General features: G+C 45.2%; 34 protein-coding genes, 1 tRNA gene and 1 CRISPR repeat array. Of the genes, 13 read left to right on the forward strand and 22 right to left on the reverse strand.

All coding sequences use genetic code 11. The annotated features are described in order from the left end of the window. The 9 genes from SLS51_RS18445 to tssB form a co-directional block, all read right to left on the reverse strand. The coding region (locus SLS51_RS18445) for a type VI secretion system Vgr family protein (protein WP_323840083.1) at positions 1-1,017 on the reverse strand (1,017 nt) is incomplete at its 3' end. Continuing rightward, the gene (gene tssH / locus SLS51_RS18450) at positions 1,014-3,668 is read right to left on the reverse strand and encodes a type VI secretion system ATPase TssH (RefSeq protein ID WP_323840084.1); all 2,655 of its coding nucleotides are present in this window, start codon (positions 3,666-3,668) and stop codon (positions 1,014-1,016) included. The genes SLS51_RS18445 and tssH, both read right to left, overlap by 4 nt. Positions 3,669-3,840: 172 nt before the next feature. Continuing rightward, positions 3,841-4,332 carry an Hcp family type VI secretion system effector gene (locus SLS51_RS18455; RefSeq protein WP_323840085.1) on the reverse strand — a complete coding sequence of 164 codons (492 nt, stop codon included), beginning with the start codon at positions 4,330-4,332 and terminating at the stop codon, positions 3,841-3,843. A gap of 4 nt (positions 4,333-4,336) precedes the next feature. Further along, complete coding sequence (locus SLS51_RS18460; protein ID WP_323840086.1) at positions 4,337-5,854, reverse strand: OmpA family protein; 1,518 nt, start codon at positions 5,852-5,854, stop codon at positions 4,337-4,339. Positions 5,855-5,900: 46 nt separating this feature from the next. Next, a complete protein-coding gene (locus SLS51_RS18465) occupies positions 5,901-6,068 on the reverse strand; it encodes a hypothetical protein (protein WP_323840087.1) in 168 nt (55 codons plus the stop codon). A gap of 7 nt (positions 6,069-6,075) precedes the next feature. Further along, the gene (gene tssL, locus SLS51_RS18470; RefSeq protein WP_323840088.1) at positions 6,076-6,738 is read right to left on the reverse strand and encodes a type VI secretion system protein TssL, short form; all 663 of its coding nucleotides are present in this window, start codon (positions 6,736-6,738) and stop codon (positions 6,076-6,078) included. Further along, the gene (gene tssK, locus SLS51_RS18475) at positions 6,735-8,081 is read right to left on the reverse strand and encodes a type VI secretion system baseplate subunit TssK (protein ID WP_323840089.1); all 1,347 of its coding nucleotides are present in this window, start codon (positions 8,079-8,081) and stop codon (positions 6,735-6,737) included. Before tssK ends, tssL begins: the two co-directional genes overlap by 4 nt. Positions 8,082-8,085: 4 nt before the next feature. Next, complete coding sequence (gene tssC, locus SLS51_RS18480; RefSeq protein WP_323840090.1) at positions 8,086-9,618, reverse strand: type VI secretion system contractile sheath large subunit; 1,533 nt, start codon at positions 9,616-9,618, stop codon at positions 8,086-8,088. 31 nt (positions 9,619-9,649) lie between these two features. Continuing rightward, a complete protein-coding gene (tssB, locus tag SLS51_RS18485) occupies positions 9,650-10,147 on the reverse strand; it encodes a type VI secretion system contractile sheath small subunit (RefSeq protein ID WP_323840112.1) in 498 nt (165 codons plus the stop codon). Positions 10,148-11,101: 954 nt separating this feature from the next. On the opposite strand from tssB, the gene SLS51_RS18490 reads away from it, so the two are divergent. Then, a complete protein-coding gene (locus SLS51_RS18490) occupies positions 11,102-11,224 on the forward strand; it encodes a hypothetical protein (RefSeq protein WP_323840091.1) in 123 nt (40 codons plus the stop codon). A 337-nt stretch (positions 11,225-11,561) separates the two neighbouring features. Here SLS51_RS18490 and SLS51_RS24170 read toward each other — a convergent pair whose 3' ends face one another. Then, positions 11,562-11,903 (reverse strand): DUF6538 domain-containing protein, encoded by a 342-nt coding sequence (locus SLS51_RS24170; protein WP_369293950.1) that lies wholly within the window; start codon positions 11,901-11,903, stop codon positions 11,562-11,564. Next, positions 11,862-11,949, reverse strand: a tRNA-Ser gene (locus SLS51_RS18495). The genes SLS51_RS24170 and SLS51_RS18495 overlap by 42 nt, the downstream gene beginning before the upstream one ends. A 184-nt stretch (positions 11,950-12,133) precedes the next feature. Here SLS51_RS18495 and tusE point away from each other — a divergent pair. After that, a complete protein-coding gene (gene tusE, locus SLS51_RS18500; RefSeq protein WP_323840092.1) occupies positions 12,134-12,463 on the forward strand; it encodes a sulfurtransferase TusE in 330 nt (109 codons plus the stop codon). A 13-nt stretch (positions 12,464-12,476) separates the two neighbouring features. On the opposite strand, the gene yccX is transcribed toward tusE, so the two are convergent. Beyond that, positions 12,477-12,755, reverse strand: coding sequence for an acylphosphatase (yccX, locus tag SLS51_RS18505; RefSeq protein WP_323840093.1), 279 nt, complete (start codon positions 12,753-12,755; stop codon positions 12,477-12,479). Between the two features lie 222 nt (positions 12,756-12,977). On the opposite strand from yccX, the gene hspQ reads away from it, so the two are divergent. After that, a complete protein-coding gene (hspQ, locus tag SLS51_RS18510) occupies positions 12,978-13,298 on the forward strand; it encodes a heat shock protein HspQ (protein ID WP_323840094.1) in 321 nt (106 codons plus the stop codon). Between the two features lie 40 nt (positions 13,299-13,338). Beyond that, a CRISPR array of direct repeats spans positions 13,339-14,025; the repeat unit is 28 nt; unit sequence TTTCTAAGCTGCCTGTACGGCAGTGCAC. 423 nt (positions 14,026-14,448) lie between these two features. On the opposite strand, the gene SLS51_RS18515 is transcribed toward hspQ, so the two are convergent. Next, the gene (locus tag SLS51_RS18515; protein ID WP_323840095.1) at positions 14,449-14,862 is read right to left on the reverse strand and encodes a CoA-binding protein; all 414 of its coding nucleotides are present in this window, start codon (positions 14,860-14,862) and stop codon (positions 14,449-14,451) included. Between the two features lie 123 nt (positions 14,863-14,985). On the opposite strand from SLS51_RS18515, the gene mgsA reads away from it, so the two are divergent. Next, complete coding sequence (mgsA, locus tag SLS51_RS18520; RefSeq protein ID WP_323840096.1) at positions 14,986-15,444, forward strand: methylglyoxal synthase; 459 nt, start codon at positions 14,986-14,988, stop codon at positions 15,442-15,444. A gap of 248 nt (positions 15,445-15,692) precedes the next feature. Here the strand turns inward: mgsA and helD are convergent, their stop codons facing one another. Further along, positions 15,693-17,747, reverse strand: coding sequence for a DNA helicase IV (helD, locus tag SLS51_RS18525; protein WP_323840097.1), 2,055 nt, complete (start codon positions 17,745-17,747; stop codon positions 15,693-15,695). 244 nt (positions 17,748-17,991) lie between these two features. Between helD and yccS the strand changes: the two genes are divergently transcribed. Continuing rightward, complete coding sequence (gene yccS, locus SLS51_RS18530; RefSeq protein ID WP_323840098.1) at positions 17,992-20,133, forward strand: YccS family putative transporter; 2,142 nt, start codon at positions 17,992-17,994, stop codon at positions 20,131-20,133. A 59-nt stretch (positions 20,134-20,192) separates the two neighbouring features. Here the strand turns inward: yccS and SLS51_RS18535 are convergent, their stop codons facing one another. Continuing rightward, positions 20,193-20,795, reverse strand: a complete 603-nt coding sequence (locus SLS51_RS18535; protein WP_323840099.1) for a TfoX/Sxy family DNA transformation protein — start codon at positions 20,793-20,795, stop codon at positions 20,193-20,195. Positions 20,796-21,042: 247 nt separating this feature from the next. Here SLS51_RS18535 and SLS51_RS18540 point away from each other — a divergent pair, with 247 nt between their 5' ends. The 3 genes from SLS51_RS18540 (at position 21,043) to ompA (ending at position 23,515) form a co-directional block, all read left to right on the forward strand. After that, a complete protein-coding gene (locus tag SLS51_RS18540; protein WP_323840100.1) occupies positions 21,043-21,237 on the forward strand; it encodes a hypothetical protein in 195 nt (64 codons plus the stop codon). A gap of 50 nt (positions 21,238-21,287) precedes the next feature. Further along, entirely contained in the window at positions 21,288-21,731 is a 444-nt protein-coding gene (gene sulA, locus SLS51_RS18545; protein WP_439126891.1) for an SOS-induced cell division inhibitor SulA, read from the forward strand. A gap of 683 nt (positions 21,732-22,414) precedes the next feature. Next, entirely contained in the window at positions 22,415-23,515 is a 1,101-nt protein-coding gene (gene ompA / locus SLS51_RS18550; RefSeq protein WP_323840101.1) for a porin OmpA, read from the forward strand. A gap of 138 nt (positions 23,516-23,653) precedes the next feature. On the opposite strand, the gene matP is transcribed toward ompA, so the two are convergent. Further along, positions 23,654-24,109, reverse strand: a complete 456-nt coding sequence (matP, locus tag SLS51_RS18555) for a macrodomain Ter protein MatP (RefSeq protein WP_323840102.1) — start codon at positions 24,107-24,109, stop codon at positions 23,654-23,656. Positions 24,110-24,315: 206 nt separating this feature from the next. Here matP and SLS51_RS18560 point away from each other — a divergent pair, with 206 nt between their 5' ends. Continuing rightward, positions 24,316-26,046: an AAA family ATPase gene (locus SLS51_RS18560; RefSeq protein ID WP_323840114.1), complete on the forward strand. Its 1,731-nt coding sequence runs from the start codon at positions 24,316-24,318 to the stop codon at positions 26,044-26,046. A gap of 84 nt (positions 26,047-26,130) precedes the next feature. Next, positions 26,131-26,649 carry a bifunctional 3-hydroxydecanoyl-ACP dehydratase/trans-2-decenoyl-ACP isomerase gene (gene fabA / locus SLS51_RS18565; RefSeq protein WP_323840103.1) on the forward strand — a complete coding sequence of 173 codons (519 nt, stop codon included), beginning with the start codon at positions 26,131-26,133 and terminating at the stop codon, positions 26,647-26,649. A gap of 1,591 nt (positions 26,650-28,240) precedes the next feature. Here fabA and rmf read toward each other — a convergent pair. The 6 genes from rmf to rlmKL form a co-directional block, all read right to left on the reverse strand. Beyond that, entirely contained in the window at positions 28,241-28,408 is a 168-nt protein-coding gene (gene rmf / locus SLS51_RS18570; RefSeq protein WP_011146047.1) for a ribosome modulation factor, read from the reverse strand. Positions 28,409-28,654: 246 nt separating this feature from the next. Then, positions 28,655-29,218, reverse strand: coding sequence for a membrane integrity-associated transporter subunit PqiC (gene pqiC, locus SLS51_RS18575; RefSeq protein WP_323840104.1), 564 nt, complete (start codon positions 29,216-29,218; stop codon positions 28,655-28,657). Then, positions 29,215-30,864: an intermembrane transport protein PqiB gene (gene pqiB, locus SLS51_RS18580; RefSeq protein WP_323840105.1), complete on the reverse strand. Its 1,650-nt coding sequence runs from the start codon at positions 30,862-30,864 to the stop codon at positions 29,215-29,217. Before pqiB ends, pqiC begins: the two co-directional genes overlap by 4 nt. A 20-nt stretch (positions 30,865-30,884) precedes the next feature. After that, positions 30,885-32,132, reverse strand: coding sequence for a membrane integrity-associated transporter subunit PqiA (gene pqiA / locus SLS51_RS18585; RefSeq protein WP_323840106.1), 1,248 nt, complete (start codon positions 32,130-32,132; stop codon positions 30,885-30,887). A gap of 89 nt (positions 32,133-32,221) precedes the next feature. Next, positions 32,222-34,132 carry an ABC transporter ATP-binding protein gene (locus SLS51_RS18590; protein ID WP_323840107.1) on the reverse strand — a complete coding sequence of 637 codons (1,911 nt, stop codon included), beginning with the start codon at positions 34,130-34,132 and terminating at the stop codon, positions 32,222-32,224. Positions 34,133-34,137: 5 nt separating this feature from the next. Further along, positions 34,138-36,255, reverse strand: coding sequence for a bifunctional 23S rRNA (guanine(2069)-N(7))-methyltransferase RlmK/23S rRNA (guanine(2445)-N(2))-methyltransferase RlmL (gene rlmKL / locus SLS51_RS18595; RefSeq protein ID WP_323840108.1), 2,118 nt, complete (start codon positions 36,253-36,255; stop codon positions 34,138-34,140). Positions 36,256-36,357: 102 nt separating this feature from the next. Between rlmKL and SLS51_RS18600 the strand changes: the two genes are divergently transcribed. The 3 genes from SLS51_RS18600 (at position 36,358) to SLS51_RS18610 (ending at position 40,697) form a co-directional block, all read left to right on the forward strand. Continuing rightward, the gene (locus SLS51_RS18600; RefSeq protein WP_323840109.1) at positions 36,358-37,473 is read left to right on the forward strand and encodes a YcbX family protein; all 1,116 of its coding nucleotides are present in this window, start codon (positions 36,358-36,360) and stop codon (positions 37,471-37,473) included. A gap of 402 nt (positions 37,474-37,875) precedes the next feature. Further along, complete coding sequence (locus tag SLS51_RS18605; protein ID WP_323840110.1) at positions 37,876-39,174, forward strand: glycosyltransferase; 1,299 nt, start codon at positions 37,876-37,878, stop codon at positions 39,172-39,174. A gap of 227 nt (positions 39,175-39,401) precedes the next feature. Continuing rightward, positions 39,402-40,697 carry a glycosyltransferase gene (locus tag SLS51_RS18610; protein ID WP_323840111.1) on the forward strand — a complete coding sequence of 432 codons (1,296 nt, stop codon included), beginning with the start codon at positions 39,402-39,404 and terminating at the stop codon, positions 40,695-40,697. Positions 40,698-41,127 lie beyond the last annotated feature (430 nt).

Below are 41,127 nucleotides of genomic sequence, written 5' to 3' on the forward strand. Positions count from 1 at the left end.
TTTCAACTCCTGGCCCGGCAACAGCGTGGCGGATGTCGTCAACCCCCGCAGTTGGGTCTGCCGATTCAGGTAACGCTCATGTTGCAGCCGGGAGTAGAACACCCCGCTTTCCACTGCCGGATCCAGGTCGTAACGGTTGCCCAGTACCCGGTAGTTGTTATCCAGGTAATGGTACGCTTCGCCATACAGGGTCTCATCGCCCCGCGTCACATCCACTTCGGCATCCATACCGTACTGCGGCAGCGCGTCACGGTAATCATAATCGCGGGTCACCACTTTGCCTGCCACCACCTGATGCGCGGTTTCCATGCCCCACACCGCGTCTTCCTCCCCGCCGTGCATGCCTGACGGATTCCGAGCCGGCATATAGACATTAAACTGGTAGTAACGCTGATCGTCGTAAAACTCCACCACATCGATTTTCAGCCGGTCATCCGCCGTCAGTTTGTACCAGATCCCCACTTCCGCCAGCAGGCGTTGCACAAAACGCAAGTCGTCTTCGCCGTATTGCATCACCTGATCCCGCTTCGGGCAGGGGTACGCCAGGGTGAATAAGAAATCCTGCCCCCGAAAGCCGTGACGTTCACGCAGGATTTTTTCCACGATTTCCGGTACCGACATCTTCTGATAAATAGCGAATTGGCGGCTTCTCGACAGCAACGCCAGCCGCGGCTCCAGAGTCACTTCATAACGGCTTTCATCCCGCGAGGTGGATAACAGTTTAAATTCGCTGATCACGCCGTAGATCGTGCGCAGCGGTGCCGGCGGTATCACCGGCATGCCCCGCATCCCCGGATTGAACGCCGGTGATGTCAGGGTAAACGCCGCGTCCCGCATCAGCATCTGCGCCGGTTTGATCTCTTTCACCGGGCTGGTGAATTCAATCGCGTAACGAAAAGGCTGGCTTAAGCCTTCCTGCCCGCTAAACGCCACCACATCCAGCGGCGCGGTATTTTTCCACACTTTCAGTTTGTAACGGCTGTGATCAAAGATGATCGCCGGGGTAGCGTTGCTCATGGCGGGCTCTCCGTTTTCTCTGTTTCAGTGAATGTCAGGGTGATCTCACCGGTTTCATCGGCGCCCAATATCACCCCAGCCGGTTTAGCGTGATGGGCCAGACGTTCCAGCAGCGCCTGTGATAACACCGGCAAGATTTGCTGGTTGAGCAAGCTGTCGATATTGCGGGCACCGCTGTCCGGCAGCAGGCAGGCGCTGACCAGCGTGTCACCGAGGGCGCTTTCCACCTGACAGGTCAGGCCATAATGGGTATTGAGTCGCCGGGTCACCTGCCCCAGTTTGATGTCCACAATACGTCTGAGTGCCTCAGCCGATAACGGGCGGTAAATCACCGTCTGAAAGCGGGCCAGCAGGGCGGGCTGGAAGTGATCCCGCAGCACAGGATGCAGCAGTTCATGCAACGCAGCATTCGATGCGTCAGGCTGTTGCGCCAATAGCGCCATCAAGTGATCACTGCCCAGATTCGACGTCATCACCATCACGGTATGGCGAAAATCGATCTCACGCCCTTCACCATCACGCATAAAACCGCGATCAAATACCTGATAGAACAGGTTAAGCACGTCACGATGGGCTTTTTCCACTTCATCCAGCAGCACTACGCTGTAAGGACGTTGACGGACCGCTTCTGTCAGTATCCCGCCCTGACCATATCCCACATAACCCGGTGGTGAACCTTTCAGTTGGGAAACCGTGTGCGGTTCCTGATATTCCGACAGGTTGATCGTGATCAGTGAACGCGCCCCGCCAAACAAGCTATCCGCTAATGCCAGCGCCGTTTCGGTTTTCCCTACCCCACTTGGCCCAACCAGCAGGAAGACACCCAATGGCCCCTGTTCCGGTGTCAGACCCGTTTTAGCGGCCCGTAAACGTTGAGCAATGTCCCACAGCGCCGCCGTCTGACCGATAACGCGTTCGCCCAAATGCTGTTCTAAGTGGAGCAGGCCGGTTTGTTCGTCTTTTAATACGCTGCTTAACGGGATGCCCGTCCAGTCAGCAATCACGGTTGCCACGGTACGCACATCCACATCCGGCGAGAGCAACGGCTTCCCCTGTTGCAGGGTGTCCAGTCGTTGTTGTAACGCGGCCAGTTCATCCTGCCGGTTGCTGTCCTGACGGATCGCCAGTAACTGCTGCGTGAGCTGTTTTTCCTGCTGATACTGTTCATCCCGCTGTTGCTGTTGCCGACACAGTGCATTGCGCAGTACCTCAATCTGCGCCAGACGGTCAGCGTGATGAGCATGCCCCAGTGCCCTGTCTTCCCGGATCGCCTGTTGCTCTATCTCCAGTGCCGTTAATTGAGACTGGAGTTGCGTCAACGCCTCCGGTACGGTGTCCAGACTCATCCGCACCCGCGCACCGGCGGTATCGAGCAGATCCACCGCTTTATCCGGCAGCTGGTGCCCGGTCAGGTAACGGCGGGATAAGGTGACAGCGGCTTTGACCGCCGCCTCCTGAATGTGGATGCCATGATGACGGGCATAACGGGTTTTCAGTCCGCGCAGCATCAGGCAAGCCGTCTCATCGTCCGGTTCATCCACTTTCACCGGCTGGAAACGGCGCGCCAGTGCCGCATCCCGTTCAAAATATTGCGTGTATTCCGACCAGGTGGTGGCGGCAATTGTGCGTAATTCTCCCCGTGCCAGCGCCGGCTTTAACAAGTTAGCCGCATCGGCGGCGCCCGCCTGATTACCCGTGCCAATCAGCGTGTGTGCTTCATCAATAAACAACACGATGGGGAGGGGGGATTGTTGTACCGCCTCAATCACGTTTTTCAGGCGTTGCTCAAATTCGCCTTTCACCCCGGCACCCGCCTGCAATAAGCCCAGATCCAGCCCCCGGATACTGACGGTTTTCAGGCTATCGGGGACATTGCCTTCAGCCATGCGCAATGCTAACCCTTCCACCAACGCCGTTTTCCCCACGCCCGGCTCACCCACCAGGATTGGGTTGTTTTTACGCCGTCGCGATAAGATGTCGATCATCTGGCGAATTTCATTATCACGGCCAAAGACCGGATCAATGTCGCCTTCAGCGGCGCAGGCAGTGATATCCCGCGTGAATTTATCCAACACGCTTTGCAAAGCCGGAGATAACGCGTGAGGATTGAGTCCGGGGTTATCTGCGTCGGTCTCCGCCAAGTCAACAGCTGATTCTGCCTCAGTCAAATTCTCCGGGCACTCGTCTGAGTGGCGATCCAACAACGGGCGCAGACGTTGCAGTTGTGTCACGCTCACGCTCAGTAACGGCCAGACATTATGAGCCTGCACCCCGTCCGGCTGACCGCGCAGTGCCTGCAACAGATGCACCGAACGAATACATTCATTGCCCTCCTCCTGAGCAGCCACTTCCCAGGCAACCTGTAATAAACGCCACAGGCGATCTGACAACCGCGGGCGTTGATGATTAATGTTGTGTGGCAGGCGATCCAGCGCCGCCAGGAGTGCCTGCCACAGCGTGTTCATATCCCACTGATAATGCCGGGCAATCACGGTAATATCGCCTTCCCCAATTTCAAGCAGCTTGAGCAACCAGTGCTCCACCGTAATTTCACCCTGTGCCCGTGTCCGGCAAAGTACCGCCGCCGCATCCAGCGCCTGCGCACAATAGGGATTTAACCGACGAAGTAAAATAGCTGACGGATTTTCCATGACAGTTTGCTCCATCCTGTACCTCTGTTATGACACCGGATACGCTACCGCCCATAGCCGTATACCGAAGCCCATAAGGTCATGATTTTTCATTATTTCGGGTGTTTTTGTCCCAGGCGGGGCCAATAGCCCCACCTGCCTCTAAACGATAAAAAATAAAAAACAGTGGACGTTACGCCGTCGAACGTTCACTCCAGGAATCAGAGTGAATGACGTTGCCGTCTTTGTAAGTCCAGGTGATTTTTTCGTAGCGGAACTCAACGCGTTCCAGATGGTTGTGCTTCTCTTTGGCCGGATCTTTGATGTCATGCATCAACGGCGCCACTTTCACCACCTTCACGTTGTCCAGTTGGGTGATGAAATAGACTTTCTCCTGACCGGCATCATCAATTTGGTACCACTTGATTTCCGCCGATTTCAGGGTCTGACCGGAGGTGACCGCTTTATACAAATACGGGGTCGAGGCATCGACTTCTTTGGTGAACACCAAGGGGGCATGCACACGGGTCCCGGTCAGCTTACCGGTGTTGTTGTCCGTCGGGATATACAATGCATGTTCCAACGCCACAATTTCGATACTGCCTTCCCGGCCCTGAACATCGACAGAGCCTTTGATGTCGGCACCGCCGTCATCTTTCAACCATAAATAAGCGGGTATCGCCATAAGTTTATTCCTGTTGTTGTGTCAAGGGTGTCGCCGGTATCGGCGACGTTGTTGCTGAAACGCCCGGCACCGTTTGCGGTCGCGGACAGGCGACCGCGTTCGGTATCAGACGGATTTCAACTCTGCGGTTAGCGGCACGCCCTGCCGCTGTGGTATTCGTCGCGATCGGTCGCGTCGCCCCGTCGCCTTGTACGGCGAAGCAGGCGGGTGACAACGCGCCAGTCTGTAATAGCCAGTCACGGACGGCTTCGGCCCGCGCCAGTGACAGCGCCTGGTTTTTCGCGGCATGGCCAGTCACATCGGTATGGCCGGTGATTAAAATCATCCAGCCCGGTTTGGCGCGGATATTGATCAACGCATTGATTAATACTGGGGTCGAACCGGGTTTCAGTGTCGCCTGTCCCACATCAAACAGCGCCAGACTGTTCAAACTGAGCGTCTGCGGTAACACGGTCGTCACCGGTTTTTTTTCCTGATGTTCAAGGTGATAACCGGCAATCGCCGCCTGTAACGGCAGACGTAATCGCGCCCCCTGATACAACCCCAATCCCAGACGCCACGGCACCCCGTTACGGTAATACTCCTCAAGACGATCGGCATCGTTCCTCAATACCGCCATCGCCTGCGCTTTGCCGCGCTCATCCGTCATGGCGACAGCGTGATAGTGCTGCCAGTCATCGTCCACCTGACGCAGCCCTTGCCGGTTATGCCAAGCCGAACAGCCCAGCGCGGTCATCCCCGCCAGCATAAACAGCCCCAACGCCATCCCCAGAGCCCGCTGCCCGGCGGTCTGCCATGATCTCATGGGTAACAGAGGCAATACCGGGTTCGGAAAGGGCAATACCGGCACCCCGGTATCCGGTGAGCTTATCGGGTCACCGGCGCTGTTGAGCGCCGTTTTGGTTTGCAACCACTGTTGCCAGAGATGACCGGTTAACCTCTGCGGTAATGCCGGGACAAAGATCAGCGCCATCGCCTGAGGCGGACAAGGCGGCAGGTCGTATTCTGGGGTCAGGCAAGCGGGTAATACGCATGCCTGCATCCAGTCAGCCCAGCTGGTCAGTTCAACCCCACACTGAAAACGGGCGGCCTGCTCCGCCACGCTGCCCTCACCCAACCAATCCGCCAGCGGTTGACCCGAGACGCCTTTGCGCCAGACCGTGACGGTGTTCTGGCCTACCTGCCACACAAACCACGGTGAATCAGGACGTTGGGACGCCCCGGCTAAGTAACCGGTCAGCACTAAAGGTAACGGGATACCCTGGCAGCGACACACCTGAGCAAGCTGCCAGCGCAGTTCCCGCACCCAACCCGCCAGAGCCATCTCATCCCGGTACTGTTGCGGGTTGATGACAGCCATCACGCTCAATTGGCCGCCCCAGGCGGGCCGGGCAGCCAGCAGGCTTGCCACCCCATCAGACAGGGAAGTGCCCGGCGATAAGCACAGCCAGTAGCCCTGTGGCGTCTGACGCAGCCGTTCTTCACCAAACAGACTGTCCTGAACGTGACTGCATACCAGCACGACCGGGCGACGATCGCTTTCCGGCGGCAGCACGGCCGACAGGCTGTCAAGGTGTTCCCGTCGCCGGGATCGCGCGGTATAAAACAGTCCAACCAGCGTGAAGAGCAGGATAATGACCACTCCCACCCATCGGCCCACCGGCGATAAGGGGAGCCAGACCAGACAGAGCAACAGCCCTAACCCGGCTGCCCATCCCCATAGCGCCCGTCGCCACATCGCACTCATTGCGCCCACCCCGGCAGCCGCGTGAGCAGATACTGCCCCAACCCCCACCAGACACCGGTCAGCACGATTATCGTCATGATTAGCGGACCACCAATGGAACGCAACCCGGCACAGGACGGTAAAGTCCCGACCAGCACAGGCGAGGGCTGAAAACTGTCGAACGGTAAGACGTGTTGACTTAAGCGAGTTATCAGTTGTTCACGTATCAATGACGTGTCCTCCCGGTAATCCCCCTGGAATCCCAGCAGCAACACCCGGTGAAAACAGGTCAGGACCGCCCGATCCGGGGTCGGTTCATTCAGCACCGCGTTCATCCGCGCAAACAACTGGTCACCCGCCGCCGCAGAATCAAAGAAATGGGCCTGCAACGAGGCCACGCGCCAGGCCGCATAGCCCTCGTCCGGTGCCCGTTTTAAGACGGTTTCATCCAACAGCGCACACAAAGCATACCGGATGTGTCCCCTTGCAGCGTCACTGACGCCGGCAGCAGACAGCGCCCCCTGCGTCTGTTCTATCTCGTCGATACAGTGTTGCCATACCACGCTCCCCTGCTCCACCGGCACGCCCTGGCACAGCTCGGTAACCAGCAAGTAGCTGTTTTGCAACAGAGCATCAATATCCAGTGGCGATTTTTTAGTGAGTAAGTGTGATCGATTCATGTTCTCAGCACCGCAAACAGTTCAAGTTGAATATCGTCCAGCACACTGGGCACGTAGAAGGCACAAGTCCCTGCCGCCAGCATGGCTTTCGCGGATGGATGGGTCAGATCAAGAGCAAAATATTGGTTCTCCAACCGCAACGGGACCGCCGCCGGGACCTGGCTCAGCGCCACCAACGGGATACCCGTCAACGCCCGGTTAATCATCTGGTTAACTTCATCTGGCGCCCCGGCTTTACACAACAACGGGAACCGGGTCTGCAATTGGTGCGCCGGGATTGAAGCGCGAACCGAAAGATAAAAATCCGCCGCTTCACGCAAGCGGGCATCGTGGAGCGTCCCGGTCCATTGCTGTGCCGATTTTTTCAGCTCAATGGCGACCATCCGCGACGGCAGGCTGATTTCCAGTAATTGACTGAGCAAGTCAAACAGCGGCGGCAACACCGCCGTCAGGTTATCGTGCTGATAACACGGAATACCCCCGGCGTCATGATCGAGCGAAAATGTCAGCAAACTGCCCGCCAGCCTGACCGCTTCACGGTAAAACAACGCCGGGTGCACCTCCCCGTGCGCCCGAAAATCACGCAGTACCGGTTCATAGCTGTTCAGCGCATTGAGCAGCCAAAACAATGAGACGTCCGCCACGGCAAAATCCGCCATCCGCTCGTTACTCTCACGGCGCATGCCCATCAACCGGGCCTGTTTAGCCCGCAACTGCGTCAGCAATCGATCGAGCCGGTCCATCAGCCCAGCATTCGCACTCAGCCGCAGTAACGGCGGCACAAACTGTTTGTCAAAGGCCCAGTTTCCCTGAGCGTCACGTAACAAGCGGGCAACGGGACAGGTGAGATACTGGCCGTTTTCCATCCCGTCAACGCGCAGCGACACGGCATAACGGGCCACCGCCATCGATTCATTGCGGTCACTGAATTCATCCTGTACCGGCACCCACTCCTGCCGGTAACGCACCGGACGGTCAGCCTGTTCATCGGGTTTAAGGCAATTCCCCCCGTTCGCGTAAGTGTGCGGCAACGCCAGTAAGACGGTGGCCTGTTGCGTCTCCGCCGACAACACTGTCGCCAGTTCCAGCACCGGGGGTAAGCGATCCGCCTGATCGGTGTCAATCAGCGATCCATCAGCAAAACGCACACACAAGTGATTGGCTTTTAATTGCCCCAGGGCCAGGGTGTCTGTATCAAACACGGCAGTCAGCACCCCCCAGGGAGGCAGCCCCCCCAGTCGGGCAACACATTCACGGGCATACGCCTCCCAGCGGGCCTGTTGCTGAAACTGTTGGGGCGACAGGATAGTGCCCGTCACCCATAACGGACGATCAATTTTCATGTTGTTACCCCTTGGCTTTCGGCATCTGAGAAACCAGAGACAGATTGACGTCCAGTCCTTCCACCTGAAAATGGGGCACTGCGTACAACCGGACCCGGAAGAAACCGGGGTTGTCGTCAATATCTTCAACAATGACGCGCGCTTCGCGTAGCGGGTGAGATGCCTGCACATCGTCTGAAGGATCGGTCATCTCAGTGACCAGCGTGTTGATCCAGTTGTTCAACTCAATTTCGAGCAGACGCCTGTCCTTGGTGGTGCCGATGTTCTCTCGCTGGATTAACTTCAAATAGTGAGAAATCCGTGACAGCAGAAAGATATAGGGCAGACGCGCATTGATACGGCTGTTGGCCGTGGCTTCATTGGTGTCGTACAACGCTGGTTTTTGCGCCGAGTTGGCCGAAAAGAAGCAGGCATAATCGCGGTTTTTGTAGTACGAAAGCGGCATAAACCCCAGATTCGCGAATTCAAACTCGCGGGTTTCCGGGATCATCACTTCTGATGGAATTTTGACCTGATTACCGGTCCCCAGATCGTAGAGATGGATCGGTAAATCCGTGACCGCGCCCCCCGCCTTCGGCCCGCGGATCTGCACACACCAGCCATTGCTGACAAAGCTCCTGACCAGATTGGCGGCAAACGCAAATGCGGCATTGGTCCACAAATATTTATTGTGATCCGGCCCGGTGACCTCTTCGACATAGTTGAAGGTGCGTACCGGCACGGTATCCGGGCCATAGGGCAAGCGCCCGAGTACACGGGGCATCGTCAGGCCAATATAACGGGCATCGTCGCTGTCGCGGAACGCCTGCCACTTGATGTATTCAGCACGGTCAAAGTAGCTGGCGATGTCTTTAATCGCCGCCACTTCTTCCATGGTTTTTTTACCAAAAAAGGCGGGCCCGACTGCGCTAATGAAGGGCATATGCGCCGCGGCTGATACTTTGGCGATATGACGCAACAGGGCAATATCCTGTGAGCCAGCATCAAATTCGTAATTGGCAATCACCGAGCCGACAGGTTCACCACCCGGCGTATCGTATTCCTGAATGTAAGTGTGGAGATAGAAGCCGCTTTGCACAATTTCCGGCGCATCGTCAAAATCCTGCCGTAAGTCGTCTTTGGTCACATCCAATAGGTCAATGCTGACGTTTTGACGAAAATCCGTCCGGTCAACCAAAAATTTCAGACCACGCCAGGCGGATTCAACTTGCTGGAAGGCCGGATGATGCATCACCACATCCAACTGACGGCTGATTTGCTGGTCCAGCTCGCCGATGTGGTTATCCAACAAGGCCTTATCCAGCCGCTCGACTTTTCGTGCCGAGGCTTTCAACAGCGTGAGAAAAACGCTGACCGCCGCGGTCACCCGTTCATCCGCCGAGACATCCGCCAGCGCATCACTGCACTGAAAGCGGTCGATATCACTCAGTCGTTCGACCGGCTGTAAATGGATTTTTTCAAACAAGGATTGATAAACACTGCCTTCGGCATAGGGTGTGGTTGCCGCGGCAGAAGCGGTTTGTTCTTGTACAGTCATCACTTCTCTCCTGACTAAAATACGGTCATCATCAGCGGGTTTTCGGTGCCAGCGCCGCCAGTTCAGCCCGCAATTGATCGTTCAACGTGTCATCCTGGAGAATGTGCTCCAACTCCCGGCGAAAGGTAGCGTTGTCAAGCAGGTTGGATCTCAGATCGCGCAATAAATTACGCATAGAAAGTAACGCCCGCAGTGGGGGAATTTGGCGGGCCACTTGCTCAGGATCAAAATCCTTTATTTGCTGGAAAATGAGGGCGATATTTTCTTCGCCGCCATTTTCAGCCAGGGTATTTTGAACCGTCAGGTTAAGCGCGGGGCTGAATTCCGCCATCACGCTGTCAAAATTGTTTTTGTTAATAGACACTTTTTCTCTTTCCGAGAGGGGACGATTATCCCGGCCATAACTGTAATCGCCCATCACCAATAATTTCAGCGGAAGTTCAACCTTTTTCCGTGCACCACCGGTATGCAAATCCAATTTAATATTCACCCGTGCTTTGGGGATTTCGTTTTGAAAACTCTGGGCCATCATCGGCTCCTCAGCAATAAAAAATAACGCCAGGCATGGGGGTCATGCCCGATAAATTTCAGGAACAAAGAACGGATTCAGATATTTCAGAGCAGGCAGTTAACCGGGCAGTAAATAAGAGAACACCGAGAAGATCCGCCGCCATAAATAAACACATTAACCGGACAGATCATTTCCTAACCAGGGCGATTTTGTAAACTGATTTATCTAAAATCAAGACATTTTTTATCAAATAGCACTTTTTGTTCAAGACTATTTAGTCATAAAACCTGACATATGATGGCAAAAACAGATAATATATAAACCAAACCTAAACAGCCTTAACGATTTTTTCACAATAAAGTTGTGTTTGTTTTTATAAAATGATAGCGACTTAATTTATTTTGTTATCATTAAGACCATTCAGCACGATAAAGCTCGGTTATATTTTTAAATTTATATTATTTTTCAATTCACTAAATCATAAATAAACCGTGCCTGATTGGATGGGTAAAAAAGAGAATGGTTATCAGTCAGATTATGCAAATGAGAATACATTCAATTAAGCCACGTCATATTCATGATATTGCGGAATAACACGCGGGTTAATTATAGATTTTGCAGGATAATAAGTATGAAAATGAAAAGGCCTTATCCTACGTGATAAAGCTGGCATGTTTTTTTGCTCTTTTTGATGGTATGAAAGTTATTGAAGAGGTTGTTTCTGAAATAGGGAGCCTAAGTACGGGAAAATGCGATTATTGATAATGGAGAGGATGATTCATTTTCGGGTATGCCATTTTATATTTATGTCCCGGAGACGCCGGTCCATTTAAGTCAACTCCAGATAGTTCAGGATGACCATGTAAACTTATCCCGAGTAATAAAGGGGAAGATAGCCCACACCCCAACCCTATCGTAAAACGCTAAATCATGATGAAGCCAATTGATAATATCTGAGTGAAGTGAATAAAAATGAGCGCTATCACCGTGAATGACCGTAATAATGGCAAAGATATTTTAAGAATGTATTCAGGTGTAGCCGGTGATAATCCTTTTTTTGTTAACAAGGAACCTATTACAATTCCAGCAGAATAGAGTATATACCCGTCATCTTTCAAGTTGCTTCTTTGTTGGCTGCACTCGCTCACCCCGGTCACATCGTTTGCTATGCTCCCGGGGATTCACTCCCTTGCCGCCGCGATGCATCTTGAAATCCATAGGGTATATAAATAATTTCATATTTCTTTAAATAATCCATTGGACATTTTGTCGTCCAATATTCTTCACGGTCAATTATTCAATCTATTTATAACTAAATTTACCTACCAGTCAAAAAATTTATTAAAGTGGCGGATTCGACTAATAAAGATTATATAAAAACTCTGGTAAAACTTTTGAAACTTACAATGATAGTGAATTTGACATCCCTACCTTACCCAAGTCGTGCTTCTGCAAACTTTAGATCTAAATTCACATCAAGTTGGCGAAGGCATATTAGTGCTTCAGCTCTGTTGGTTGTTTTAAGAGATTGAACTATTGCAGATTTTCCACAAGCTTGTACCAAATCAGCAGGTATTCTCCGGCGGAAATAATACATTAGCCCACGACGATAAAGATGAGTACACATATGAATGAATTCTCCAGCACCGTTGGAACGATGTGGTACACCCATGTGTAACAGTAAGGAGTGAATCTTAGGAAAATCATTTAGAAAAATAAGGTTAGAAAGAAGTGGCGGAGGAGGAGAGATTCGAACTCTCGGATGGTTTCCCATCGGCGGTTTTCAAGACCGCTGCCTTAAGCCGCTCGGCCACCCCTCCGCAATGGCGTGCACTATAAACAGCACCGAGACAGATGTAAAGTATCCTTCTGTTCGATTGCCTTAAATTTACCCTTTTTTATGGTTGTTGGCTTATTTTATCCTCACATGTGCATACCATCCTTGGGTATGGAAGTGATTTTTGCTAAATTACAGCTACTTTTCTTTAATGGTTATTAATGGTTATGCTGGTATTCGAAGGCCAAGAAATCGAAACCGATGCGCAAGGTTATCTGAAAAACAATAGGGACTGGCAAGAAGCAATAGCTTTACTCCTCGCCGAACAAGAAGAAATCACTTTGACTGAACAGCATTGGGAAGTCATTCGTTTTATCCGGGAATTTTATAAGGAGTTTAATACATCCCCGGCTATCCGTATGTTAGTGAAAGCAATCGCACAAAAGTATGGCGAAGAAAAAGGCAACAGCCGCTATCTTTACCGTCTGTTTCCCAAAGGGCCGGCAAAGCAGGCAACTAAAATTGCCGGGCTGCCGAAACCGGTAAAATGTATCTAATCAATAAATTAGCTCAGTGGCGGACGCTAAAATCTACAACATCCTCCACTGCGCAGGATTGAGATGAAAAGTTATCTATTCGTGCTCCCGGAGGACCACCCTGCTCCAACCAATGGATTAATTTATTTAGTTGTTCACTATCACCATAAGCTACGATGTTGACACTACCGTCATGCAAATTACAGACATAACCTGTCAGCCTATTAAGTTTCGCCCAACGAAAAGTTTGATAGCGAAATCCAACTCCCTGAACCCGGCCATAAACATAAATTGTTACCCCATATTTAATCATAATTACCCCCTAATCAACCAGTCACCTTGCGGTATCGCTCACATATATAGTTAAGCACGCGACTCTTGGTTGTGTTTTATATTTACTACAGCTAACCTGAAATAGATGAAGTCACGTTTGCAATTTAAAGCAAAAAATGACTTTAACTACCGGGTACGGCTCTTGTAATTCACTTTACTGCCCTTATATCAATGTCAATACAAGACTTCTTTGGAGGTGACTATGATTATCGCCAGCAAATTCGGTATCGGCCAACAAGTACGTCACAAACTTCTGGGTTATTTGGGAGTCATCGTGGATATTGATGTGGAATACTCGCTGGAACAACCCCAAGAGGATGACATTGCATCCAATACTACCCTACGTTCCGCTCCCTGGTATCACGTTGTGATGGAAGATGACAATGGTCAACCTGTACATACTTATCTGGCCGAAGCACAATTAGCCTATGAAACATCCGATGAACATCCAGAGCAACCTTCTCTCGATGAACTAGCAGAATCCATCCGCCATCAACTACTGGCCCCAAGACTGCGCAATTAACCATCCATATTAGACCTAACAACCTAAGGCAGTTATCCCGCTTTTAAGCTGCCTGTACGGCAGTGCACAAACCGATCGCGGCCAGTAACTTAGCGGCCTTTTTCTAAGCTGCCTGTACGGCAGTGCACAACTGATTTGCGACGATGGATGAAAATGATTTTTTCTAAGCTGCCTGTACGGCAGTGCACCTTCCGGGCTATTTTCGTCTTTGATTTTATCATTTCTAAGCTGCCTGTACGGCAGTGCACCCGATAACTCAGTTCTTGCAATGTGGTATACGTTTCTAAGCTGCCTGTACGGCAGTGCACAAATGATAATGATGGAATGATTCGAGTAAATGTTTCTAAGCTGCCTGTACGGCAGTGCACACATAGACAGTTCCGGTTTTACCGTGCCGATTTTTCTAAGCTGCCTGTACGGCAGTGCACCCAAGCGGGAGGAGGAACTGGCTTCACTCTTTTTTCTAAGCTGCCTGTACGGCAGTGCACGAGGGCAAAAGGCCATTCTCGTTCTGATACGATTTCTAAGCTGCCTGTACGGCAGTGCACAAACCGGGGATGTGCAAACCGTTCTGTAGTGTTTTCTAAGCTGCCTGTACGGCAGTGCACAACGTTAATTAAACGTGATGGCTTCCGTTTTTTTTCTAAGCTGCCTGTACGGCAGTGCACTCTTGTTCAATTGTTGGGTTAGATCGTGGGGTTTCTAAGCTGCCTGTACGGCAGTGCACTGTTACATATTAACCTTAAGTTGCTGACTGTTAAAGAATATAGTGATAAAAAATGAAAAAACCCTTTTTTCAGGAGACATTTTATTTTTCTTTTAAATCAATAGATTATTTTTTGATGATAAAAAAGGGTCAAAACTGGGGCACAACAAAAGCATCATATCTTATAGCAATAAAAGTGTAGATTCTGGCAAAACTTAGCAACCATAAAAACAACTAAAATCACCTTAAGATATTGTAATAACTGTAAAAATAGACTTTATAAGATGTCTAGAAAAGTAAACTCAATATCCAGCTCAAATATTATTTGAACACTTGGAACCCAGACACCGCTTCCCATCCAACACCTTAAGTTTGTATTAGATATTGGTGTCAGGATCCCTTCATCTATTGATTAGAAACCAAATAACTACAAGCTGAAAAATATTATTTTTCGAGTCCCAATCTTGGAATTTCAATTTTTGGGCAGCGATCCATAACAACATCCAGACCTGCTTCCTCCGCCAATATTTTTGCTTGCTCATTAATAACACCAAGCTGCAACCAAAACACTTTTGCTTTGATATCTATAGCTTCTTGCGCAATGTCATATGCAGCATCAGCATTACGAAATACATCAACCATATCAATAGCCTGTGGAATATCCGCCAGTTGTGCATACACCCGTTGCCCAAGCAGTGTTTGTCCTGCAAGCTTCGGGCTGACAGGAATCACTTGATAGCCTTGTTCAAGTAAATAAGCCATAACTTTATAACTTGGACGAGCAGTTTTTTCACTCGCACCTACCAACGCGATAGTTTTTACTCGTCTCAGTATGTCCGCAATTTGCTGATCACTCATTTTTTACTCCTTAAAATCCGATATTTTTACTTTGTTTATTTATTACAATGTATATGATAAACATTGTTATCAATCGAGCTCACTACGATCGAAAACACAATAACGATTATCAAAGGTATCTTCATGGAATTAACAACCCGCACGCTGTTACCCTATAAAAATATAGCGCTTATTGCACATGACCACTGTAAAACTTCGCTGCTAGCCTGGTCCAAAAAACATAAAAGTTTACTCAAGAAACATCATTTATACGCTACCGGCACAACCGGTAATCTGATTCAGAACGAAACCGGATTACCTCTTACCAATATGCTTAGTGGTCCAATGGGTGGAGATCAACAAATTGGTTCTCTAATCTCAGAAGGGAAAATTGATGTGTTGATATTTTTCTGGGACCCACTTAATTCCGTGCCTCATGATCCTGATGTAAAAGCACTTCTACGCCTTGCTACAGTATGGAATATCCCTGTTGCAACTAATCTAGCGTCTGCGGATTTTATTGTTAGTTCTCCTCTATTTTCTGAATCAGTAGATATTCAAGTGCCTGATTATCAACATTATCTGAATGAACGTCTGGAATAAGTCTTTATAATATATACCCGTTATCCTTCAAGTTGCCTCTTTGTTGGCTGCACTCGCTCACCCCAGTCACATCGTTATCTATGCTCCCGGGGATTTACTCCCTTGCTGTCGCCATGCATCTTGAAATCCATAGGGTATATACCTGTAACTATGTGCTTTCTCCAAATCAGATACTTAGAAAAAACAGAGTGGGATCTCCAGGAAAGGTATCCCATGATAACCCTGAATATTTCAGCCAACGCAAAATTTCAAGGTTTACGTTGAACAGGCACACTTAACTGCTCTAACTGACGTACAAACACCGATGGATTCTTCTTGTCTTGCATCAACCATACCTGCTTCTTCGCCCGTGTTAATGCAACATACAAAAGGCGGCGCTCCTCCGCATCCGAAAAATCTTCCGGCTGTGGCAATAAAACCCACTCCATCACCGATTCCCTTGCTGGTGCAGGAAAACCATCTTGACCCTGATGCAGACCAAGAATAATCACATAATCCGCTTGTTGTCCTTTGGATGCATGGATAGTCATAAACTCTATTTTCAATTTAGGCCAGCGAGTTGCTGCTTTTTTCAGTAATTCAGGTTTCAAATAGTGATAACGCGCCAGCAATAAAATCGTTTCCCGCTCAGTGATATAGCCACTCATTTTATTCAACAAAGGTTCAAGCTGGTCTTCTGGCAGGATAACAATTGATTTTTTATTACCTTTAGCTAAACCATTTAGTGACTTCCTTAACTGATTTGGATTTTGTTGCACAAACTCGTTAGCAATCTCACCAATCCTATCATTAAACCGATAAGAGATATCCAGTACACATTCAGCACCTTTGCCAAAATAATTAGCAAATGCGGTAGTCAACATCAGCTCCGCGCCACTGAAACGATAAATTGCCTGCCAGTCATCCCCTACGGCAAACAGACAGCTTTGGCTATTTTGGGTTCGCATTGCAGTGAGCAATTTAGCCCCTAATGGTGAAATATCCTGAAATTCATCGACCAGAATATGCTTCCACGGGCTGATAAACCGCCCTTTATCCAGAATATTCACTGCCTGATGGATTAACCCTGAGTAATCAACAGCACCTTCTGTTTTCAATTCAGATTTCCACGCCTTTAATAAAGGCCCCATCAGACGAATACATTTTTGAAACCGATCCAGATACTCTTCCTGAACTTGCTCTATCATTGCTTTCTGACTACCACCATGCATACGCATCAACCCCAGCCAACGCTCAAGCCGATCTGACAAACGGTTAGCAAGCTGTTTATCGTGCCAAAATTCACCTTCCGGCACTTCCCATTTCAACTCCTCTGTCAGCCATTCCCGCCAACCTTTGGCTTGTGCTCTCTTCTCGCTGCATTGCTGTTGCCAGTGTTTAATCAGAAAATCTTTTCTTTTTTGTCCATCTGTTTCCAGCACGCTGATTTTTAGCGCTTTATTACTCCCTTGCTGAATGATATGCAACGCCAAAGTATGAAACGTTTTGACTTTAATATCATTCACACCAAGACGAGTCTGAATCCTCTCATTCATCTCATTTACGGCTTGATGACTAAAGGCTAACAATAATATCTGTTCGGGAATCGCCTGCTGGAGAAGTAATAACCAACCCGCTCTCGCTACTAACACCGATGTTTTCCCACTACCCGCGCCAGCAAGAACCAGAACTGAATTTTCACCATTAATAACAGCCAGACTCTGAGAAAGGTTTAAAGGAGATGCTTCTACCCGCTGAAAAAAGTCACGGTGTTGCTCCAACATACGTTCTGTCCATTGAAGATTGATTTTTTCAACACACTTTTCGCCATTCTCAAGCCAACGCAAACAAATTTGATATCCATCCCGGCAATGATCAAATTGTTCCAGACGTTGTAATGGCAGCGGTAAAGCCTGAAATGTTGCTTGAATTTGTTGTTGTAATTGGAACAAATCAACTTTTTTCAACCAGCGATTCTGTTGTCCAATTCTGTTGATTTCACTAACCTGAGCTGTCAGTACATTAGCACTAATATCACTCATTTCCTGGCCCCATTTCTGCCATTCACCAAGCAGATAATGGTAAAAACGCTGAGTTTTCTGCCATTCAGTACCATGAAGGCGAACCGCTTGTCCATCGGATAGTTCAAACTCTAACTCACCCCAGATGATACCCCGTTTACACTGAATATTAATTAACTGGTTAAATGGGATCAGGTATTGATGCTTTTCACCACTAACTTCAATACCCGCATTCAGCAAGCGCACCCGATTATAAGGATGCTGAGCAAGGCGTTGGCCAATTTGTGTTGCTTTAAGTTCCATTATCGAGCGCCGTACCTAAAAAATAGTTGAATTATGTCTTATAAGAGTTTTTTATCACTAATAAACCTTTTATCATAATATACCCGTTATCTTTCAAGTTGCCTCTTTGTTGGCTGCACTCATCCCGGTCACATCGTTACCTATGCTCCCGGGGATTCGCTCCGCTCCCTTGCCGCCGCGACGCATCTTGAAATCCGTAGGGTATAGTTATTTATGACCATCATTATTACCTCAGAGGTATTTTGTGCTAACTGTTTTCTCCGGTCTGCGCCGTTTTCTTTATAACAGTCATTTTCTCTACTATAACCGTATCCTAATCGCCTTGGCTGGAACAACACTAGTGCCTTGGTTTCTGGATAAAGAGCCTAAAATAACTATCTCATTAACCTTGGGCGTTGTTGCCGCAGCACTCGCTGATCTTGATGATCGTCTGACTGGTCGTTTACGTAATCTCGTGATCACGCTGATTTCTTTCTTTATCGCTTCAGCCTCTATTGAATTACTGTTCCCTTATCCCTGGCTTTTTACCATTGGACTGGCATTATCCACTTGCAGTTTTATCTTACTGGGAGCCCTCGGACAACGTTATGCCACTATTGCATTTGGTGCGTTGCTGATCGCAATTTATACCATGCTCGGCTCGTCTATTTTCCCACTATGGTATCAACAACCCCTATTACTGCTGACAGGGGCAATCTGGTATAACCTGCTAACCCTAACGGGTCATTTACTGTTCCCTATTCGCCCACTACAAGACAATCTAGCACGTTGTTACCAACAACTCGCAGTTTACCTTGATGCTAAAGCTAATCTGTTTGATCCCGATATAATAGAAGAAGGATACCAGCAATCCGTCGTTAATGTGGCAACGGCAAACAGTGTCTTAGTTAACACGCTAAATCAAGCCAAAACCTCCCTATTGACCCGTTTGAAAGGCGATAGCCGCCAACGTGGAACTCACCACACTCTGCATTATTACTTTGTTGCACAAGATATTCATGAACGGGCAAGTTCATCTCATGTGCAATATCAGAACCTACTACATACTTTCCGTTACAGCGATATTCTGTTCCGCTTTCAACGTCTTCTCTCTATGCAAGCCCGTGTATGTGGACAGATTGCTCAATCGATACTTTGGCACAAACCATACCAGCACAATCCGCGTATCGAACATGCATTTAATTATTTGGAAAGTTCCCTACAACAACTCAGTAAACAACAGAAACATAACCTCAAGATTACCGCCTTATATAATTTGCTGAAAAACCTGCGCGCGATTGATGCACAATTAGCAAGCATGAGTTCTGGACGATACAATCTTTCCAAAGACAGAGAAGATGAGACTCAACTATCTGACGAAACGTTGACTGGCTGGCGTGATATCTGTCTAAGGCTCAACCGTCATCTAACCCCACAATCAGCCCTGTTCCGCCATGCAATCCGTATGTCTGTTCTACTATGCAGTGGCTACACCATGATCCAGTTGTTGGATTTACAACATGGGTATTGGATTTTATTAACCAGTCTATTTGTTTGCCAACCCAACTACAGCGCTACTCGCCGCCGTTTGGCACTAAGAATAATAGGAACCGTTGCCGGCGTATTGATCGGCTTACCAATCCTTTACTTTGTGCCATCTATTGAGGGGCAACTGGTGTTAATTGTCATTTCTGGTGTATTGTTCTTCGTCTTCCGTAACACCCAATATGCACATGCAACCCTGTTTATCACATTACTGGTATTATTATGCTTCAATTTGTTAGGTGAAGGCTTTGAAGTCGCATTACCAAGAATTATTGATACATTAATCGGTTGTGGTAGCGCCTGGTTAGCCGTAAATTTCATTTGGCCAGACTGGAAATTCCGCCAGTTATCACAAGTGATAAACCGAACGATAAATACCAACTGCCTCTACCTTGATGCCATTTTAGTTCAATATTATCAGGGAAAAGATAATGGATTGACCTATCGAATTGCCCGCCGTGATGCCCATAATAGTGATGCAGAACTGGTATCCGTTATTTCAAATATGTCTGCCGAGCCGAAAAGTGACCAGACTTCTCAAGAAAAAGCATTCCAACTATTGTGCCTAAATCACACCATGCTAAGTTACATCTCTGCGCTGGGAGCACATCGAGATAAATTGGATAATAAAGCTATTCTGGATATTCTTAATGATGCTGTTTGTTATGTCGATACAGCATTAAAATCGATATTAATAGACGATGATAGAATTAAGCAAATAACTGTCAACATAGTGAAAAGAATTGAGCAAGCGCCGACAGAAAGAAATAGTCAAGAGCAACTGGTATTGCAACAAATCAGTTTATTAATAGAATTGCTACCTAAAATCGTCAATATCATTAAACAAATTAATCAATTATAACCAAATTGACATACTGGGGCAGTTGACTGCCCCTTCCTTTAGCTGTTCACGATAAAGATCTAACAAGCCAATTCCTTATGCCAGCGTAATAAATCATTACGGATCTGTACCGGTAAAACGGCTGAATGACATCCTTCAATTGCACCAGCCAAAGCAAGTAATAAACTAACATTAGAATTTCTTTTATATTGATGCAGTTTTAAATAACTGGCTTTCGCACCTAACAACCGCAAATCTTCAACTTTACATATTCCGACTTTCCATAACTGACGTTCCAAAGACATTCCAAGATTAGGCAAATCCTTCAAACGCTCTGGCACTTTCTTTTTACCCACCATTTCAATAAATGAGTAATGATAAGCCAAATACGCATATTGAGATAACAACTCTTGATCTTGCCAAAGTGACTCAACAACTTGATAATAACGCAAAGTTACAGGCACTCCTTTTTTCGAGTAAATATAGTTTTTCATTCCTCTGGCTTTAAATAATACTTCAGCATGGCCATTTCCCCTTAAATATAATTCTCCATCAGCAATAATAGCGAACATAATCCCATCAGCTAACAGGCTGTAACCGCCGAACTGTGGCTTCCTTGTCAATGCCCCAAACGAAGAAAAACCATTTTTGAGTTGAGTAAAACGTACCTCAGACAAAAACATACAGATCACTCCATGAGTTTTGTGCAAATAAATCTCTTATCCATAGATTTGTCCCAATTATTAGTAAAATAAATAACAGGAACAAGCAATTAAAAACATACGCAATCCAATTTTATCTGCCAATGGTTAAATGAGTTTACAGCCATTTACAGTCAATATTTGCGAAGCTCTTTGAAAAAATAGACTTGATCTTAGCTTAGTATGAAGATACTGTATATTAATACAGTTAATTGTGGCGAGGCTCATTATGGGCATTCAATCATCTTGGGTTTACCCTTCTAAACATCAGTCAACCAAAAAGCAGCTATCACTCTCTTCACCTGCACAAGATAATTCAGCCAAAAGAGAAGATATAGTGAAAGGGGGTAAAGAGGGTATATACCCTATGGATTTCAAGAAGCATCGCGACGGCAAGGGGGCGAATCCACGGCAGCATAGATAACGATATGACTGGGGTGAGTGAGCGCAGCCAACAGAGAGGCAACTTGAAAGATGATGGGTATAGTGAGTGAATTAATTTATAGTGATAACCAATATAGCGATAACCAAGCAGCCATTAATCGTATATTGCTACCTTTGTTACGCCAATCAGGAAATGAAGCCCGCTGGTTGCTATGGGTTAGTCCACATAAGAAACTGAGCCGCCAATGGTTAATTAACTCTGGATTACCTTTAGATAAGATTATCCAATTAAATCGCATTAGCTCCATCACAACGGTAGAAGCAATGGAAAGAGCATTGGCGAGTGGTAATTACAGCGTGGTACTTGGCTGGTTACCAATGTTATCGGAAAAAGATACCGTAAGATTACAGTCTGCGGCACAAAAAGGTAATGCACTGGGCTTTATTATGCGCCCACAAGATGTCAGTAAAGAAACCAACCATGCTGAATCGCGATCAGATTTACTAAAAATCCATTCCATTCACTATCATTGACAAAAACCAAGCATTATCGCAATATTCATAACACAAAATAACCAATTTAGACCAAGAACCACTGATTACAATTAAAATCAATTAATTAAGGTAAGATTAGTTGTAAAGTATAGTAAAGTTTTTTTGAAATCATACATTATCTTTTAAATTTTTTACTCTATTAATCAAGGGGCACTTGTAACTTTTTAACTTCGTTGTAGACTTTACACCATTAAAGGTTACTGCACTTACTACCTTTGTATTGTTTAGTCCATCGGTTTTATGGAAGTGCAGTATTCCTAACTGAGTTTTTTAATCAATATGGCTAACAACCTATCTTAGTAGATATTAAAAGATACTATACCCTATAGATTTCAAGATGCATCGCGACGGCAAGGGAGTGAATCCCCGGGAGCATAGATAACTATGTGACCGGGGTGAGTGAGTGCAGCCAACAAAGAGGCAACTTGAAAGATGACGGGTATAAATTAGTGCAGGCCATTCTTATGGATAAATAGTGAACACGGAAATGCGTAAAATTCGAAGCGTACACACAATAACGGTACCGAAGAATTTGAACACAACTCAGTGTTCGCTTTTATTACAAAGAATGGCAAATGAAATAGCCTAATGGGGTAGGCAGTAAGTAAAAAGGCTCCCAAAGCCAATTGCCTATTGGGTGATGATAATAACGAGGCGTTAAAATGAAAAAGATAGCTATCGCGGTAGCAGTGGCAGTGGCCGCTTTCACAACTGCAACGCAAGCAGCTCCAAAAGACAACACTTGGTATACCGGTGGTAAGTTGGGTTGGTCCCAATACCACGACGTGAATTTCTACGGTAACGGTTATACCAGTGCAATCGGTAATGGCCCTACTCACAAAAACCAATTGGGTGCGGGTGCTTTCTTAGGTTATCAAGCCAATCCGTACCTAGGTTTTGAAATAGGTTACGACTGGTTAGGCCGTATGCCTTACAAAGGCAGCGTCAATAATGGTGCCTTCAAAGCCCACGGTTTCCAAATGGCAACCAAACTGAGCTATCCAATTATGGATGACTTGGATATCTATACTCGCCTGGGTGGTATGGTTTGGCGGGCAGATTCCAAAGCAACTTATAGCGCAACCAATACTCATCTGAAAAATCATGACACCGGTGTTTCTCCACTGGCAGCTATCGGTGTTGAGTATGCGATAACTAAAGACTGGGCTACTCGTCTGGATTACCAGTGGGTTAACAATATCGGGGATGCAGGTTCAGTAGGTGCACGTCCTGATAACGGTCTGTTGAGCGTAGGTGTTTCTTACCGCTTCGGCCAAGATGAAGCGGCAGCCCCAATTGTTGCTCCAGCTCCGGTTGTTGCCCCAACACCAGCTCCAGCACCCGTTGTTGAAAATAAACGTTTTACCCTGCGTTCTGATGTGCTGTTCGAATTTGCAAGTTCTGAGCTGAAAGCCGAAGGTAAGCACAATCTGGATCAACTCTATACTGAGTTAGCAAATATCGACCCAAATCAGGGCAAAGTACTGGTTTTAGGCTACACCGACCGTATCGGTAAAGATGTTTACAATCAGAAACTGTCTCAGAAACGCGCTCAAAGTGTAGTTGACTATCTGGTATCTAAAGGTATCCCTGCCGGCAGCATCAGCGCGGAAGGTCACGGTAAAGCAAATTCAGTCACTGGTTCTACTTGTGATAAGGTTCGCAAACCTAACCTAATCAACTGCCTAGCACCAGATCGTCGTGTAGAGATCGAAATCCAAGGTACTAAAGAGGTTGTTACTCAAGCACAATCTGCTCAATAATAGCCTTTCTTGATTATAATTAATCATCAAACGCTCAGAAAGCCCCATTGTCAGATGGGGTTTTCTTTTACCGATAGTGAAATTTTATATCAAACTTATTAAGGAGCTTGTTGCGATACCAACCTATCACAACTGAAATTACTCTTTCTTACCCAGAATAGCTTCCAAGTCGTGTTTCAAGCTGGACATCTGATTGGCGTACTTTTCTTTCCGCTCAGCATCTTCAATTAACTGGATAATAGTTTCAGACAGTGTATTACCCCGTCGCTGAGAAAGTGCAGATAAGCGATGCCAAACGGGAAAATCTAAGTCGATGGATTTCTTGCGAGTATGCTGATGTTCCGCATTAAAATGCCGTTTACGCCGAGCGCGGATAGTTTGTTTCATCCGGTTGGATAAATCAGGATTCATATGCTGCTCAATCCATTTCAGTACCCTTACCGGTTCACTCTCAAGTTCAATGAGTTTATCAACGGCTGCATGAGCTGCACTGTTTTCAATATATTGAGTAATTGGCTCGCCTTCTTGATGCTTTTTCATCAGATAAGCCCACTTCCAGCCACATTCCAAATTTTCCAGTTGTTGATATTTCATCTTACTTTCTCAGTGACAGCGTAACTAAAAATAAGCATAACAACTATTTTAGTAAATTGCTTATAACCAAACTGATTAATATCCGTTTTTTGAAAAAATTATTTTTTACATAAAGTGCCTACAATAGCAAACATTCAAGCATGTTGGTTTATATCTTAATCTTGTATAATCGACGCTTTCCTACTTTACAATATACAGCGATCACTTTGACCACTAACAAACTAGACTGGCAGGCATTACTGCCGAATTGCGTTCCTTATGATGCGCTTTTTCATTCTGCTTCCCAACAGGCGTCTGCCAGTATGGAAGCCGTTCAATCACGGCTACATAGTGGTTTACAACTTTTTTGCCGGATGGATTCCCGCCAGCCTTTTATGCTATTGAAAGCCGAAGAATGTGATATTTATTTGTCAGCTTTAGCTGAGTCTATTCGTCCATTACTCACGAAAGAACTTCCCCAAATTGGTGGCAATTATCACATACAGCAACAGAAAATTAGCTGGCAACCCTCAACAGCGGGCCATTTCACACCCGAGTTACGCGTCGCCCATCGTGAATGGATAGAAGCAGAGCAATTATTTGGCTGCTTCCATTCTCACAACGGAGAAATTCACTTACAACCCGGTCTGATTCATCAGGTAAATGGTGGTGTACTTATTCTACCGTTACGTACCTTACTGTCTCAGCCCTTAATGTGGGTTCGCCTGAAACAGATGATTATTCAGCAACGCTTTGAATGGTTGTCTCCAGATGGCAACAAGCCGTTACCATTACCTATCCCCTCTATGCCATTAAAGCTACGTCTGATCTTAGTTGGAGATCGTCTAAGCCTTGAAGAGTTTCAGGCTACAGAACCTGAATTAGCAAAAAGCGCTCTATATGGCGAATTTGAGCTGGATATGCCATTTCATAATGAGCAGGATTTAAGCCTGTGGTGCAATTATATCAATGGACTCATTCAACAATGGCAATTACCTCCATTGAATCATAATGCCTGGCCAGAGCTTGTCCAACAAGCAACCCGCCATGTAGAAGATCAACACCACCTGCCTTTGGATATGCTCTGGCTACAGCGGCAACTGACTACTGCGGCACTCTATCAGCAAGAAAATCAGATTACAGCTCAATCAATTAAACAAGCAGAGGAAAATCGCCGCTGGCGTCACAATTATCTGCCTGAACGTGGTTTAGAAGAAATTCATAAAGGCCAGATTCTTATCCGTACTCAAGGCATGGTCATTGGTCAAATTAATGGATTATCTGTGCTAGAGTATCCCGGCCATCCTGATCCAGTAGGAGAGCCATCCCGTATCACTTGCGTGGCGCATATGGGAGATGGGGAATTTGTTGATGTTGAACGCAAAGTTGAGTTAGGTGGCAATATCCATGCGAAAGGCATGATGATTATGCAAGCATTTTTAATTTCCGAGTTAAAATTGGATCAACCACAACCTTTCACTGCATCTATTGTATTTGAGCAGTCCTATGGTGAAGTTGACGGCGACAGCGCTTCTCTTGCCGAATTATGCGCATTGATAAGTGCTCTTTCCCTGCAACCCATTGATCAACAACTGGCCGTCACAGGTGCAGTAGATCAATTTGGTTATGTTCAACCCATCGGTGGCATTAACGAAAAAATCGAAGGTTTCTTTGAAGTATGCCATCGCAGAGGGCTAACTGGTCAACAGGGGGTCATCCTACCAGCAGCGAACATCCATCATTTATGTCTTAATCAAGCCATTGTAGAGGCGGTAAAAACGCAAAAATTTCATTTATGGTCAGTCAAACATGTTTCTGAAGCACTGCCTTTATTGACAGGTATCCCTTATTATGATCAACAAGAAACACACTTGTTAGCTATGATACAAGAACGTATAACACAAGCGAATAATCAGGAACGACCTAAATTCCCGTGGTTTCTTCGCTGGTTAGGTTAATTTAGAATGTCTGATCGGAGTTGTTCAGCGTACAAGTGTACTCTATTATTTACCCTACATTAAATATAAGGCTATCTGATAATTATGGTTGATAAACGTAAATCCTACACAAAAGAAGATCTTATCGCGTCTGGACGCAGTGAGCTGTTCGGAGAAAATGGGCCGCCATTACCATCTGGTAATATGCTAATGATGGATCGCATCATTGAAATGACAGAAAACGGCGGCACCCACGATAAAGGTTACATAGAAGCCGAGCTGGATATTACCCCTGATTTATGGTTTTTCGACTGCCATTTTACTGATGACCCAGTAATGCCCGGCTGCCTCGGCCTTGATGCCATGTGGCAATTGGTTGGATTCTTCCTTGGCTGGTTAGGCGGTGAAGGCAAAGGCCGTGCCCTTGGCGTTGGCGAAGTTAAATTCACCGGCCAAGTATTACCAACGACTAAAAAAGTCACTTACCGTATCAACTTTAAACGTGTCATTAACCGTAAATTGATTATGGGACTGGCTGATGGTGAAGTGTTAGTAGATGGTAAAATCATCTATACGGCAACGGATTTGAAAGTAGGCTTGTTTAAAGATACCAGCGCTTTCTAATCAATAATCAGTAAAATATCGAAAAGGAAGGTGACTGGCTAATTGCTTTTCACCTTTTTTCACTAAAAGCATACCACCAAGTAACCAATATCTTAAAAAATCCCTAGTGCTATTTTTGCTCCCTTAAAGGTAATTCCAGTTATACCCGTCATCTTTCAAGCTACCTCTTTGTTGGCTGCGCTCGCTCACCCCGGTCACATAGTTTGCTATGCTCCCGGGGATTCTCTCCCTTGCCGTCGCGATGCATCTTGAAATCCATTGGGTATATATCTCAGAATATAAGATTCAATATCCATACAGAAAAAAATCAAATCAAGTTCTAACTTTGGCCTATCTCGACTAGAAATAACACAAATCCGCACCTGAATATCTGCATTACAAGCACCCAATTGTCGCTGACCAATCAGTATACAATTGGCAAATTGTGCTATGATCAAATTGACCTGATATATCAAACAAGCTCACCAAAGCATACTGGTAACAGGTAAAAATATTAATAATGATTAAGATTGATGATTAATATTAACAAACACACCGAGGTAATATTATATGAACATCAGAAAAATACTGCTCATAATCATAGCATTGACTCTTACACCAACTGCCATTGCAAAACTCGATAGGATTGACGGTACCGTTGAAATGCTAAAAGCACCTAACACAAATGGAGATTGCTATGGGAAAATAGCGACGCCTACCCGTGTCCAGGGATTTAGGTGGGTATGTACGATTAATGGCGGATCGACGCTATTATCATTGCTTCAAACAGCCTATACAAGTCATGAAACTATAACCATATCAGTCGATGGGATTGAAGAATATAGCCGTCTCTTTTGGGTTGAATTACATCATAAATGTTTATCAAACCCATCTTACTGCAATTATTGAATTACCATCATCTCTCGTATTTAGCAATTAAATTACTTAATGGCCGCAATATCAGTCGTCATGTTGAATAGGATATGTCACCTAGCGGCCACTCATTCATATGTTACCGAATTCGCAAATAACAACATGAAAGAATTGTAATCCTGACATTGATAATGCTTACCGATTTATTACATCCGATGCATCAAGGCTTTCATTACACGATGCTTTAATAAATAATTTAATATACCCGTCATCTTTCAAGTTGCTTCTTTGTTGGCTGCACTCACTCACCCCGGTCACATAGTTATCTATGCTCCCGGGGATTCGCTCCCTTGCCGCCGCGATGCATCTTGAAATCCATTGGGTATAAATAGTTGGTAAACCATTGACGCCGGGAAAAACTTATTTTACACGGTACGGGTATTTTTACTTTAGTTATAACCAAAGGGAAATCTGGACAGAGAAACCTTACAGGATTCAATCTGACAGATATCTGTATATACCCGTCATCTTTCAAGTTGCCTCTTTGTTGGCGGCACTCACTCACCCCGGTCACATCGTTTGCTATGCTCCCGGGGATTCGCTGCCTTACCATCGCGATGCATCTTGAAATCCATAAGGTATAAACAATCAGTCACTGTCAGATTAAATTTGGGATATATACCACGTTGATAAGGAATGGAGGTTTTTCTCACTTAACCTATACCATCAGTTTGGCAGACTAAGCCATCATCGCTCTGTCTTCCATAGCCTGACGCCATCCTCCTAACCAATGAGAACGGGCATCTAATGAATAATAGGGACAATGCTCCCTTGGACGCCCCAAAATACCTGCATGGTACCCTCTCGATAATGCTCGTGCTAAACGATCTCGTTTCTGTCTCTTCATGCTTTTATTTACCTCATAAGCTAAATCAGTAGAAAGAAAACAGTGGTCATCATTTATCCAACCACAATTTAGAAATACCCCTATAAATTTTGAAAATCAAGTCAAGAAATTCATATTAATGTAATATTTGTTATATCAGTACAAAAAAAACAATAACGCATTAATAATAAAGAGAAATTTTTATCCTACTGATAATACCAATTTTCTCCGAGCGCAAAAGTTTTACACCCGGAGAATGGCAGAGGGTTACGATTGGGAAATTAATTGACTGGCAATAGCCTGAGCCAACTGGCTCCATCCTTTTGCCAATGTGCGGACTAAATCATCGTAACCATCTTCTTCCTGTTTTAGCTCTAGATTAAAGGGCTGTTTAACGACACTCCCCTGATGAGTTAATGTCCAGTAACCTTGCAAAATCACCTTACCATCATAACGACCATGAAAACGGGTGACTGTCACGTCTAGAGTATCGGGCTTATTAACCAATGGTTGAGCAGAAACTAAACGCTGAGGCAATGCCATAGTTAACTCAGCTACCAACACTTGCTGTAACTGCTGTTCAAGTGGACTTGCCCATAAGTGATTTGCCGCACTGACATAACTAACATCACTACCTTGATACACCACACCGGAGGAGGACAGATAATCGGACAACATAACCCGTTGTACCCATAATTGGCGATCATGCTGCACAATAGCACTCTTTTGTGATGCTATTGCTACTACCGGCAATTGATAGTAAGTTTTTTCTGGCTGACGGCTACAAGCAGAAATAAAAATCACTAAAATTAATGCCAATCTTCTCATCATTTTTTAGCCTTTTTCGGTTCTGGATCTTCAATTGGCTTAGACTCAAAAACTAACGCATTGCTCTTATTATTCAACGTTCTCAGAACAGGTCGCAGTTCACTCAACACTTGATCTAATCGCTGCATATTATCCAACATCTTGTTATAAGCCGGTGAACCAGGCTGGAACCCTTGCATACTGCGGCTAAACTCCTGTAATGTTTTCTGTATATCTTTTGGCAGATCTTTGGTTTCAGGATTCGCCAGCACCTTATTCAATTCATCAAGGGTCTGCTGTGCTTTTCTGATCGCTTTCTGGCTCTCTTCCAAAGTGCGAATAGCCTGATTAAACATTGGCTCAACCGGCATATTATTAATTTTGTCTAACGCTGCAATAACCTTATGTTGAATTTGAGCAAGGCCACCACTAATTGTCGGCAATAGCGGATAGCCTGCAATTTCATACGGACCGGCCCACCCTTTTTCATTTGGATAGAAATCCAAATCAATAAACAGTGCCCCTGTCAGCAAGTTACCTGACTTGAGGGACGCCCGCAGACCACGTTTAGTTATGCTATTCAGCTCTTTCTCAACATCAAACCCTTCTCCCAGCTCCTTCTCAAAGCGCTCCGGTTCAATCGAGATAAGTACTGGGATACGAAAATCGTTATCTAACCGCTGCCTCATTCCCTCTGAATAGAATGGTACTTTTGCCACAGTCCCCATACGGATACCACGGAACTCTACTGGCGCACCCGGCTGTAGCCCTCGAACAGAATCAGAGAAGAGCAACAAATAATCTTTATGTTCGGTATATAAAGAATCCTGAATGCTTCTTTGGTTGTCAAAAAGTTTGTAAATAGCTTTTTCTTTAATTGGCTCACCCAATTCCCAACCCTTAGGCACATCAAAACTGACACCACCACCAAACAGCGTTGATAACGAAGCCATTTCAACACGTACCCCCTGAGAAGACATATCAAAGGTAATACCACTCTCTTTCCAAAAGCGGACATTGCTTGTCAACAAACCATCATAAGGTGCATTAATAAATAACTGATATCTCATCAGATGAGATTTAGGTTCAAACTCGCTGGTTTCAACAGAACCAACCCGATAACCACGAAACAACACCGGATCACCCGGATTGAGCTGGCCCGCTTTATCACTGATTAGGATGACACGGATACCTTTTGCATCAGGTGAAGCCAATGGTGGTGAGTCCAACAAATTAAATTTATCTTCTTCATCACCATTCGTTCCCGGTTGAAGCTCAATAAAAGCCCCGGACAGAAGAGTACCAAGACCAGATACTCCATCACGGCCAATCTGCGGTTTCACTACCCAGAAAGCGCTGTCACTACGCAATAGATTTTCCATGCCATCATTCAGCCGAGCCTTAATAATAACTTGACTAAGATTATCACTCAGCATGACCCTCTCAACCACGCCGACATCCACACTACGGCTTTTAATTTTAGTTTTTCCAGCTTCAATGCCCTCCGCGTTGGAGGTAATCAACGTCACTTCCGGCCCTTGGTGGTTGAAATGGTAAAACAATATCCAAGCACCAATAAGCACTGTCACAATCGGTACAATCCAGACTGGCGACCAACTTTTAATTTTATCGATTTTAGCCTGACTCTGGTCTTCAACTTTATCCGTCACCTTGACACCCCTTCATTGCCTTATAACGAATGTTTAACGTTGGCTCTATCCCAAATTAAACGCGGATCAAATGTCATTGCCGCAAACATAGTCAGGATCACAACTAAAGCAAAAATAACTGCCCCCATAGCAGGGTAGACACTCATCAATTTCCCCATACGTACCAGTGATGACAATATTGCGATAACAAATACATCAATCATTGACCAACGGCCAACAAATTCGACAACTTCATAAATAAAATGCATTCGGGCGGAATCCCGTTTACCGTGACCTTTAGCATCCCAACATAACCAGCCAATTGCCAGCATTTTCAGGGATGGCACCATAATACTAGCAATAAAAATGACTAAAGCGACCGGGTATGAACCTACACTCCATAGTAATATCACTCCAGCCATAATAGTGGAATCACTCTGATTACCTAACGATTCTGTCACCATCATTGGCATAATATTAGCAGGAATATAAAGCATTAAAGCTGTCACTATCAGTGCCATTGTCCATTGCAAACTGTTGCGACGACGGGCATGCCCACGAGTATAACAACGTGAACATACCAATTGGTCTGCCGGTAAAATAGCCGTACAACACTGGCATAATCGAACACCCTGCACTAACCCCGATCTTCCTGCCTGTAACGGTATATTCATCTTAGGTGCGAGTGTTATCTGATTCCATAACCAGTGGCGATCCAAACATTGAAATGCTCTCACCTGGAGAAGGCAGAACAGACAATATGGCCAAAAACTTAAACCTAACCCAATATCACCATAAGCCATTAACTTAACAAAGCTGACTAACACCCCTGCCAGAAAGATTTCAACCATACACCAGCTTTTCATCTGAAATAACATTCTGGCCAACCAGACTTTTATCTTCTGAGAAATAACAACACCCTGGCACAAGAGAATAATCGCTACCATACAAAACGCAGGCACCAGTTGAACACAGAGCAAAAAGAATGTTCCCACACTGACGTAATTTTCATTAAACATCACCTGAGGGATTTGAGATAAGGTAATTTCACTGCCAATTCCCGCCACACTCATGCTGATAAACGGAAACAGGCAAGCCATTAACAGCATAAATAATGCACTGACTGCATAACCTGTTGGCTGATGTTTAGGTTCTTTCCACCATGTGACTAATGTCGTCTTACAACGAGGACAAACTGCCTTCGTTCCCTGAACCCATTCTGGCAATGTCACCAGCAAATCACATTGAGGGCACAATACCATTTCATGATGATGGTTACCGGAACACAAGATCTTTCTCCTGTTAAGGAAATCGGGAATATCCACAGAATCATACTCAGAAGAATTTCTCAGTATGATTCTGCTAATTATGTTAACTATTAACTGTTTTTCAATGTTTCCAATTCCTGCCAGCGATCAAAAGCCGCTTCTAATGCTTGCTCTTTTTGGGACAGTTCAGTCAATATTTTTTGGGTTATTACATGAGGCTGATTAAAAAATTCAGGAGCACTCACTTGAGATTGTAACTGATCAAGCTCTTCTTCCAGTTTCTCCAGCAATGATGGTAATTGCTCTAACTCTCGTAATAAATGGTAACTCATTTTGTTACGAGAATTTTTTGGCGGTTCCTTAATCTTTTCTACTTTAACTTCCGTTTGAAGTTTTTTCGCATTTTGTCGGCGCAACGAGACAACCTGTTCGCGCTGTTGCTGAGCATCGTAATAACCACCAACATAATTATTGATCGCACCATTACCTTCAAAAATCCAACATTCTGTCACAGAGTTATCAACAAATTGACGATCATGACTCACCAGCAATACAGTACCTGTATAATTGTCTACCAGCTCCTCCAACAACTCTAATGTTTCCACATCCAGATCGTTGGTTGGCTCATCAAGTACCAACAGATTACTGGGTTTCAGGAATAGACGCGCCAGTAACAACCGGTTCCTTTCACCACCAGAAAGCGCTTTAACCGGTGTCATTGCCCGCTTTGGATGAAACAGAAAATCCTGCAAATAACCCAGAACATGACGAGGGCGTCCATTCACCATCACTTCCTGTTTACCTCCAGCCAGGTTATCCACTACGGTTCTTTCTGGATCAAGTGCTATCCGGTGCTGATCAAAATAAGCAATTTCTAGTTTAGTACCACAATGAACACGGCCACTGTTAGATTGAAGCTCACCTAACATCAGTTTCAGTAAAGTTGTTTTGCCACAACCATTTGGTCCTACCAGTGCAATCTTATCCCCACGCTGAATTTGCGCACTGAAATTATTGACCAGTTTCCTTTCACCAATTTGATAGTTAACATTTTCCAACTCAAAGACAATTTTGCCGGAACGACTCGCTTCTCCCATCTGCATTTTAGCGGTTCCCATTACTTCACGGCGTTGTGAACGCTCAATACGTAATGCCTTCAATGCCCTAACACGCCCTTCATTACGAGTACGACGCGCTTTAATCCCCTGACGGATCCACACTTCTTCCTGAGCCAACTTACGATCAAATTCAGCATTTTGCATCTCTTCTACACGCAACGCGTCTTCTTTACCTTCAAGAAACTTATCGTAATTACCCGGCCACGATACTAACTTACCACGATCCAAATCGACAATGCGGGTTGCCATATTGCGAATAAATGAACGGTCATGAGAAATGAAAACAAGGCTACCCTGAAAATCTTTCAGAAAATTCTCCAGCCATTCAATCGTATCAATATCCAAGTGGTTAGTTGGTTCATCAAGAAGCAAGACTTTTGGCGAACTCACCAACGCCCTTCCCAATGCTGCCTTACGCAACCAACCACCTGAAAGAGAAGAGAGCTTCGCTTCCGCAGGTAAAGAGAGCTGTTTCAATACGTCATTAATGCGGCTATCCAGTGACCATAACCCACGGATATCCAGCACCTCCTGCAATTCTGCCAGGCGGTTAAGGTTTTTCTCATTTGGCTCCTGCTCCACCAAGCGGGAGACCAGATGAAAAGATTTGATATATTCGGCCTGCTCCTGAACACCTTCGGCAACAAAATCAAAAACCGTCCCTTCCACATCACGAGGGGGATCCTGTTGTAAACGGGCAACAACCAGATCCTGTTCGTAAATAACCTGACCATCATCCAACAGCTGCTCTTTTGCTAATACCCGTAACAAAGTAGATTTTCCAGCACCGTTACGGCCAACCAGACAAACCCTTTCATTTTCTTCTATATGCAATTCTGCATTATCAAGCAATGGTGCATCACTGAATGCCAACCACGCACCAGATAAATTGATCAATGACATAGTAATTATTTTTCCTCACCAGCATGACGTAATAGCCAGCAGTTGTGAATCTGACGGTTGCGGGCAAAATCCTGCGACTGGGTTTTACTGGTGATTTCTTCTGCCACCAAGCCAATTTTTTCCAGCTCAGCAAAATCCATTTTAAAACCACGTTTATTATTAGAGAACATCAGCGTTCCTCCACGACGCAACAAGCGCTTAAGCTGTCTCATCAACATAATATGGTCGCGTTGTACATCAAATGTATCTTCCATTCGTTTAGAATTGGAAAAAGTCGGCGGATCAATAAAAATCAAATCAAACTGTTCATTGGCCCGAGCCAACCAAGCGAGACAATCTGCCTGAATCAACCGATGCTGACGCCCGGTTAATTGATTAGCCTGTAAGTTCCGTTCAGCCCATTCAAGATAAGTGCGAGACATATCAACCGTCGTTGTTGAACGCGCACCGCCTAATCCAGCATGTACCGTTGCTGCTCCGGTATAGGCAAACAGATTCAGAAAATCTTTCCCTTCACTCATTTCACCCAGCATTTTTCGGGCAATACGGTGATCAAGGAACAAGCCAGTGTCCAAATAGTCAGTTAAATTGACCCAGAATTTTGCGTCATACTCATTTACCAGAAAGAATTCCTGTTTTTCTGCCATTCTTTCATACTGGCTTTTGCCTTTCTGACGCTGACGAGTTTTAAGTACTAATTGATTTGATGAGAGTCCAAGAACTTGCATCGTTGCACTGATAACATCGAATAAACGCTGACGCGCTTTATTAGCATCAACACTTTTCGGCGGAGCATATTCCTGAATCACTACTTTATCCGCATAACGGTCAACAGCCACATTGTATTCTGGCAAATCAGCATCATACAGACGATAACAATTAATCCTTTGCTGTTTTGCCCAGTGAGTTAATTTCTTTTCATTTTTGCGCAGACGGTTGGCATAATCTTCCGCTACATTCACCTCTGATGAATGCGGTTTATCTGACAACTGATAATTTTTCTGTACGCAATCCAGTGGACCATTTTTAGCTTTAAACTCACGTTCAGCCCGTAATTGCAGACAACTCAGCAATTCAGGTGACGCACTGAATAGAGACAAACGCCAGCTAGGGAAACGGCTTTTCATTATCCGCCCAAACAAACTGTGTAGTGCAATCAATGCAGGCTCACTCTCCAAACGCTCACCATAAGGTGGATTACTTAATACTGTTCCAGCAGGGCCTTCTGGTAACGGATTTTCCAGACGACTGGCATCACCTTGCTGGAAAGTTATCAACTGCGCAACCCCTGCTCGACGAGCATTTGACCGAGCCATATCCAGCACTCTGCGATCAATATCAGAACCAACAAAACGGCAAGTTGTCTCCTGAAGACCTTTACGAAAGCGGATCTGGGCTTCTGTGATTACCTCACGCCAAATTGCTTCATCATGTTTTAACCAGGCAGTAAAACCCCAATGATCACGATGTAAACCCGGAGCACGATCAGCCGCCATCATTGCGGCTTCAATTAACAATGTGCCGGAACCACACATGGGATCAACCATTGGAGTCCCTATCTGCCAGCCTGAACGTTGGACAATCGCCGCAGCCAGATTTTCTTTCAGCGGAGCCTGACCAGCAAGATCGCGATAACCTCGGATATGCAAACCATCACCACTCAAATCCAATGCAACACTGGCTTTCTCTTTATTTAGGAAAACATTAATACGAACATCCGGCTGCTGCTTTGCCACATTCGGGCGTTGATCCAACTTACGAGTAAAACTATCGACAATGGCGTCTTTAACTTTTAGCGCACCATATTGTGTGTTACGTATCTCTTCATTTGTCCCACTGAAATGTACAGAGAAAGTGCTATGTACAGAAAAAACCTGGCTCCAATCAATAGACTGAACCCCAAGATAGAGATCTAAATCGCTATAAACATTAAATTCGTTTAGCGGTAGCAAAATACGCGATGCCAGCCTGCTCCACATCAGACTTTTATACATCACTCTGCCATCACCTTGAAAATGAACTCCGCCTTGCACAATTTTGCATGATTGCGCCCCCAGCATTTCCAGTTCGTTCTTCAATAATTCTTCTAATCCACGCGCCGTGCTGGCAAACAGAGAGTTCATGTTACATATCACCAAAAAGAAAATTGTTACGCATTATAGCCAATCCGGATGACATGTCATAAAGTTGCGCATGTCAGAAAAATGTTTTGTGGAGATTAATGGATGATCGCGCTGTCTCGCCTGTATACCCACCCAGTGAAATCTATGCGTGGTTTGCAACTTTCCCATGCATTAGTCAGTGAAAGTGGCCTCATATTTGATCGCAATTTTATGGTCACAACGACAGATGGAACTTTTATTACTGCCCGTAAATACCCTCAGATGTTGTTATTTACTCCAGCTATATTAGATAACGGTATTTATCTGCGGGCGCCCAACGGAGAAAACGCCACGGTACTTTATCGTGATTTCCTGCCTGAACAGCAACCTACGGAAGTATGGGGCAACCATTTTACGGCTCTCATTGCACCAGAAACCGTTAACCAATGGCTAAGTAGTTTCTTTGACATTCCGGTGCAATTACGCTGGTTAAGCCACGAATTAACCCGCAGAGTAAAAAAACACCCCGAAATTCCATTATCATTTGCGGATGGTTATCCATTTCTGCTTATTAATGAAGCCTCATTTCATTTATTACAACAACGTTGCCCGGCCAGTATTAAACTAGAGCAATTTCGCCCAAATATCATCATTACTGGCGCAGAAGCATTTGCGGAAGATAGCTGGCAATCAATTCAGATTGGGGATGTTATCTTTGACTTACCCAAACCATGCAGCCGCTGTATTCTGACCACCGTCAGCATTGATAAAGGTATTAAAAATCCAAACGGAGAGCCATTAGCAACATTACAATCATTCCGGACAGCAGAGAATGGTGATATCGATTTTGGTCAGAATTTAATTGCTCGTTCCAGTGGTATTATTCGAATCGGGGATAATGTCACCGTATTAGCTAAAAAAGACCCACGTCAATATGGCAGCAGTGAAAAAGCTGAAAATATTGATGTACCAAAAACAAATGAACAATCTGTCATTATCGAATATAACGGGCAAACTTTTACAGGTAACAATCAACAAACTATTTTAGAGCAACTGGAACAACAAGGAATAAGAGTCCCTTATTCATGTCGGGCAGGCATATGTGGATGTTGTAAAATTGCTTTAATTAAAGGAGATGTTTTTCCTTTAAAAGCCACAGCAATTAAAGAAAATGGTCACATTCTGGCCTGCTGTTGTATTCCAAAGAATAACCTTATTCTTAATAATATGGCGCATTAGCAGAAATATCTAAACATGTAGAACAATTAATTTTTCGACAAAGAGGCATTATCTATACCCTATGGATTTCAAGATGGATCGCGACGGCAAGGGAGTGAATCCCCGGGAGCATAGAGAACTATGTGACCGGGGTGAGTGAGTGCAGCCAACAAAGAGGCAACTTGAAAGATAACAGGTATAAACCCTGATTCCGTTATCATCCTCCCCATTTTGGCACTAACATAGCCTAAGGGGAGGAAATTAATGGGCCCTTTTCATAACTTCACCAAAAAATCAATCATATTGATTATTTCAATAATGAATTAATTATTACGATAATGAATTTATAACTACTGTCATAAAATGATTACACTCTAATCAGGAGCTAAAGCAACTCAACCAAAACACAGAAAGGAATAAGTCATGGCTCGTATTGTCATTGCAGCGCTCGCAACCCCTGGACATGTCTATCCAATGTTAAAGATCGCTCAATCACTGATAGCACAAGGACATCAGATAACCGTATTCACCGGTGCGTTATTTCGCCAACAGGTAGAGGCTTTAAACGCACAATTTGTCCCTTTTGATGAACAGATAGATTTTGACTACCGCCATTTAGAACAGCATTTTCCCGACCGTGCTCAACTTCCGCCGGGAAATGTACAAATGGCACTAGCATTCAAGAATTTCTTCTCCGCCCCAATCCCATTTCTCGACCATCAACTGCGACAAATTATTCGTGAACAACAAGCGGAATTACTGATAGCCGAAAATTGCTTTTATGGCATATTACCTCTGTTGCAAGAAGAAAAAACCCATCGTCTTCCCGTCATAGTCATTGGCATAACACCTCTGGCTTACTCTTCGAAAGATTCAATTTTCTGGGGACCACGTATCCCACCAGCGGTATTGCCACCAGAATTGACACATGAACAACTCGTCGATAAAGCCGACCAACAACTCATAGCCGAGGTGCAGGATAGCTTCAATAATTCATTAGTCCAGTCAGGCGGTTCTGCATTAACCAGACTTTTCAACGATGAAGTCATCTTTGGTGCTGATCGCTTTTTGCAACTCTCAACTCTGGCATTTGAATATCCACGAGAAGGATTGCCTGATACAGTCCATTTTATTGGCCCACTCCCCAACCCTGTACCGACAACAACATCACCTCAATTATGGGGGGAAGATGATCCACGTCCATTGGTTATAGTTACTCAGGGTACTATTTCCAATGCCGATTTAAATCAGTTGATTCTCCCCACATTGCGTGCACTGGCTACATTACCGGTACGTATATTGGCAACCACCGGTGGCAGATCGGTAGAAACACTGAGTAAAGATCTACCTGAAAACGCACGCGTCGAAGAATTTATTTCATTTGAGCACTGGCTGCCAAAAGCTTCATTGTTGGTATCCAACGGGGGCTACGGAACCATCAATTATGCTCTCAGCCACGGAACACCATTACTTATTGCCGATGCAGGAGAAGGCAAGCAGGAAGCAGCGTTTCGTGTTGTATGGGCTGGATGCGGTACTAATCTGGATACAGCACATCCCACTGAATCTCAACTTAAGCAAACAGTGGAAAATATGCTGAGTACAGACTTGTTTAAACAACGTGCGCAAATTGTCCAAAAAGATTACGCAAGACATGATGCATTAGCAGCAATATCCCGTCACGTAGAACAATTAATTCTTGCACAAAGCCACATTCACTAAACCCTAGATACCTTCTTCTTTCCTCTCCGTTTTGGTGCTAACACAGACCGACAGGGAGAGGAAACCGACATATTTCATCACATCATGAAAAAATAAATCAAAGTTATTATTGTCACAATTAATTATTATTTTTGTAATGAATTTATAACCGTAGTCATAAAATAATCACACTCTGAATCAGGAGCTAACTAGCGTAATTAAATCAAAACAGTACAAAGGAGCAAATTATGGCACGAATTGTCATTGCAGCGGTTGCAACACCCGGGCATGTCTATCCGATGTTAAAGGTAACTCAATCACTGATAACACAAGGGCATCAGGTAACTGTCTTCACTGGCGCATTATTTCGCCAACAAGTAGAAGCTTTAAACGCACAATTTATCCCTTTTGATGAGCAGATAGACTTTGATTACCGCCACTTAAAACAGCGTTTTCCTGACCGAGCGCACCTGCCGCCAGGAAATCTGCAAATGGCACTCGCGTTTAAAGATTTCTTCTGTAGCCCAATCCCATTCCTCGACCGCCAACTACAACAAATCATCCATGAACAGCAAGCAGAATTACTGATAACCGAGAATTGCTTTTATGGCATATTGCCACTGCTGCAAAAAGAAAAAGCTCATCGCCTTCCCGTGATCATAATTGGCATAACGCCTCTGGCTTACTCTTCGAAAGATTCCATTTTCTGGGGGCCACGTATTCCCCCCGCATTACTACCATCAGAGTTGACACATGAACAACTCGTAGATGAGGAAACACGACAACTCATAACCGAAGTACAGAATAGCTTCAATGACGCGTTAGCTCAGTCTGGATGCGCCACGTTAACCCGATTTTTCAACGATGAAATCATTTTGGGTTCTGATCGCTTTTTGCAACTTTCAACCCTGGCATTTGAATACCCACGAGAAGAATTGCCTGATACAGTCCATTTTATTGGCCCCCTCCCCAATCCCGCGCCAATAACAGAATCACCTCAATTATGGGAAGAAGATGATCCACGCCCATTGGTTATAGTCACTCAGGGCACCATGTCTAATACTGATCTAAACCAGTTAATCTTCCCCACATTGCATGCATTGGCTACATTACCTGTACGTGTATTAGCAACCACCGGTGGTAGTTCAGTAGAAATACAGCCAGAGAACATACCTGACAATGCACGTATCGAAGCATTTATCTCATTTGAGCACTGGCTACCAAAAGCTTCATTGCTAATATCCAACGGGGGCTACGGAACCATTAATTATGCCCTTAACCACGGTACACCCGTGCTCATTGCCGATACAGGAGAAGGCAAACAGGAAACAGCGTTTCGCGTCGTATGGGCTGGATGCGGTATTAATCTGGATACAGCACAACCGACGGAATCTCAGCTTAAGCAAACAGTGGAAAATATGCTGCGTACAAATTTGTTTAAACAACGGGCACAAATCGTCCAAGATGATTACGCCAGTCACGACGCATTGGCAGCAATATCCCATCACGCAGAACAATTAATCTTCGAAAATCGTGCTAATTAACTTCATTATCTCTCCTCCCATCTCGAAGCTAATGCTATCCAGAGGGGAGGGAATTATTAAAATATTTCTTATCTATTTTTCACACCAACTCCAAATGAACAAGCTATAGCTATCACATATAATAGGCAAGTCTCTGTGATAATAGCCAACAGGAAACAGGAAACAGGAAACAGGAAACAGGAAAAGAGTCACTTACTCATAATCAGATGGGAAGATGTGAATGCGATAAAATTTCCTCAAATGATAAAAAACAATTTTCTTAATTAAAAACAGTGATTATCCTCTGGCTTGTCGCTCTATTTTCAAAAAGAGTCTTTACCCTTCATTCCGCACCTAATTCAGGAATAAACCGCTTTATATTGTGCGCCTAATAAACTCAAAAGCTCATGGTGGTAAGATTGCATTCCTGTCACCATTTTATGTTCTTGAA

It is taken from the genome of Photorhabdus africana, from assembly GCF_035181445.1.
Classification (GTDB): Bacteria; Pseudomonadota; Gammaproteobacteria; order Enterobacterales; family Enterobacteriaceae; genus Photorhabdus; species Photorhabdus laumondii.

Excerpts from the sequence above, each read along its gene's own strand:
- rmf (WP_011146047.1), bottom strand. The coding sequence starts at position 28,408 with ATGAAGAGACAGAAACGAGATCGTTTAGCACGAGCATTATCGAGAGGG.
- fabA (WP_323840103.1), top strand. The coding sequence starts at position 26,131 with ATGGTTGATAAACGTAAATCCTACACAAAAGAAGATCTTATCGCGTCT.
- SLS51_RS18605 (WP_323840110.1), top strand. The coding sequence starts at position 37,876 with ATGGCTCGTATTGTCATTGCAGCGCTCGCAACCCCTGGACATGTCTAT.
- tusE (WP_323840092.1), top strand. The coding sequence starts at position 12,134 with ATGCTGGTATTCGAAGGCCAAGAAATCGAAACCGATGCGCAAGGTTAT.
- SLS51_RS18535 (WP_323840099.1), bottom strand. The coding sequence starts at position 20,795 with ATGTTTTTGTCTGAGGTACGTTTTACTCAACTCAAAAATGGTTTTTCT.
- sulA (WP_439126891.1), top strand. The coding sequence starts at position 21,288 with ATGATGGGTATAGTGAGTGAATTAATTTATAGTGATAACCAATATAGC.
- SLS51_RS18540 (WP_323840100.1), top strand. The coding sequence starts at position 21,043 with ATGGGCATTCAATCATCTTGGGTTTACCCTTCTAAACATCAGTCAACC.
- helD (WP_323840097.1), bottom strand. The coding sequence starts at position 17,747 with ATGGAACTTAAAGCAACACAAATTGGCCAACGCCTTGCTCAGCATCCT.
- yccX (WP_323840093.1), bottom strand. The coding sequence starts at position 12,755 with ATGATTAAATATGGGGTAACAATTTATGTTTATGGCCGGGTTCAGGGA.
- SLS51_RS18515 (WP_323840095.1), bottom strand. The coding sequence starts at position 14,862 with ATGAGTGATCAGCAAATTGCGGACATACTGAGACGAGTAAAAACTATC.
- rlmKL (WP_323840108.1), bottom strand. The coding sequence starts at position 36,255 with ATGAACTCTCTGTTTGCCAGCACGGCGCGTGGATTAGAAGAATTATTG.
- SLS51_RS24170 (WP_369293950.1), bottom strand. The coding sequence starts at position 11,903 with ATGGGAAACCATCCGAGAGTTCGAATCTCTCCTCCTCCGCCACTTCTT.
- tssB (WP_323840112.1), bottom strand. The coding sequence starts at position 10,147 with ATGGCCCAGAGTTTTCAAAACGAAATCCCCAAAGCACGGGTGAATATT.
- tssK (WP_323840089.1), bottom strand. The coding sequence starts at position 8,081 with ATGAAAATTGATCGTCCGTTATGGGTGACGGGCACTATCCTGTCGCCC.
- SLS51_RS18600 (WP_323840109.1), top strand. The coding sequence starts at position 36,358 with ATGATCGCGCTGTCTCGCCTGTATACCCACCCAGTGAAATCTATGCGT.
- tssH (WP_323840084.1), bottom strand. The coding sequence starts at position 3,668 with ATGGAAAATCCGTCAGCTATTTTACTTCGTCGGTTAAATCCCTATTGT.
- SLS51_RS18610 (WP_323840111.1), top strand. The coding sequence starts at position 39,402 with ATGGCACGAATTGTCATTGCAGCGGTTGCAACACCCGGGCATGTCTAT.
- pqiC (WP_323840104.1), bottom strand. The coding sequence starts at position 29,218 with ATGATGAGAAGATTGGCATTAATTTTAGTGATTTTTATTTCTGCTTGT.
- matP (WP_323840102.1), bottom strand. The coding sequence starts at position 24,109 with ATGAAATATCAACAACTGGAAAATTTGGAATGTGGCTGGAAGTGGGCT.
- tssC (WP_323840090.1), bottom strand. The coding sequence starts at position 9,618 with ATGACTGTACAAGAACAAACCGCTTCTGCCGCGGCAACCACACCCTAT.
- hspQ (WP_323840094.1), top strand. The coding sequence starts at position 12,978 with ATGATTATCGCCAGCAAATTCGGTATCGGCCAACAAGTACGTCACAAA.
- mgsA (WP_323840096.1), top strand. The coding sequence starts at position 14,986 with ATGGAATTAACAACCCGCACGCTGTTACCCTATAAAAATATAGCGCTT.
- SLS51_RS18590 (WP_323840107.1), bottom strand. The coding sequence starts at position 34,132 with ATGTCATTGATCAATTTATCTGGTGCGTGGTTGGCATTCAGTGATGCA.
- SLS51_RS18455 (WP_323840085.1), bottom strand. The coding sequence starts at position 4,332 with ATGGCGATACCCGCTTATTTATGGTTGAAAGATGACGGCGGTGCCGAC.
- ompA (WP_323840101.1), top strand. The coding sequence starts at position 22,415 with ATGAAAAAGATAGCTATCGCGGTAGCAGTGGCAGTGGCCGCTTTCACA.
- SLS51_RS18490 (WP_323840091.1), top strand. The coding sequence starts at position 11,102 with ATGAGCGCTATCACCGTGAATGACCGTAATAATGGCAAAGATATTTTA.
- tssL (WP_323840088.1), bottom strand. The coding sequence starts at position 6,738 with ATGAATCGATCACACTTACTCACTAAAAAATCGCCACTGGATATTGAT.